Genomic DNA, 57,671 nt, shown 5'->3' on the forward strand with positions numbered 1-57,671 from the left:
GAATTTGTCCACCAGCACCATGCACCAAATACAGTGTAGGCAGTGAAGGACTGTTTACCGTCTCGGACAGTACCGACAGCGCTAACGGGCTATTCTGATGAATGCGTTCGGCAAGAGACGTTAGCTGTTGGTAGCCAAGAATTTCCGCCAGCGTCAGCTCGACGTTTAAGGCTCGCTTAATTTTCCCCAAGAAGGTAATGCCGGACAGCGAACTGCCGCCATTGCCGAAGAAATTAGCGTGGGGATCTATCCGATTGGGCTCGCAACCCAGCGTTTCTGCCAGTAGCATTTGTAGATGTTGCAACTCAGCCGTGATCGTTGGAGAGATGGGGCCAGGTTGTGCCTGTAACAGAGCGTCTTTCGAGGATAATAATGAACGATCCAATTTCCCATTGCGGGAGAGTGGGAAGTGTTCGATCACGTGGTATCGCGTTGGCGCCATATAGGCAGGTAGCGCGGAGGCCACATGTTCTCGCAGTTGCACTTCCGCTTGCGCACTCGATTTTCCCTCTGGCGTCAATACTATATAAGCTTCTAGGTGACGTATGCCACTGTCTTGATCGTTGCAGCATACTACGCATGCTTCCGAAACCAGTGCGTTGTTTTTAATAACGAACTCGATATCGCCTAGTTCGACACGGAATCCTTGTAATTTAACCTGTTGGTCTTCGCGGCCAAGAAATTCGATATAGCCGCAGCGATTCCAACGACCGCGATCGCCTGTGCGGTACAGACGGCCACCGAGCTCTGAGCACGCAATAAAACTGTCGGAGGTGGTTTGCCGATCGCGCCAATATTCGCGTGCTACCCCAGTGCCACCGATATAGATATCACCCGTTGCGCCATACCCGCACGGCTTATGATTTTCATCCAATACCCACATGTTCTGGTTGGGCAGAGCTACACCATAAGGTATTGCTTTTCTGTATTGTGTATCTCGCGTAAGAGGATGATAGATCGACCAGATCGCCCCTTCAGTCGCACCGCCCAAGCTGGTGATGCACGCGTTGGGGCATAGTCTGTGCGCTTGTGCGATCAACCGTGGCGAAATGCGATCTCCGCTCAACCAGATTTGTCGCAATTCAGGCAAGGAAGCGATGTTTTCCTGCTCACAATATTGCAGCAGCATTTGCAATATGGCGGGGACAGAGTTCCAGATGCTAATCTGGTTTTGCCGTATTGCAATCAGCCATGAGGCTGGTTCTTTTGCGTCTTGCGCCGACAAACTGATGACCGTGGCACCCGCTAACCAACTGCCGAATAGGTCGTAAACCGACAGGTCGAAAGCCAAATCCGCGATGGCTAATATGTTGTCCCGAGGAGAAACATGGAACAGCCAGTTCATAGTTAACAGGGTGTTGGTGACGGCACCATGCTCGATTGCCACGCCTTTCGGCGTTCCTGTTGTCCCCGAGGTGTAAATGACATAAGCGAGATCATGCGCTTTCCCTTGAGTGAAATGAAATTCATCATGCAAGCGGAATGTGGAAAATATCGTATCCAGATCCTGATAATGGGTATCCAACGGATAACGAGAGTGCCTATGTGATGCGGTATTGATAACCCAATTGCAGCCCGACAACCGGATAACGTCAGCGACGCGTGCGTCCGGCAGTCCCTCTGCGAGAGGCAAATAAGCGCGGCCTGACAGAAGGATACCGAGCGCCACAATGGCCTGCAGCGCACCGCGAGGGAGATCGATAGCGATCAGTGCTTCCTGAACAGTATGAGTTTCCAGCCAATATGCGACTGTACTAGCATGATGCAGCAGTTCATCGTAGCTCCACACGCGCTCACCTTCGATCAATGCTGGCAGGGCTGCATGTTCGTTACCGGCGCGCCACAGCTGCTGCGAAAGGTTTTGGTGAAGAAACTCCGGCATCTCCGCGCCCATAGAAAGCTTGCGTAATTGCGCGATATCGTCAGTTGGCGTTAGGGAGTAACGGCCGACGGCTTGCATGGGATCGTGTGAAATTTGCTCCAGCAGTAGCGCGTAAGCCTGCGACAATGCTTTGATGCGTTGAGGTGCGAACAGCTTGGCGTTGTATTGCCATTCAAATTGAATGCCGTCCATGGTGGAGATGACTTCCAGCACCAGATCAAATTTAGGCGGGGCATAATTTCTTGGTAGCGTATCAACCTGCGCTGAACCAAAAATCAGTTCGTTGCTTTTGCGATGTTGGCAAACGAACATGATCTGGAAAATGGGATGAAATTTGCCGCGTGCAGGTTTCAATTGTTCAACCAAATAGGAGAAAGGCAGTCCCTGATGCTTAAATGCGTGGGCAAATTTATCGGCACATTTTTGCAATAAAGTACTGAAGTTGTCGTCAATAGTGATATGAAATTGATGAGCTACAGTGTTAACGAAACTGCCGACGGCAGAGTTTAATGCCGGTTCGTTTCTGTTGGCGACAGGGCTGCCGATGACCACGCGTTCCGAAACCGACTCCCTAGCGATCAGCAGAGCGAAGGCTGTGTGTAGCAATGTAAACAGTGACGTACCGGCGCATTTAGCCTGTTGCGCCAAAGCTTGCTGCAAATCGCCCGCCAGCGATTCTCTGACGATGTTTTGCGCTTTATCCGCTGCAGCAATGGCGATGTCATAGCCCAATGAGTGTTTTTCCGGAGCATAGCGCAGCTCATCGAGCCAAAACTCAAGGCTCTCATTGACGTTTGCGACGGTTAGAAAAGGATCTTCAAGGAAGCGGAAAAAAGCATGGCTGTCGTCATACTGAGGACGATGTTCTTCATCAGAACAGTAGTCACGGCTGAGTTCGTCAACCAGTAAGTTGGCAGTCCAGCCATCCACTATGCAATGGTGGAAGGTCAAAAACAGATAGTGGTGCTGCGCGTTTTTTCTCAGGATACGGCAACGCAGTGGGAGCTCTGCGCGAAGATTGAACGGAACGCTGCATTGTGCTTCCAGAGCGGACATCACGCTGTTTTGCTGCGCCTCTTCATCAAGCGTGTTGATATCTTCCAGGCAACGTTCAAAAATGGTCGTATCGGGGGAAACGATATCGACGGCGATGTTTTCACCGTCAAGCTGATAGTGACCGCATAGCGCAGCATGACGTTTAAGCATTTTTTTCAACGCGGAAATCAAGCGTGCGGGCTCAAAGGTTCCGATGATCTCCTTGGCTATCGGGATATTATACATGGGGCTATTTTTCGTGAAGTTTTCGTATAGCCAGAGGTATTGTCCCGCATAACGGTTGACGAGATAGTTCGGTTTTTTCCCTTCGTCTTGCGCGGATTTAGCCGGTGTGCATGTAGACAGAAATGCTGCTATGTCTGGTTGCGCGGCATTGATTTCGGCATCGGAGATATTGCCGATTTCCAGATGCTGTGGCGATAGCTTGCCGAAGTTGGCACCTTTTTTTGCCATTTTCATCAGATGTATAAGGCCTGCTACGCTCATAAACTCACTCCTTCCCTAAGGGGGGTTACGTCTAGCTTGTCACTGCGTCCATGACATGGCTGCTGCTTGCTGTTCGCGGCAATTAAATTGAGCCAGTAAGACAAGTCGCAAAGTTGTACCCCAGGGTTCCTGTGTTGTACCGCAGCGAAAGCAGTTTGGTGATCGGTACTCTCTCCATCGTCGATGCCGAGACTCTTAAGTACGCAACCTCGCAGCCTCTCATTGGTGGTATCAAATCGAATATGGGGAAAGTATCCCAACTGTGCTGAAAGGGCGATCAGTTCGACTAAGCCATCATCGATGAACCTAAGACTGTGATCGGCTTTGCGCAGCAACAGCAGCTTTTCGTGCCGGTACCCGTTCAATAGATCTTGCGTGATCTTGGTGCTGCTTGAAGCGTTACACAGAAAGATCATTTTTTGCACTTTCCCCGCCAGTGCGTGCAACAATGGAGGTAGGGTGTTGAGCCAGCTTGCATATTGCAGAGGTGCTTCCGGCACGTTAAATACTGCGGCGGCCAGCAGTTGCCCTGTATAGCAATGAGCATCTTCCTGCGACGTGAGAATGCGCGCGTTATGTTCGGAGGGGAGGGTCTCCAGCAAACGGCGTTCGTCTGGGCCTTCGGGCTGTTGGAAAAACAGCACGGGGCTTGTCGACGAGTTCGCATTGACGGATAGACAGCGGCTGATGGCGCAGCGAATATCCAGATGGTGTTGACTTAGCCCATAACGTGAGAGTGCCAGCTGTGTAATATGTTGGCAAAATTCTGCGAGGCTCGGGTGTTCAAAGATATCCCGCAGGTTCAAATCGAACTGACAGTAAGCGTTAAGTGCATTAATGATTTTTATCGCTTGCAAGGACTCACCGCCGAGAGTGAAAAAATCGCCATCTTCACTGCCCAACGTCCTCAGCCAAATTTCCTGGACTAATGCGTTGAACGTCGTTGAGTGCAACTCATCTTTCAGCGTTGATTCCACGGAGTGCCGTTCAAGCGTGCGATAATCGATCTTGCCGTTAGGCAGTTTTACCAGTGGCGTTTGATGATGTATGAAGCTTTTGGGAATGTGCGAGTTGGGCAGCATCCCGAACAGCGTGCGTCGGCTAAGCTCATCCAGCGGTTGCGGGCTGTGATAATGCGCGTAAAGCACTGCGCCAGTGTCGCCACTTTTTGCCAACACGGCGACTTCGACAACGCCGGGGAGCCTGCCGATGCAAGCTTCTATTTCGCGCATGTTGACTCGCTTGCCTGCGATTTTTGTTTCGTGAACTTTGCGCCCAAGGAATAATAGCTGCCGGTCCTGATCCAAGCAGGCGATATCACCGGTGCGATAGGCGAGTATTTGTCGATCGCCCATCTCAATCGTCACGAATTTTTCCGCGCTCAGTGCTGGCTGATTTAGGTACCCCAAGCAGACAGTAGCCCCGGCGATTAACAGTTCGCCGCTGCACCCCAGTGGAACCGTTGCGAGATTCTCGCCGACGATCGCTACAAATACGCCGCTGAGCGGGGAGCCGATTGTAATGGCGGCATCATCGTTTTTGACCTCTGCGGCTGTAGCCACCACTGTTGCCTCGGTCGGGCCATAGGTATTGATTAATCGCCTACCGCAGGGAGGCTGTAAGAACCAGAGCTCCTTGGCGCGCGCCGAAAGGCTTTCCCCTCCGACGATCACTGTTTTGACCGTTGCCGGCAATTGCAGTTCTCCTCCGAGTGCAAACAGTAACTCGTTAAAATAAGCGGTGGGGAGATCCAACAGGCTAAGGCGATGCGTTGCGCAGAATTCTAACAAGTCAGGAAAACTGTGCGCTGAGGCGTCGGGAGCTATATACAGACTGGCGCCAACTGCTAACGTCATAAAAATTTCTTCTATGCTGGCGTCAAAATGCAGAGGAGCAAATTGCAAGACGCGATCGTGCGCTTCAATGTTGTAGCGTTCGATTGCAGCGGCGGTGAAAACGTTAAGCGCCCATCTGCCGCAGATAACACCTTTGGGTACCCCGGTGGTGCCGGATGTAAACATGATATAGCCGATCCCGGCGGGAAACTCGGTATTGTTGGCAGGCATCCGACGATGGAAAAGGGCGCAATGCGTGTAATCCTTTGGTACAGCCAGCGCCAAACTTTGCCAGTGGAACGAGGCGCGGAGCAGTGAATGGCGATTCAACGTGCGCGCGGTTATCAAAATGGCATCGTCAAATTGCTCTAGCAAACGGCGATATTCTACGTCATCGGCGTTCGAGTTCAGATTAACGAACGGCATATTCAATTGCAGTGAAGCCAGCATAAAGATCACGGCCTCTGGCCCTTTGGGTAGGTCGATCAACAGAGCTGTATTTGTTGCGCGGACAGAGGCCAGCAAATTGGACCAGATGATCACTTGCTGCTGCAAAAGCGCGTAAGACAGTTCCCTAAGAGACTTTGAAGGATGTTCCGGCGTACAAATAGCGAGGCTCTGTGGTGCATGAGTAGCCGTGCGTTCAATGCGTTGCATGACATCAACGACATCGCTATCGTGTTCTTTACCGTACAAAGAAAGTGGGAAATGCTGCCTTAGTTGTCGAACAGAGGCGTTTTCTTGTTCGCTGTGCAGCAATGAGCACAGCTTTTGTATCGCCAGGCTGTGTCGTGCCAGGCTAGCTCGATCATAAAGCCCCGAGTCGGCGTCGATTTCCAAGCGAAGTGTCTGGCTATTGATATCGGGACGTAAATTGAATACCAGATCCTGAGCGCCTCCCGAGCGTATGTTGCGTACTACGCTACGCTGCGTGGGAGAAAACGAAGTCGATGCCTCGAAGGGAATGATATTGACCACTATATTGAACAACGGCGAGTGGCTGGCGTTGCCCCGCATGCTTTTTATCTCTTCATAGCGAAATGCCTGATGTTTTTTGATCTGTTTAAGTTTGCGCTCTACTTCATGCGCCAACTGTAGCCCGGTGGTGGTTTCTTTAATGTCTATGGCCAGCGGGAGTACGTTGGTTTGGCAGGTTAATGCTTGGCGTGCAAGATGCCCCTTGCGCGCCATCATGGGGATGCCGATCACCGGTGCGTTTTCGCCAGTGCAAAAATACAGATGGACCATCACAGCAGCCAGGATCCTCGCCATCCAGGAAGGCTGGTTGGTTTGCAGTGAGAAGAGACTAGCCGAGCACAGAAAAGACTCTGTGTGACGGATAACCCGCCCCGACGGCATGTTGGTACGTGCTAGTGTCGTTGGGACTGGTAGCTGGGAACAGGTCTTATGCCAAAATTGTTTGTCCGCCTGATAGCCCGCTGAAATTTTGTATTCGGACTCTGCTTTGAGCAGTTCATCGAGTGTCGGAGTTTCGGATAACCTCTGTGGCTGCAAGGGCAAATTTCGGTAGGTTTCAGCGACTTGATGAATCAGCAGATAGGCGCTATAGCCATCGAGCAGCAGATGATGACTGCAGAAGTACCATAGAAAATGGTTTTCACCCAGCGACAGGATTTTTTGTCTGAATAGTGGTGGTGTATTCAACAAAAATGGCTGCCCGGCATCTTCCTCCATTAGCGCAAGAGCAACGGCCATGCTATCACCATGATGCGATAGGTCCACTAACTCCATCGCAGCGTTACACACTGTGGTGCATTGATAAGGAACCCCATTATCTTCTGCAAACATTGTATAAAGCGTTGGCGTTTGGCTGAACACCCAATCAATGGCGTCCTTCATTCGCGCGATATCTAGCGGGTGACATATTTCAACATATTCAGCGATGTTATAAATAGACTTGTCGTTGCTGACCTTGTTACCGTAATAAAACCCAACCTGCGGATCCAGTAATTTATTTTTGATCATGGTTCCTCCCTCCGACTTTGTCGTTGTTATTTTTTCACAACCATCAGCTTTCCGGATCTTTTTGCACGCCAAAAAACGGTGTCGTTATCTATTATCGGTGCTATGCCTGCAAGATAGTCCATGCACAGTCGGGCACTACCAGGTTGGCAACAAAAGTCCAAAATGCATAGCGCCCCTCCTTCGTTCCATTCGGAGTTATGGGGGATGAATGATGGTTCGCTGATGAAACGTGCCAATGTATCTTCTCTAAAATAGGCCCAGGTAATATATCCTAAAGGGTTGTCCAGATGATCGAACAGGATCTTGAACTGGTTCTGATTGATGGCTTGTTGAGTCCATAGTTGCAGTGTTTTGACATGATACAAACTGTAATTGCTATTCATTAGCATGCAACTAAGGGCAAAACCTAAGTTTTCATATTGGTTGAATTCACTTCTACCGTGGCAGTTTTCTTTGACAAAGCTCACTAAATCTCTCCTTAGACTTATTATTGCAACACATTTATCGCCCGGCGCTCGAAGCGCATTTGGTATGTCTGCAATTGTTCGGTGATCTTATCTATTTCACCGTGCCAACCTGCTATTTCCTGATAGATGGTTTCACGGTTCATAAAGGCACGAGAACCCAGCCTCCTGCTGACGGTATCTTTCATCTCTTTATGCAGTTCAGTACTGCTTTTGCCCTTTGACCGCGATTCGTGGAGATATTTCTCACATAGCTGATGGAAAGTTTGCGAGAATCGCTCCTCCGCTGTCGCAGAATTTTGTGTAGAAACGCCGTTTGCGGAAGCGTCGACCAACTGGTGTAGCAGGGTGATAGCCGGATGCGTATTTCCCTGGCCCAGACCTTGCCGCTGGGTGAAGATGCCAGCGGACAAGTCAAATATGTTTTGCAGGCGAACGCCGAAGGCTATCAAGTCATCGGTAAGTATCAACGTTTGTAAAAACGTTTTATCAAAACCCGCTATTGCGAGGTTCTCTAGCAAACAAGTCTGCCCATAGGTGAAGTTGAAAGAAGCATTAATACCCTGTTGTGTTGCAGCAAGAAATTCTGGGCCGAATCGGTACTTGGCCAGATAAAAGCCAAGATCCAGTACGCCTTGCAGCAGTAACGGCGCATCCTCGTTCAGCTTTTTGTGCTGAATATAGCTGCGGCCAGCCTCCTGTCGTTCACCGGGAAACACGCTGCGCATGCCGTGAAAATCGAGCAGTCGACCTTGCATATCGCAATTGGATGGCGATGTCATCATCACCAGATGACGACTGCGACAATAGGCGATCTGGGTAGCAAGACGTTTGGCCAGCTCGCAAAGGCCATATAAGGCCCGTTCTTCTTGCGGCAACGTAAGCCATTGTTCTTCATCTAGCGTCAAAGGGCGCGGTAATAGAGAGGGAACGACCGCGATCAATTTCTCCACTCGGATAGCATCCGCTGGCTGCGAGAGCATTGCTGCATGGGGTTGGTAGTACGGAGCGCGGCAAAAATGGGCGGGGCGAATCATGGGTTCACGCACCAATAAAGCCCGACGCTCATGCACCGTTGACGACGCCGATGGCGCATTTTTAACGCTGATATTGTCAGCCAGTAATATCGCTTTATTGGGTACAGCACCATATGGAAGCAACTTGGCCATTAAGTTTCCCCATAGCGCTTCTAGCACTGCCCCCGTCAACGTTAGTTCACCATCGACCTGTTTGGACCCTCTACCGACCAATGCATTGGCACCGATGCCTTTAACCTGCCAGCGGCCATCGAAACCGCAGCGAGCACCGCCGCCATTGCGTGAGATAGCTCCTCCGCCGTAGCGTTCGGCATAAAATAATTTTTCATCTGCTAAAAGCGGGGTGCAGGGATCGAAAAGAGAATGCTGTTTATTATCTTTGATAAGATAACTGGCTGCCGTTTTCAGTTCTGCCAATTCATCGTCGTCTAAAACATTGCTCCAAAGTAGTTGGGTATCTATCTTTTTTGCCGTAAAGGGAACTAGACACTCATTAAGTGCAGAGAGGCTGATCATTTTAATTTCCTTATTATCATTTTTCCAGCATCTGAGAACACACCTATGCAGCCGTTTCTGTCGAAATTCGACAGCTAATGAAATTGCCGTAGGTGATTATCCTATTGTGCTTGTAATATCGAAAATCCAAGGTATCGGATCATATGAGTTATTACCTTCATAATCATGGAGGAATGACAGATCAATATCCGTTAATGCTCTCATGTATACTCCATTCTTGTGAGTGGTGACATACAAAAAAGATGCCATTTTAGAACCACAAATTGCCGATGTTATAAGTCCAATCGCGTATTTAAGGGCTTTCTTTTACTGCAATAGTAAAAGCAAGTAAATTGCTAATGACAATGATAATCATTTAGGTGAAAAGCTACATAGCTTAACCTGAAAAGTCAATAGATGTTTCCATTATTCTTCCTAAGGTCCGCTTGGTAAGCGGTATATCCGACCATAAGGGCTTGCGCAGATAGTTAATGCTGGTTTTTTGTATTGATGAAAGAAGGGATAATCCTTATAAATATAATCTGTATCTATAATTGTTGAAGATTGGGGTTCTGATGAAAGGAGCAATGGTAATAGCATTCCCTCAAGGGTAAATATCACTTCATGAGTGCATGGAATATAGTAAGTATAATAGCTAGGGGAACTCTCTATCACTTGCTAAGGCGCATTCTACCTGAATTTTTCGCATTTTAAAGTCGCTGAAGTTGTCGTCCTAAGGCTCAGACCGAAATCTGGTTTTTTTGCCTGCAAATGCCACAACACTCCATTTCACGGTGGCCATCTTCCCTAACCCTGTATTAGGATGACTTTCGGTTAGATTGGCTGCCCGCTTGCCAATTACCGTCTTTTTCTTCTTTATAATTAATAATAACAACAGGTTAAAATGAAACGTAAAGATGCAGTTCGCCAGGAGCTGGAACGTCTTACCCTTACGCTTAGCCGGGAAACGCTGGAACAAAGTGCTGGCGGTTTCGCCGCGGAAACCATCGCTTTCAACCTGGGATTGGCGCGTAACTCTGTCAGTAAAGATCTCAACGAGCTGCACGGTGATCGGTTGGTCATCAAGATTAAATCTCGTCCCGTGCTGTTTTTGCACCGGGCAGTCTGCGAGCAGTTGATTGAGCAGTCGCTGCCAGATGACAGGCTGGAAGCCAAAGACTTGCTGGATCTATTACCCGCCAAGTCCTTGCCGCAGCCAGCCAGTGATGACCCTTTTCATACGGTAATTGGTTATGACCGCAGTCTGCGGCTGTCAGTAGAGAAGGGCAAGGCGGCGGTGCTTTATCCCGGTGGATTGCATGTGTTGCTTACCGGGCCTTCCGGGGTGGGGAAAACCTTCTTTGCCGAGGTGATGCACCAATTCGCCACGGTGCAACAGCCACAGCGCCAAATCCCGTTGGTGTATTTCAACTGTGCCGAGTATGCCCATAACCCGGAGCTGCTTTCGTCCCATCTGTTTGGCCATAAACAGGGCGCGTTTACCGGCGCGATCGAAAGCAAACGTGGCCTGATCGAACAGGCGAACGGTGGCTTTCTGTTGCTTGATGAAGTCCATCGCTTGCCCTACGAAGGGCAAGAGAAACTGTTTTCGATCCTCGATAAAGGTGAATATCGTCCACTGGGTTCAAGCGATAAAGCCCGCCCCATCAGCGTACGGCTGATTTGTGCTACCACCGAAAGCCCAGACTCAACGCTGCTACGCACTTTCCTGCGGCGTATTCAGGTGTCGATTGCCATACCGGCGCTGCGGGAACGCTCGCTGGAGGAACAGGTAGAAATCATTACCGGTTTCTTACAGCTTGAGAGCCGCAAGATTGGTCGCATTATCCGCCTGGATAAGGGGTTGCTGCTCTATCTGCTGGAAAAACCGCTGAGCGGCAACATTGGCCAACTCAAAAGCGATATCCAGTTTCTCTGTGCCCAGGCCTGGGCCAGCGGGATGGGGCACAGTAGCCCAAGGCTGTTGCTGGATAAGCGGTTGATGGATGTCCCACACTCTGCCAGCGCAAGCAGCCGCCTGCTGGTGGACGCGATATTTGGTCAGCAGGAGTATCTGGATATCAGCTCACAGCCTCTGGAGCAGCTCAAGCAGCATCTGAGCGCCTTGAGCAGCGAGCAGGACAGCGATCTGTTTTACACCTATCTGACGCGCGAATATGTCAACCTGCGCAACAGCAACGTGCCGCCGCAGGAAACCCTGTCGATCCTGAAGAACAAGCTACGCACCATTTTTGAATATGGGCTGTACAGCCGCAACGGTGGGGAAAGTGAGGAACGCTATTATGGCGGCCAGGTCGAGCAACGCATTACGTTGTTGATTGGCTGCATTGAACAGGTGTTGGGTTTCCCGCTGCCACAGAATATGGCCGGCCATCTGCGTAAACACCTGCTGGCGCTGCTTTCCTATGTGCAGAAAGGGCTGATCCCTAACCTGTACTCCTCCAGCCTGATCCTGGATTACTGCAAGGATGAGTACGACAACGCCAACCAGCTATGCCGTAAAATTAATGAAATCTTCCATATCCAGTGCCCGTCGACGGAAATCGTCTACCTGTGCCTGTTTTTGAAGGAATGCCGCAGTTTCCGCCAGCGCAAGGAGGTTAGCCCTGACTGCGGTGCCATGTTGATCGGCCACGGCACCACCACGGCCAGCAGCATGGCGCACTATGTCAATCGGGTGTTGGAATGTGAGCTGTTTACCGCCATTGATATGCCGTTCGAGCAGTCGGTGCATGACACATTGGAATTACTGATCGCGACACTGCGGGAAAATCGCTATCAGCGCTTGATCCTGATTGTGGATATCGGCTCGTTGGTGCACTTTGCCAGCACCGTCAGCAAACTGTTCCATATCGATGTGCTGCTGATCCAGAATATCACCATGGGGGCTTTGCTGGAGATTGGGTTGGATCTGACCTATGAAACCAGTGATTTCCCCCCCTTGATGGAGCTGATGGCCAGCAAAGGGATTGCCCACCAGCTTTACGACCAGCGTGAAGATGAGACCGGCAAGGTGTTGGCAATCTCCTGTATCACCGGGATGGGCACGGCGGTGAAGATCAAGAAAGTGCTGGAGGAAAGCTTCGGTGAGCTGATGGCGGAAGATACCCGCATGGTCTTGGTGGATTACAACGAAGTGCGCAGCCTGGAGCGGTTGCGTCAGGCGATTGGCGGTAACGAGCGGCTGGTGGGGATCGTGGGCACCTTCCAGCCCGGCTTGCCGGATATCCCGTTTATCGCGTTGGAAGAACTGTTCTCCGAACAGGGGCCGGAACTGGTGCTCAGCCTGTTAAACCCGGACCTTGGCAGCGCCGAACGCCAGCTGCAAGTGGAGCGTTGTTCAATGCGCTTCATCAGCGCGCTGACGCTGGAGAGCATCATCAACCATATTTCCGTGCTCAATCCCCAACGTATTCTGCAAGAGATCGAAGCGGTGTTGCATCAGATTTGCCGCACGCTGGATCTCCAGCCCTCAAGGCAAGTGACACTTCGCTTCCTGATCCACTGCTGTTGCATGGTGGAGCGTATCGTTTTAAGCCACAAACCGTTACAGATTGCCCTGGATGCCCAGCAGGATATCGACCAGCAGGCGTTTTCTGTCATCAAAGACGCGTTTTCGCCGATTGAACGTGCCTATTCTATCCGCCTGTCCGATGCGGAATATTTTTATATCTACGAACTACTCTACCGCTAAACCCCACCCTAGCGGGCCTTGATGCCCGCTCAACACTGAACTCCTCCCGGTGTGCCACAAAGTTGGCATAGGCATTGCTATATCCCTAGGGAACGGAAATTTTCAATGACTTTCAATAGATTGCCAGGAGGCCATTTTGGCTGCATTACCACAAATTTTACTTCTGACCCATGGTGGCTGGGGCCAACAACTGCGTGAAAGCGTCCGCATGGTGATTGGCGAAACCAGCGGGGTATTCGATATCGCGCTGATGCCGGTCGACACGCTGGCGGAGTTCCATGAGCGCGTTGAACAACAGGTGAAAACCATGCCGGAGGGGTCATTGATCCTCACCGACTTTATCGGCGGCACAACCTCCAACGTGGCGGCACGCTTGAGCCGTGACTACGCCATCGGTGTGATTTCCGGCCTGAACGCCACCTTGCTGCTGGCCGCCATCGATTTACGCGAACAGGGCAATCTTCTCAACCATCTCGATGAGTTGGTTGAACTGGGGCGCAACAGCTGCCTCGATGTAGTTAAACAAATTAAATCAATAACATCAGGGGAAAAATAATCATGGCCAACATCGTTTTATGCCGCATTGACAGCCGTTTGATCCACGGCCAGGTCGTCACCAAGTGGGTTGGGCAGTCACAAGCCAACCGTATCGCGGTAGTGAGTGATGAGCTGGAAGCCGATCCGTTTATGAAAAGCATCTATCTGATGGCCGCTCCGCCGAATGTCAAAGTGGATTGCTATGGCAACCAGAGCTTTGCGGCTGCTTGGCGGGAGAATCAACTGGGGGAGGGCAACGTATTGGTGCTGTTCCCTAACCTGGCTTCGGTGCAACAGGCGGTGGTCGACGGGTTTGACGTCAAAAATATCCAGGTGGGTGGCCTGGGCGGCGGGCCGAACCGTAAAGCTGTATTCCAGAACATTACGCTGGATGAGGCTGATGTGGCGATCCTGCGTGACCTACAGCAACGCGGTGTGACGGTGTTCTTCCAGACCATCCCGGAAGACAAGCCGCAGGCACTGGCAGATATTTTGAAGAAGTTCTGATATTCGGCATCTGATCGATTAGGAGCAATAACATGGATAACTTGACCGTTGCCATCTGTATGGGGCTGTATTACTGGTTTGCCCGCCTGCGCTTGGGCTACACCCTCTCGGGGATGTTGGTTCAACCCATCGCCATCGCGGTATTCGTCGGCTTCCTGCTTGGAGATATGAAAACGGCGATGATTATCGGTGCCGGGATGCAGTTGGTGTATCTGGGTGTCACCTCTACGCCGGGCGGGAACGTCCCTTCAGATCCGGCGCTGGCGGCTTGCATCGCGCTGCCCATTGCCGTGAAAGCGGGGATGGATCCCAATCTGGCGATCGCGTTGGCAATCCCGTTTGGGGTGATCGGCGTGTTTGTTGACCAGTTACGCCGTACCGTGAACGCCGTCTGGGTGCATATGGCCGATAAGCACGCGGAAGAGGCCAATATCAGCGGGATCATGCGCTGTGCCTTCCTGTATCCGGCACTGCTTGGCCTGGTGATCCGCTTCCCGGTGGTGTTTGCCGCCAACTATTTCGGCCAGGGCGTGGTCGAGAAATTCCTGGCGCTGATGCCACATTGGCTGACCCACTCGTTCGAAATCATGGGCGGCATCCTGCCAGCGCTGGGCTTTGCGATCACCATCATGGTGATCGGCAAGAAAAGCCTGCTGCCTTACTTCATTGCCGGGTTCTTCGCGGTGTTGTATCTAAAGGTCGACATCATGGCGATGGCCATCTTCGGTACCTGCGCGGCATTCCTGGTTAAAAACATGGCCAAAGGTGAGGGAGCCTGATTATGAGCAGCGATATCATGCAACACGAACTGGTGGAAAGAGCACGGCAAACCAACGTGCTGACCAAGCGAGACATCACCAAGGCCTGGTTTATTTACTGGCTGGGAGCCGAAGTCTCCAACTCTTACGAGCGTTTACAGAGCCTGATTTTCTGCGCCTCAATGACGCCGATTATCAAAAAGCTCTATCCGCAGAAAGAAGAGCAGGTTGAGGCGCTGAAACGCCACCTGAACTTCTTCAACAGCGAACAGACTTTCGGGGCGGTGATCCAGGGCGTAGCCATTGCCATGGAGGAGCAGAAGACTCGTGGCGAGCCGATTTCCGATTCGTCCATCACCGGGATTAAAACCGGCCTGATGGGGCCGCTGGCCGGGATCGGTGACTCGGTGGTTTGGGCGGCGATCATGCCGCTGTTGATCGCCATCTTCATACCCTTCGCGGCTAACGGTAGCGCCATGGGCGGCATCATGCCGGTGGTATTGTATACCGTGATCACCATGGCGATCAGCTACGGTTTGGCCCACAAAGGTTACACGCTGGGAAGGGAGTCAATCATCGGTCTGCTGCAAGGGGGCAAGATAAAAGAGCTGATCTACGGGGCCAACGTGCTCGGGTTGATCATGATGGGGGCGCTGTCTGCCAGCTACGTCAAGATCACCTCGCCGCTGAAAATCAGCGCGTTGGAAGGCTCCGAAGTGGTGGTGCAACAGATCCTGGATTCCATCGCCCCCGGCCTGTTGCCGCTGGCTGCGGTGTTCTCAATCTACTTCTATCTGGTCAAAAAAGGGCCGCGCTATACCACCATTCTGCTTTCGGTGGTGGTACTGAGCGTGGTGTGTTCCCTGCTAGGCATTTTGTAATGGAGCAACGATGAATATTTATCAACGGCTCGGGCTGAAGCGGGTGATCAATGCCAGCGGCAAGATGACCCTCCTTGGTGTTTCTTCGGTGCCGAAAGACGTGATGGCGGCCACGGCCGAGGCGGCGTCAGCCTTTGTGGAAATTGATGCGCTGGTGGATCGCGTTGGCGAACTCATCTCTCAGCATACCGGTGCGCAAGACAGCTATGTGACCTCCTGCGCTTCCGCCGGGGTGGCTATTGCGGTTGCGGCAGCTATTACCCGAGGGGAGCCGGAGCGGGTGGCAATGATGCCATGCAGTGACGGTTTGGCGAATGAAATCGTCATGCTGCGTGGCCACAATATTGACTACGGTGCGCCGATCACCACCGCTATCCGACTGGGCGGCGGTAAGGTGGTTGAGGTGGGGCAAAGCAATCTGGCGGCCCGCTGGCAACTGGCAAAAGCCGTCACAGCGCAGACGGCGGCACTGTTTTACGTCAAGTCGCATCACTGTGTGCAAAAGGGCATGGTTGCGCTGAGCGATTTTGTCGCCGTGGCCCGCGATGCCGGGTTGCCGCTGATTGTTGATGCGGCCGCAGAAGAAGATTTGCGGGCTTATGTGGCAGCCGGGGCCAACATGGTGGTTTACAGCGGAGCTAAAGCGTTGGATGCACCGACCTCCGGTTTTGTTACCGGCGATCGGCAATGGATCGCCTGCTGCAAAGCCCAGCATAACGGCATTGCGCGAGCGATGAAAATCGGTAAAGAGAACATGGTGGGGCTGGTGATGGCGTTGGATCATTATCAGCAGCATCAGCCGGACTGGAGCCGCCAACTACCGGCGCTGCGCGATCTGGCACAGCAAATATCCGCGTTGCCTGGCCTACAGGCTGAAATTGAACAGGATGAAGCCGGGCGAGCGATTTATCGGGTGCGGGTAAACGTGGACGCTTCCAGGCTAGGATTAACCGCCTATCAGGTGGAAGAGCAACTGCGCACTGGCGAGGTGGCGATTTACACCCGCCATTACTGGCTGAATCAGGGCGTCTTCAGCTTCGATCCACGGGCGCTGCGCGACGACGATTTTGCGTTGATTGTGGCGCGGCTGACGGAAATTGTGCAACAGGCCAGGGGGCAACATGCAACAGCTTGATTTTTACCAGGGGCGAGTGGCCATCAACGTGCTGGCCAAAGATATCCCTAACGCATTGCAGGTACACCATGCCGCCGAAGGACATGCCGCTATCGGTGTGATCTCGGCGCAGTTTACCAACGTGGAACAGGGTGTGGCCGAGGTGAAGCGCTGGATGGAGCACATCCCGGCGATTTCCGTTGGTTTGGGGGCGGGGTCAGCGGCACAGTTTTATAAGGCGGCAATGATTGCGGCGGCCACCGCGCCCGCACACGTCAACCAAACCTTCACCGGCTGTGGTTTTGCAGCAGGTGCATTGGCAGCCCGAGGCATCAGCAATACCTGCATTAATGCCTTGATCTCGCCTACCGGCACGCCAGGGAAGGTGATCATTTCCACCGGGGTTCACAGCAGCCAAGGCGAGCCTGCCGTGGTGAGTTGTGACAGCGCGGTGCGTATGATCCTCGATCTGGGGGGGCACGCGGCCAAATTTTTCCCGATGGGCGGCTTATCGTCGTTGGCAGAACTGCGCGCATTGGCGGAAAGTTGCGTACGCAATGGCATGACCATGATCGAACCCACCGGCGGGATCGATACGCGAAACTTCCTGCCAATACTGGAAACCTGCCTTGACGCCGGAGTCGCAAAGGTGATGCCACACGTTTACAGTTCCATCATCGATCCGCACAGCGGAGAGACCCGTGCCGAAGAGGTCGCATCGCTGCTGGAAGGCATCAAACAGATCCTGCGCTAAGGTGCGTGGCGCCTGAATCTGCCGCACTTACAGGCTGCCGAAAATCTTGTAAGGCTCAGGTGAAAACCCGAGCCTTTTTTAATTTTTAAAAACATTAAGGTTCTTATTTATAAACCATTTTTTTTCGCTAAATGTGAAAACGGCGGTTTGCTTTCTGATTTTCGCTATGGTAAAACTAATGCAGTTGAAAATTTTACATTCATGAGGATATTGGGCAAATCGCACGGTGTGCGGCTGAAGATAGAGAATAATTATGATGAAACTTAATAGAACGCCTCTCAGAACATCTTGTTGCCAACTTTTCCTTTCTGCCATTCTTGCCAGTGAGCATCACTGGTGTAGCGAGCTATAGCGTCTTTCTCCCTTAACCGGTGCTGATGACTGGGTTCGCACCCCGTCGTTTGGCGTTGCCGGGCAAACTTCTTTAATACGTTTGGGTAGGTTTATCCCCAGAGATTTCTATATCTCAAGCGCCGCCGTGCGCCTGTTTGATGAGATAGATTGGGATAAATACGCCTTTGCGTGCGTGATTCGCCGTTTGGGAGAAAAATTATGATTTATTGGATCTTTTTAGGCTTTGCCATTACCGCCGAAATTATCGGCACCCTGTCCATGAAATACGCTAGCGTCAGCGGCGGTATGACCGGACACATCGTCATGTACGTGATGATCACCTTGTCTTACATCATGCTGTCATTAGCGGTAAAACGTGTGGCCCTGGGCGTTGCTTACGCCTTATGGGAAGGGATCGGTATCCTGTTTATTACCCTGTTTAGCGTGATGCTGTTTGATGAGCCAATCTCTGCGCTGAAAGTGCTGGGTCTGGTGGCGTTGATTGCCGGGATCCTGCTGGTGAAATCTGGCACCCGCAAGCCACGAAAACAGGTCAGCCCACGAGGTGACAACCATGCAACAGCTTGAGTTGTACCACATTGGGTTTCTGGCTTTGGCCATCGTACTGGAGATTGTGGCCAACATCTTTCTGAAGATGTCTAACGGTTTTAGCCGAGTTTGGCTGGGGCTGTTGTCTCTGGTGTCGGTATTAGGGGCGTTCAGTGCGCTGGCGCAGGCGGTGAAGGGCATCGATCTTTCGGTGGCTTATGCGCTGTGGGGCGGTTTCGGTATTGCTGCCACCATCGCTGCCGGTTGGATCCTGTTCGGTCAACGGCTCAATGCCAAAGGCTGGATGGGGCTGGCCCTGTTATTGACGGGGATGGTCATCATCAAACTGGCTTAACAGCCAAACAAAAACCGCAGGTATCTACTCTTGGATTAAGGGTATGACCTGCGGTTTTTTATTTTACAGCGCTGCGATGATCTTGATTTCAACTTTGTATTTAGGATTCATCAGACGCGCTTCTACGGTACAACGTACCGGCGCGCTGCCTGCAACAACCCAGGCATCCCAGGCGGCATTCATGGCGGCAAAATCATCGCCGTTGGCCAGGAAAATGGTGGCGTCTAAAATCCGGCTCTTGTCCGAACCCACTCGCTCCAACAGCACATCGATAGCGGCCAAGGTGTTGGCGGTTTGCGCCGTAGCGTCATCGTCCAGATTTTCCGGGACGCTGGTGTAATAAACGGTGTCATTGTGGATCACCGCTTCTGACCAGCGCTGTGCCGGATCAATTCGTTCGATATTCATGCAATTATCTCCTTATCATCAACGTCATAAGCGTATCACAGCCGGGAACGGATGTGTGTGTGGATAAAGTCGGTGGTAGCGGCGTGGCAGGCTTGGCATAATCACCGCTGAATGATACCGGCAGAGAGATAGCGTGGCAGACGATTTCGCACCAGAAGGCGCACTAGCGCAGGCAATTAAAGGGTTCAAACCCCGTGAACCGCAAAGATTGATGGCAGAGGCGGTAACGGAAGCCATCAATTTCAAACAGGAACTGGTCGTCGAGGCAGGAACCGGCACCGGTAAAACCTACGCCTATCTGGCACCGGCGCTGCGTTCAAAGCGCAAGGTGATTATTTCCACCGGCTCCAAGGCCTTGCAGGATCAGCTTTACGCTCGCGATCTGCCCACCGTGGCCAAGGCATTAAAATATAAAGGCAAGCTGGCGCTGCTGAAGGGGCGTTCCAACTATCTGTGCCTGGAACGTCTGGAGCAGCAATCCATGGCCGGTGGCGAACTGGCTGGCCAGACTCTGATCGATCTGGTGCGGCTGCGCAGTTGGTCAACCCTGACGGAAGAAGGGGATATCAGCTCGTGCAGCGATGTGGCGGAAGACAGCTTTGTCTGGCCATTGGTGACCAGCACCAACGATAACTGTCTGGGAAGCGATTGCCCACTATATAAAGAGTGCTTCGTGGTCAAGGCCCGACGCCGGGCAATGGATGCCGATGTGGTGGTGGTTAACCATCACCTGTTTCTGGCGGATATGGTGGTCAAGGAGGGCGGTTTTGCCGAACTGATCCCGGAAGCGGACGTGATGATCTTCGACGAAGCGCATCAGATCCCGGATATCGCCAGCCAATACTTCGGCAAGCAGCTGACCAGCCGCCAACTGATGGATCTGGCCAAAGACATTACCATTGCCTACCGCACCGAGGTACGCGATAGCGCACAGTTGCAAAAGAGCGCCGATCGCCTTAGCCAGAGTACGCAGGATTTCCGTTTAGCGCTGGGGGAACCGGGTTTTCGCGGCAACCTTCGTGAGGTGCTTTCTCAACCTAACGTCCAGCGCGCCTTGCTGCTGCTCGATGATGCGTTGGAACTGTGTTACGACGTGGTCAAGCTTTCCCTTGGCCGTTCGGCGTTGCTGGATGCCGCCTTCGAGCGTGCTACGCAGTTCCGCACCCGTCTTAAGCGGCTCAAAGAGGTTAACGAACCCGGCTTCAGCTATTGGTATGAATGTAACTCACGCAGTTTTGTGTTGGCGCTGACGCCATTGACAGTATCAGACCGCTTCCGCGAGATGCTGGATGAAAAGCCGGGCAGCTGGATTTTCACCTCGGCAACGCTGTCGGTGAATGAGCAAATGGGCCACTTTACCGATCGCTTGGGGCTGAATAAGGCCAAAACACTATTGTTACCCAGCCCGTTTGACTATGCCAATCAGGCGCTGCTATGCGTGCCACGTTTCCTGCCTTCGCCGAATCAACCTGGTGGCGCACGTCAGCTGGCCCGAATGCTGCGGCCAATGATTGAGGCCAACCGGGGCCGCTGTTTCTTCCTCTGCACTTCGCATCAGATGATGCGTGAGCTGGCCGAAGAGTTCCGCGCCACCTTGACGCTGCCGGTGCTGTTGCAAGGGGAAACCAGCAAGGGTCAACTATTGGCGCAGTTTGTCGAAGCGGGCAACGCGTTACTGGTGGCAACCAGCAGCTTCTGGGAAGGGGTGGACGTGCGCGGTGATGCGCTCTCCTGCGTGATTATCGATAAGCTGCCGTTTACCTCGCCGGACGATCCTTTGCTGAAGGCGCGCATTGAAGATTGCCGTTTACGCGGTGGTGACCCGTTCAACGACGTGCAACTGCCGGATGCTGTGATTACGCTCAAGCAGGGGGTTGGCCGTCTGATCCGCGATACTGACGATCGGGGCGTGCTGGTGATTTGTGATAACCGCCTGGTGATGCGTCCTTATGGTGAGGTGTTCCTCAACAGCCTGCCGCCAACGCCGCGTACCCGCGATCTGGCGCAGGCTATTGCCTTCCTCAAGGGTGAATAGGCGCGACTTCCGGGGTGTGCTACAATGCGCGCCCTGTATGAAACCACTGATATTTCCCGCCTGAGGTTTGGCATGTCCACGCGAATTTTAGCGATCGATACGGCGACGGAAGCATGTTCTGTCGCTATCTGGAATCAAGGCGAAGTTCACGCCCTGTTTGAACTGTGCCCACGCGAGCACACCCAGCGCATTTTGCCGCTGGTGCAGCAGGTGCTGGCCGAATCCGGATTATCCCTTTCACAACTCGATGCCTTGGCCTTTGGCCGTGGCCCTGGGAGCTTTACCGGCGTGCGTATCGGTATTGGTATTGCCCAGGGGCTGGCGCTCGGCGCCGAACTGCCGATGCTCGGGATTTCCACGTTGCAAACCATGGCGCAAGGCGCTTGGCGCATAACGGGTGCACAACGAGTGTTGGCAGCGATCGATGCCCGCATGGGCGAGGTCTACTGGGGCCAGTTTGAACGCCAGCTTGACGGCCAGTGGCTCGAAAGCGCAGGGGAAGCGGTGCTGTCTCCACAGCAGGCTCTGGAGCGTGCGCAGCACTTGCAAGGCGATTGGGCCCATGTGGGGACCGGGTGGCAAACCTATCCAGATTTGGTTGCTGGTTCCTCACTGAACGTTACCGACGGGAAAATGCTGTTGCCGCAGGCCGAAGATATGCTGCCTCTGGCGCTACAAGCCTGGCAACAAGGCCTGGCGGTCAACGTGGAAAATGCTGAGCCGACCTATTTGCGTAACGAAGTCACCTGGAAGAAGCTACCGGGACGCGAATAGTTTCCTATAGTTAATCTAAAGTTGCCGCCGATAGAAAACAGCTCCGCCTGCAACTTGCACTGATGAACGTTGTCGAAGTTACAGCTAATTCAGGAGATTGCGATGATCTTAACCCGTACTGTGAGTAAAAAGCTGTTAACGCTGGCAATCGCAAGCAGCGTGTTGGCGCTCTCTGGTTGTGTGACCATTCCGGATGCTATCCAAGGCACCAGCCCAACGCCGGTCGATCGACTGTCAATGGTGCAAAACGCGCCGAAACAGTTTACCGGTGCGGAGGCACGCTTCGGCGGTACCGTGGTTGCGGTGGCTAATGAGCGTGGGCGTACCATACTGGAGATTGCGGCGGTGCCGCTGGATTCTGGCGCTCGCCCGATATTGGGAGAACCTTCGCAAGGCCGTTTGCTGGCCTCGGTTAACGGCTTCCTCGATCCGGTCGACTTCAGAGGGCAACTGGTCACCGTGGTTGGGCCGATCACCGGCCTACGGGACGGTAAGATTGGTATGACGCCTTACCGCTTTGTCACCATGGATGCGACCGGTTTCAAGCGTTGGCGCATCGCTCAGCAGATTGTGATGCCACCACAGCCTATGGGGCCGTGGGGCTGGCATAATGGCCCATGGGGCCCAGGTTGGGGCGGGGGTTATGGCTGGTATAATCCAGGTCCGGCACAGGTGCAGACTTTCGTTACGGAGTAAGGACGCAGATCTGAGGCTTCGGCAAGTAGGATGGTTTTTATACTTTAGGGCGGCTTAATGGCCGCCTTAACTTTTTTTGTTGTGCGGTTGCGTCGGCAATTAGTGACGTACATCGCAACCTGAATATTGTTTAAAACCCAAACTGGTACGCTGAGTTAAAATATTGTTAAAGTTTGGCTGCAATTTTGGGGGCTACGATGATAATTAGTAATGATTTCAGGAGTAATAGCTTGGAAAAGGTCTGGTTAAAACGTTACCCGGCGGATGTTCCGGCGGAAATCGATGCCGATCAATACTCATCCCTGATCGAAATGTTTGAGAATGCGGTTGCCCGTTACGCGGATCAACCCGCCTTTATCAACATGGGTGAGGTGATGACCTTCCGCAAGCTGGAAGAGCGCAGCCGAGCGTTTGCCGCCTACCTGCAAAACGAGTTGGGGCTGAAGAAGGGCGACCGCGTGGCGTTGATGATGCCCAACCTGTTGCAATACCCGATCGCTCTGTTCGGTATTTTGCGGGCGGGGATGGTGGTGGTTAACGTCAACCCGCTGTATACCCCCCGTGAGTTGGAACATCAACTGAACGACAGCGGTGCCAGCGCGATTGTCATCGTTTCCAATTTTGCCCATACCTTGGAAAAGGTGGTGTTCAAAACCCAGGTTAAACACGTCATTCTGACCCGTATGGGCGATCAGCTTTCCGCAGCCAAAGGCACGTTGGTCAACTTTGTGGTGAAGTACATCAAGCGGCTGGTGCCCAAGTACGACCTGCCGGATGCCATCTCGTTTCGCAGTGCGTTGCAGCGTGGCCGCCGCCTGCAATACGTGAAGCCAGATATTATCAATACCGATCTGGCATTCCTGCAGTATACCGGCGGCACTACCGGCGTGGCGAAAGGGGCGATGCTGACCCACCGCAACATGCAGGCCAACCTGGTACAGGCCAAGGCGGCTTATGTGCCGTTACTGCGTGAAGGGCAGGAGTTGGTGGTTACCGCTTTGCCGCTGTATCACATCTTTGCGTTGACGGTGAACTGCCTACTGTTTATCGAGTTAGGCGGCCGTAGCCTGCTGATCACCAATCCACGTGATATTCCGGGCTTGGTGAAGGAGCTGGCAAAATATCCGTTCAGCGCCATGACCGGGGTAAATACCCTGTTTAATGCGCTCTTGAACAATGAAGATTTCCAGAAGCTCGACTTCTCCACGCTGCGGCTTTCCGTTGGCGGAGGGATGTCGGTGCAGAGGTCGGTGGCGGAAAAGTGGGAAAAGTTGACCGGCCATCATTTGCTGGAAGGCTATGGGCTGACGGAGTGCTCTCCACTGGTCTCTGGCAACCCGCATGATTTGAAACACTACAGCGGCAGCATCGGCCTGCCGGTGCCATCTACCGATATCCGGTTGGTGGATGATGACGGTAAAGATGTGCCGGTCGGTCAACCCGGTGAACTTTGGGTCAAAGGGCCGCAAGTTATGTTAGGCTATTGGCAACGCCCTGAGGCGACGGACGAAGTGTTGCGCGATGGCTGGCTGGCGACCGGGGATGTCGTTACCGTGGATGATGAGGGCTTTATCCGCATCGTTGACCGTAAGAAAGATATGATCCTGGTTTCTGGTTTTAACGTCTATCCGAACGAGATCGAAGAGGTCGTTAGTCAGCATCCGAAAGTGCTGGAATGTGCGGCCATCGGGGTACCCAGCGATGCTTCGGGTGAAGCGGTGAAGATTTGTGTGGTGAAGAAAGATCAGACACTCACCAAAGAAGAGCTGCTAACCCATTGCCGTCGGCACCTGACAGGGTATAAAGTGCCAAAAATTGTTGAGTTCCGTGACGAGTTGCCGAAGTCGAACGTCGGCAAGATCTTACGACGGGAACTGCGTGACGAACAGAAAAAGCCCAAGGCTGCGGATGCCGCCTAGGCTAATCGTTACTGCTCCTTTTCAACAGCGCCGGTGAATAGCCGGCGTTGTTGTGTTTGAATCATGAAAACGACCAAGAGAATGATGTTTTGAATTATCAGTTGATCACTACCGACGCCGGATTGCAGCAGGTCTGCGAGCAGGCAAGAAACTACGCCCAGGTGGCGCTGGATACCGAGTTCGTCCGCACGCGTACCTATTATCCGCAGTTAGGCCTGATCCAGTTATATGATGGTGAACAACTTTCCCTGATCGATCCGCTCCCCATCAAGCAGTGGCAACCCTTTATCGACCTGCTGGCCGATACTGCCGTCGTGAAATTCCTGCACGCTGGTAGCGAGGATCTGGAGGTGTTTCTAAACGCTTTCAAGACGCTGCCGACGCCGATGGTCGACACCCAAATCCTGGCGGCCTTCAGCGGCCATACGCTGTCCTGTGGCTTTGCCAAGCTGGTGACGGAGTATATGCAGGTCGATCTCGATAAGAGTGAATCGCGTACCGACTGGCTGGCTCGGCCATTGACCGAGCGCCAATGTGTTTATGCCGCGGCTGATGTGTTCTACCTGTTGCCAATGGCCAAGCAGCTGGTGCAGGAGACCGAAGAGGCGGGTTGGACCGCGGCAGCCGATAACGAATGCTGTTTGCTCTGCCAACGGCGCAGTGAGGCGCTGGCGCCGGAATTGGCCTATCGCGAAATTACCAATGCCTGGCAGTTACGTCCGCGCCAGTTGGCTTGCCTGCAAAAATTGGCTGAATGGCGCCTGCGTCAGGCGCGCGAACGCGATCTGGCGGTGAACTTTGTGGTGCGTGAAGAGAACCTGTGGGCCGTGGCGCGCTATATGCCGGGTTCACTGGGTGAACTGGAGGCGCTGGGGCTGAGTGGCCCGGAGATCCGCTATCATGGCAAAACCCTGGTGGCGCTGGTGGCGCAAGCGAATGCTCTGGAAGAATCAGCCTTGCCGGCACCGTTGAGTAACCTGGTCGATCATCCTGGCTATAAGAAAGTGTTCAAGGAGATTAAGGCTGCCATTACGTTGGTGAGTGAGCAGAGTGGCCTTAGCGTCGAACTGCTGGCTTCGCGGCGGCAGATTAACCAGTTGCTGAATTGGCACTGGAAATTGAAAGAGAGCGAGTCGCTGCCTGAGTTAATCAGTGGTTGGCGTGGTGAGCTATTAGCCGCGCCGTTGCAGGCGATCCTACAGGATTATTAATCGTTAAAGATCAGGCGGGGCAGTTTAAATCAAACTGTTCCGTTTCATCTCGCTAAAAATAAAGCGAAGAAAATCTTAATCGCCAGCATTCACCATAAAGAAAGTGGTGTCAAAAAGAACTGAGAGTTGTCTCAATAGCGCGGAGTTTTTATTTTTGCGGGCGCGTTTATAACTGGACGAATATACAGTGACCCCCTGTATAAAAATATACAGGAGGCACTCATTGCATCGCAATCATTTAGGTGTTTCTTCCGATTCCGGTAGCGTCACGTTAAGTTCAAGTACCGAAATATCGTCCCCTTTCTGCTCGAATTGCACGTGCAGCATTTCGGGGTCGATCTGAATGTATTTACAAATTACCGCTAGAATATCGCGCTTTAAATCAGGCAGATAGTGGGGTTCGCTGTCCCCACGACGACGTTCTGCGACGATAATCTGTAGCCGTTCCTTGGCTACACTGGCTGTTGATTTTTTGCGGGACAGAAAGAAGTCTAACAGAGCCATGGTTTATCCCCCAAAAAGGCGTTTCAGGAAGCCCTTTTTCTCTTCTTCGATGAAGCGGAACGGGCGTTCTTCCCCTAACAGGCGGTGAACGGTATCGTCATAGGCCTTACCGGCATCGGACTCACTATCAAGAATAACAGGTTCACCCTGGTTAGAGGCACGTAATACCGACTGATCTTCCGGGATCACGCCAAGCAGCGGGATACGCAGGATTTCCAGCACGTCTTCCATGCTCAACATGTCACCACGGCTGACGCGGCCCGGGTTGTAACGGGTTAGCAGCAGATGTTCCTTGATCGGGGATTCCCCTCTCTCGGCACGGCGCGATTTGGAAGCCAGAATGCCCAGGATACGGTCGGAGTCACGTACTGAAGACACTTCCGGGTTGGTGGTGATGATGGCTTCATCGGCAAAATACAGCGCCATCAAGGCACCGGATTCGATCCCCGCAGGTGAGTCGCAAACCACAAATTCGAAGGCCATCTCGTCAAGATCGCTGAGGATTTTTTCCACGCCTTCACGGGTCAGTGCGTCTTTGTCACGGGTTTGCGAAGCGGGCAGAATGTAGAGGTTGTCGGTGCGCTTGTCTTTGATTAACGCCTGGTTCAGCGTGGCGTCACCTTGGATAACGTTCACGAAATCGTAAACTACCCGGCGCTCACATCCCATGATGAGGTCAAGATTACGCAGACCGATATCAAAGTCGATCACCACGGTTTTCTTGCCATTCTGGGCCAAGCCGGTCGCAATGGCCGCACTTGATGTGGTCTTGCCAACGCCCCCTTTACCCGATGTAACAACAATAATGCGTGCCATGAAATGGATTCCTTGTCAAAAGGGCTTAATTTAAAGGTTGTATGGTTAAAGCATTATCCAACAGGCTGAGCCTTGCTGCCTGCCCGAGGTACTCGGACGGGATTTGATCGCTCAACCAGTACTGCCCTGCGATAGAGACTAGCTCAGCACCCAGGTGCGTGCAAAAAATCTGACACTGGGTATCGCCAGAGGCGCCAGCCAGTGCACGGCCACGCATGCTACCGTAAATATGAATATTGCCGTCGGCAATCAGTTCGGCACCGGCGCTGACGCTATTGGTGACGATCAAATCGCTGTTACGGGCGTAAATCTGTTGACCTGAACGGACAGGAGTACTGATGATGCGCGTTTTGGCTGGAGCATTATCAGGCACTGGCGCTTGCGGGGCCGCCTTCTGGCCTTTGCCTTCATTGAGCAGTGGCAAACCGGCGCGGGCGATGGACCGTTTCTGCCGCTCATCTTTGCAACCGCTGATGCCGACCACGCGCAGCCCAGCCGCAGTGACAGCCCGTTGAATTTCTTTCCAGTCTGCGTCGCCGTTCAGCGTTGCAACATTAATAACAACAGGGGCATTTTTGAGAAAAGCTGGCGCTTGTTCCACCTTTTCTTGCAGTGCCTGGCGTATTACCTCGGGTTCGCAATTATGTAAATGAACCACCGATAGGGTAAAACTGCTGCCTTTTAGCTCAATTGGCGATTGTGACATCTATCCTGACTCAGTCTCAGCAACTTAAATCCCCGGAATACCACTCGGGGTGCGATATTCCGAAGTACTATAAGCATGTTATAGTCAGAGTTATATCCAGGCAAGACGCTGCCTCAATTAAATAGAGTTTTAAAAATGTTTTGTGTCATCTATAGAAGTGCCAAGCGCGATCAGACTTATCTTTATGTCGAAAAAAAAGACGATTTCTCTCGGGTGCCGGAAGATCTGATGAAAAGTTTTGGCACTCCGCAGTATGCCATGATGCTGTCGCTCGATGGGCGTAAGAAATTGGCCTCAGCGGATATCGAGAAGGTGAAAGAAGCCCTAAAACAGGAAGGGTTTTATCTGCAGTTCCCACCGCCAGTGGAAAACCTATTAAACCTTCATTTGTCTGACGCCAAAAAATAACCGGGCGTCGATTTTCAACCCTGTGTTAACGCCAGCTTTTAAGCATCATCTGCATCTGGCGGCAGGTTGTCACAGGTAGGGAAAATCATGAAGAAGATGTCGATGATGCTAACGCTGCTCCTTTTGGCTGGCTGCGTTAAACAGGTGGCGGCGGCTCCCGCGCCAGCTACGCAGCCAACCGGGAGCACGCTGGCAGAAACCGGGCGTGATCCGGCGGAGTTCCCGGCCTATGTGGAACAACTGAAGCGGCGTGCCATCAAGCAGGGTATACCTGCGGCTACCGTTGAGAAAGCCTTTGCCAACGCGCATTTTGTCGATCGGGTGATTAATGCCGATCGCAATCAGTTAGAGAAGAAAATCACACTGGATGATTACCTTAGCCGTGTGCTGCCCGCGTGGAAGCTCCAGCGGGGCCGCGAGATGCGTCAGCAATATCAGCCACGGCTGGCGCGAGTGACGGCGCGTTATGGCGTCCCAGAACAATACATTGTCGCGCTATGGGGTTTGGAAAGCGCCTTTGGCAAGATACAGGGTAAGGAAGACGTCGTTTCTGCGTTGGCGACGCTGGCGTTTGAAGGCCGGCGCGAAGCGTTCTTTACCAAACAGCTGATGGCGGCCTTAAAGATTATTGAGCAGGGCCACGTTGATGCGGGCAACCTGAAAGGATCCTGGGCGGGGGCGATGGGGCAGAGCCAGTTTATGCCAACCTCGTTTTTGACCTATGCCGCTGACGGGGACGATGACGGTAAAATAGATATCTGGAATAATCTTGACGATGTGTTTGCCTCCACCGCCAACTACCTGGCTACCGAAGGCTGGCAGCCTGGGGTTGGTTGGGGCCGTGAAGTCAAACTGCCCGCGCAATTCAATGCTGAACAGTTGGGGTTGAAAGACGCCCAGGGGCATCGCGAGGAACAGTGGGCGGCTAAAGGGGTGGTGTTAGCGGATGGTTCACCTTTACCAGCCTCTGGCTTGCGTAGTTGGGTGATTGCTCCAGATGATATGCAAGGACGCGCATTCCTGGTTTATGATAACTTCCGTACTCTCATGCACTGGAATCGTTCGTATTATTTCGCGATCAGCGTGGGAATGATGGCCGACGGTATCGGTCAATAGGTCGGTAACTACCAGGTGCCTGTCATGGCACCCCGTACGTATCATGGGCTGAGGTTATCTGGCCCCTACACTGTGGTTGGGAGAGGCGGTATGTATCAACATAGAGACTGGCAAGGAGCGTTGCTTGATTTCCCGGTAAGCAAAGTGGTTTGCGTAGGCAGCAACTACAGCGATCACATCAAGGAGATGGGGAGTGTCACCCCGCCTGAGCCGGTGTTGTTTATCAAACCTGAAACGGCATTGTGTGATATTCGTCAACCGGTAGCGATCCCCAAGGGGCTGGGGTCGATTCATCATGAAGTCGAGTTGGCGGTGCTGATTGGCACCCCGTTAAAGCAGGCCAATGAAGATCGCGTGGCCCGTGCCATTGCAGGTTATGGAGTGGCGCTGGATTTGACCTTGCGTGATCTGCAGGCAGGGTTCAAGAAGGCGGGTCAACCTTGGGAAAAAGCCAAGGCATTTGATGGCTCTTGCCCGATTTCCGGCTTTATTCCCGTGGCTGAATTTGGCGATCCGCAAAATGCCGAGCTGTCTTTGTCGATCAATGACGAACTGCGCCAGCAGGGCAATACTCGCGATATGATCAACCCCATTTTGCCGCTGATTGCCTATATGAGCCGTTTCTTTACGCTGCGTGCGGGCGACATCATTCTGACCGGTACTCCTCAAGGGGTTGGGCCAATGGTTTCCGGCGATATGCTGAAAATCTCGCTTAACGGTAAGACCCTGAGCACCCGAGTGATTTAATCCCGCTTTATTTTTCTGCCTGTCGGGCCTTCTGGGTGTTGCAGGCAGAAACCTCTTTGGTACCTTACACTGTAACTATCCACGTTGGATGTCGTTGCGGCAGGCAGGGGCAGCCGGGGAAACGTTTCCTTTTGCGCTGAGTGTCTATATAGTGTGCCCCCTTGAACCTGCTTGCAGGTGGTTTGTTCATTTACCTATTTTCGGAAGTCGATATGTCACAACTCCCTTTTTGGCAACAGAAGACGCTGGACGAAATGTCTGAGGCAGAGTGGGAATCGCTGTGCGACGGATGTGGGCAATGCTGTCTGAACAAGCTGATCGATGAAGATACCGATGAGATTTACTTCACCAACGTGGCCTGCGATCAGCTCAATATCAAATCCTGCCAGTGCCGCAACTACGAGCGCCGCTTTGAGTTGGAAGAAGACTGCATCAAGCTGACGCGCGAAAATCTCACCACGTTCGACTGGCTGCCGCCAACCTGCGCCTATCGCCTTATTGGCGAGGGTAAACCCTTGTTCGACTGGCACCCGTTGGTCAGCGGATCAAAAGCGGCAATGCACGGTGAGCGCATTACCGTACGCCATATCGCGGTGCGTGAAAGCGAAGTCGTGGATTGGCAGGACCACATTCTCAACAAACCTAGCTGGGCCAGGTAAGTGATGGTATGTGTAAATAAGCTAATTAGCTGTATTGAATAGTGTTACAGGTGGGAGTCATGCAGAACGCCGACACGCCGTGAACCCGTCCATGGGGGCTCGTAAACGGCCGGTTAACCTGCAATGACTCCCACCTGTCTTAAGCTTAAGGTGTCGCGGTATTAAAGGCTGTCTGGGCAGTAGGCTTATCGCACCACCAAGACCGAGGTTTTGGCATACCTGACGACCGATGATGCCGTTGTGCCAAGCAAGAAGGTAGTGATACTTGGTCTGCGTGAACCGACAACGATCAAATCGGCGTTGATCTCATCTGCAAAATTCAAAATCCGATCCCGTGGCGCGCCAATCTCTACCGAACAGTGCACTCGGCCTTCCGGAATATCAAACGCCGTCACGGCTTTCTTTAACTCCGCCAGCGCAATCTGTATCCGCTCATCATCGCTGGGCAGCAAGCGCTCTGGGTGAGACAGCCCATATTCATAATAAGAGAGCATAGGGGAGAGTACGGCGAAGAAATGGATATGCGGGTAATCGATTTTTGCCAGTGAATTAATCGTGGGAATGACTTTCTGTGTTAACTCGATTTCAGCCAAATCAATGGGCGCTAATATAGTCTTGTACATACAACCTCCATAATGAGTAGGTGATGTGCATACTACTGCGTGATTAATATACCAAATTTGCTGCCCAAATGGGGTGACACAGATCGAAGTTATGGCCGATCCAGCGAATAACCTGCGGATCGGCTGAAAAGCCAGGCTTTCTATATCAATGGCTTGTGTAACAACTCTTGCAAGACGTTCAGCGGCGCATGCTGCGGGGTTTTCATGGCACTCACCGGTAAAATAAAGGTCTGTTCCAGCATATACTGCCCGGCCATGGCGGCATGGGGGGTTTGATCGGAAAAACAGATCCAGCTGCTTCCTGGGGGGAATTCAACCGCCTGCTGGGGGCCGCTTTCCTGGTAGTCTTTATCTGCCTTCATCGCATCGTGCATTTGCAGCATCAGGTGATCGTAGTGACTACGGCGCGTTTTGGTAATGCCAACTTTATCCTGCAACCAACTGGCAAAGGGCGAGTAACGCTTCAGGCGTGGCAGAAAACGTTGCGCCAATTCCGGGAACGGCTCCCCGACGCGCCACTGGCGGCTTTCACCATGAGGGTTGATGTTGGTGAATATGCGTAAAATACGGTTGCCATAATTGGGGCGCGAAGGGAACGCATCCACATGCAGGCGGCGGTCGTCCTTGCGCCATGAGGTCGTTGCTGTCCAGGCGGATATCGGATGCAGGCGCAGGCTATTGGTGGGCATTTGCACTGCGTGCCGATATTCGGGCAGGACGGAATTGATTAAATGCTGGCAGGCTTGATAGTGCCGAGCCAGTAATTTATGTACCGCTTCGCGTTTGGCCTCAACCGCAACTCCCGTCAGCTTTTGCTGTTCTGGCTGGTAGCTAATATTTTTGCGTTTTGGATCGACCAACTCTGGGGTGAGTAAGGTTTTTTCCGCGTCGGTCAGATTAAAGGCCAGATGAGGGAAATAGAGCACCTTGCCGCTTTCCAGCTCGGCTACGGCATCCAGAGTAGCAGAGGAGGTAGCATTCCAGTCTAAATAGGGCAGCGTCGTGATGGTTGATTGCAGATTGATTTTATTTTCTGACATAGTGATCCCTTGCTCAAAATACCCTGTCTATCTTATTGGCTGCGACTGTTCAGTGGTTGAGCGCCTGCAACCTTGGTAGACGTAGGCGTTTTATCATGCAGAGCATAGCCGAAATAGCGTGCTAACCGGGTGGTCAGGTTAAACAGAAGTTAAACGAGAGGGTAAATAAATCAGGGCGGATGAGGGGCGTGGCTTATATATGTCATCATTTTATTAGTATCCGCCCTAAAGTATTAATGCGGTGAATGAAAAACGGCCAATCAGTGATTAAGTGTAGCCAATATATCTGTGCTTGAAAGGGATGAATTGCCAAAGATTGGGCGATATATCGGCGGGGAAACGCAACAAAACTTAATGTTATGTAAATTACGTCGTAATCGCCTGGTGGACGCTTCTTTTTAAACAAAATCTTAGGTAGCTTGTCGGCACCTCCGCCTGTGATGAGAATGTGATGATGAAGATGGTACGCCTGTTTGCCGTGGCCGGAGTACTGATCGTGCTCGTGTATTACTTTACCCATACCTGATGTTGCTTGCCTACCACACACGATGCCATTGATTATCCAAACGGGCGCAGCATGCAGCGGCCCTACTCGGTAAACCTGGTGACAGGGTGTCAGTAGCAATAAAAAACGGCGCCCTAAGGCGCCGTTTTTGCGATGTTTTAGCGTTAGCGGCCAAACAGATCGCGTTTACGCTGGCGGACAAATTGGCTGAGCAGAACCACAATCCCAATAAGCAAATAGGCAGCAAAAATCCCCACCAGCCACTGTGGCATTTCCAACGACAGGAACTGCCACTGACGCACCGAGCAGTCACCCGAAGCGTGGAACACCGCAGGCGCCCATTTGTCTAGCGGCAGCCAGGATGGGAAGCTGACAAAGAAATCACAGGTATTAAACGGCGATGGATGCAGCTGGATCATCGTGTGTTTCCAGGCTAACTGCAGGCCTTCCCAGGCGCTGTATATCCACAGTAGGATCGCCACATAGCGTAGCGGCGACTTTGGTGCCAATGCACCAAGCAGCGACGCTCCCAAAATCCCGAACAGCGCGACACGTTCGTAAATACACATTACGCAAGGCTGTAACAGCATCACGTGCTGAAAATAGAGGGCGGCCAACTCCAGTACCAATGCAGTCAGAGCCAACAACAGCCAAGCACCGCGCCCCTGCGAGCAGCGGTTAAAGAATTGCAACATATCTATATTCTTCCATGCAGTAAGCAATTGAACCGGCAGTGTAAACCAATTCATCCCCGCTGCCAGCTATCTAACGACGATTCAGTGAAAAATATCGTCGTTTGTAGGGACGGTTATGGCGGCTAATGTGCAGCGATAGGAGCCACCGCGTCAAGCGGTAGCGGCATTAACCACTGCCATTGGGTAAACAGGTCCGTTACCGGTGCCAGGGTATGTTGCACACACAGCAGGCCGACCAGGGTCAGCACCACCGTGTAAGGCAATGCCATCCAGACCATACGGCCATAAGACAGACGTACCAACGGTGCCAGGGCTGAGGTTAGCAGGAACAGGAAAGCAGCCTGCCCGTTGGGTGTAGCCACCGAAGGCAGATTGGTGCCGGTGTTAATCGCTACCGCCAACAGTTCGAACTGTTGCAGTGAGATTGCTCCGTTCGCCAGTGCCGCCCGAGCCTCGTTAATGTAAACCGTACCGACAAAAACGTTATCAGAAACGGAAGAGAGCAGGCCGTTGAACAGATAAAACAGGGAAAGCTGTGAGCTCGGCGGTGCCTGTAGCACATAGTGGATCACCGGAGTAAACAGTTGCTGTTCAATGATCACTGCCACAACGGTGAAGAACACCGTCAGCAGCGCGGTAAAGGGCAGGGCTTCCTGGAAAGCCTTGCCGATCGCATGCTCATCGGTTACGCCGCACAGTGAGGTTGCCAAAATGATCACCGAGAGGCCAATCAGGCCCACCTCCGCCAGATGGAAGGCCAAGGCAATGACCAACCAGAGGCCGATTAACGCCTGTACCACCAACTTCATCTTTTCCTGGCGGCTACGCTTGGCCGTTGCCTGGCGATCGAACTCTTTTAGTACGCTACGCACCTGTTCCGGCAGTTTGGTGCCATAGCCGAATACCGCAAAACGTTCCACCAGCAGGCAAACCAACAGACCACAAACGAACACCGGCAGCGTGACGGGGGTCATGCGCAGGAAAAATTCGCCAAAGCCCCATCCGGCGCTTTTGGCGATGATCAGGTTCTGCGGCTCGCCCACCATGGTCATCACGCCCCCGAGAGCGGTGCCTACGCCCGCATGCATCAGCAGGCTGCGCAGAAAGCCGCGGAACTGTTCCAGCGTCTGTTTATGGTCGGCATCTTCCAGGCGACTATCGTCACTAATATCGATTTTCTGATTTGAGGCGACGTTATGGTAGATCGAATAAAAACCCGTGCCGACGCTGATCACTACCGCCACCACGGTCAGGGCATCCAGGAAGGCAGAGAGCAGTGCAGCGGCAACGCAGAAGGACAGCGATAACAGCATCTTTGAGCGGATGTTCAGCAGCAGTTTGGTAAACACAAACAGCAGCAACTGCTTCATAAAGTAGATGCCTGCCACCATAAACACCAGCAGCAATAACACCTCAAGATTACTGGCAATTTCCGCGCTGACGTGTGCGGGGCTGGTCATGCCGATCAAAACAGCCTCAATGGCCAGTAGTCCGCCGGGCTGTAGCGGGTAGCATTTCAGCGCCATCGCCAGCGTAAAGATAAACTCGATAACCAGTAGCCAGCCTGCCACGAAAGGGCTGACCAGGAAAAACACCAAGGGATTGATCACCAGAAAACTGATGATGGCCAGTTTGTACCAATCGGGGGACGCCCCGAGAAAGTTCTTTACCAATGCCGAGCGTATTGTCATATCCATGCTTGTTTTTGCGAAACCTTAAAGTGAGTTGGCTCGTCATACCCTAACAACGGCAGTGGGGCTGATGCAAACAAGGAAGCCCTAATAGCCTGAAATTTCGGCGAAGTGGTTTTTTTCATCTTTTTGCCAGCTTATGCACACTTTCGTTTATTGTTTTTGGCTCGCGCTATGTGATGCCCCGGCGATCTGGTATGATCTGCCGATTACAATTACTGATTATCGTCGTTACGGAACATCAAACACATGGTTATAAAGGCGCAGAGTCCTGCCGGTTTCGCGGAAGAGTATATTATTGAAAGTATTTGGAATAACCGCTTCCCTCCCGGCTCTATTTTGCCCGCGGAACGTGAGCTTTCAGAACTGATTGGCGTCACGCGCACCACATTACGTGAGGTTCTGCAGCGACTGGCCCGTGATGGCTGGCTGACTATTCAGCACGGCAAACCGACCAAGGTGAACAATTTTTGGGAAACCTCCGGCCTTAATATTCTGGAAACCCTGGCACGGCTCGATCACAACAGCGTACCGCAGCTGATCGATAATCTGCTGTCAGTGCGGACCAATATTGCCTCGATCTTTATCCGTGCGGCGGTGCGTAACCACCCGGAGCAGGCGCAGGAAGTGTTGGCGAAAGCGGCGCTGGTTGACGATCAGGCGGATGCCTTCAACCAGCTCGACTATGAAATTTTCCGTGGCTTGGCCTTTGCTTCGGGCAACCCTATTTATGGCCTGATCCTCAATGGCTTGAAAGGGCTGTATACCCGCGTTGGCCGTTATTATTTCTCCAACCCGGAAGCGCGCAAACTCGCACTGACCTTCTACAACAAGCTGTCTAGCCTGTGCCATGAGAAGATGTACGATCAGGTGATGGATTGCGTGCGTAACTACGGTAAAGAGAGTGGGGCCATTTGGCAGAGCATGCAGGGCACTATGCCAAGCGATCTGACCGAAGCGCGTCGTTAATTCGCGTTATTCACGTAATCAGAGAGTTGAAGGGGCGCTGCATGCGCCCCTTTGTCATATTGCTGCTTTATAACGCGTTGGGTCTTGGTGGGCAGCGATCCAGCAACTCAACGCTGCCATCTTCGTTTTGCTGCTCCAGAATAATGTCGAACCCCCACAGACGATGCAGATGCTTCATCACCTCTCGGCGGCTTTTATCCAATGGTGCCCGGTCCTGTGGAATATAGCGCAGCGTTAATGAACGGTCGCCACGCAGATCCACATTCCAGACCTGAATATTGGGCTCGTGGTTACTCAGGTTGTACTGAGCCGACAGCTCCTGACGTATCGCCCGGTAGCCCGCTTCGTTATGGATCGCTGAAATCTCCAGGTAATTGTTGCGATCGTCATCCAGCACGGTAAACAAGCGGAAATCACGCATCACCTTTGGTGACAGGAACTGGCTGATAAAGCTCTCATCCTTGAAGTCACGCATGGCGAAGTGCAGGGTATCCAACCAGTCCTTGCCGGCGAAATCCGGGAACCAGTAGCGATCTTCTTCGGTCGGCGACTGACAGATCCGTTTGATATCCTGGAACATGGCAAAGCCAAGCGCGTACGGGTTGATACCGTTGTAGTATTGGCTGTTGTACGGTGGTTGGTAGACCACATTGGTATGGCTATGCAAGAACTCGAGCATAAAGCGATCCGTCACGCGCCCTTCGTCATACAGGTGGTTAAGGATGCTGTAATGCCAGAAGGTGGCCCAGCCCTCGTTCATCACCTGCGTCTGTTTTTGCGGGTAGAAATACTGGCTTACCTTACGCACGATGCGCAGCACTTCACGCTGCCAGGATTCCAGCAACGGGGCGTTTTTCTCCATAAAGTAGAGAATGTTTTCCTGCGGCTCCCGTGGGAAACGCACGGCCTGTTCCGGCAGGGCTTCGCGATCGACTCGCGGCAAGGTTTTCCACAGCGAGTTGACCTGACTTTGCAGATACTCCTCACGGCTCTTTTGGCGGGCTTTTTCTTCCACCAGCGAGATTTTTTGTGGCCGTTTGTAGCGATCGACCCCGTAATTCATCAGCGCATGGCAAGAGTCCAGCAGCTTTTCTACTTCTTCCACGCCATAGCGTTCCTCACACTCGCTGATGTAATGGCGGGCGAACAGCAGATAATCGACGATCGAACTGGCGTCCGTCCAACTGCGGAATAGATAGTTATTTTTGAAAAACGAGTTGTGCCCATAGCAGGCATGAGCCATAACCAGTGCTTGCATGGTGATGGTGTTTTCTTCCATCAGATAGGCAATACACGGGTTGGAGTTGATCACGATCTCATAGGCCAACCCCTGCTGGCCATGCTTATAGCGCTGCTCGGTTTCGATGAACTTTTTACCGAATGACCAGTGGGTATAGTTGATCGGCATCCCGACGCTGGAATAGGCATCCATCATCTGCTCGGAGGTGATGACCTCGATCTGATGCGGATAGGTGTCGAGCCGGTAATGTTTGGCAACCCGGTCAATCTGTTCCAGATATACCTGCAACAGGTCGAATGTCCAGTCCGGTCCATCGCTCAGACGTTTATCTTCCTTAACCTTTTTCTGTGTCGAAGTAGTCATCAGCGCACCCTCGTTATGAACGGCGTCGGCTCTTTTGGCAGACCCTTTAACAATGATAGTCCAAGTCGTAATAAATCGTTTGAAATCATCCGTGCTGAGCACTGATAACCACTTGGGGTAGCTACGCGTAAGCCAGCTTTGCGGCCTGTGGCGGCACTCAACCAGGCATTCGAACCGTGAGGCAGAGGAAACTGATGTGTAATGGTCATGGTTGGAATTATTCGCCTGAAGTATTTAATTTAAAAGATTTATATTCTGCAATGCGTAGGTTGTCATTGCCTGTACAACTGGAGATTTTCGCTGATGTGTTCGGGGGATGAATAGCCTGTTTTATCGGCAAAATGCGCTTTAACAGTATCTTATCGTTATTTTTTATCCGCTATTGCCAAAGCCGGGCGCATCAACGATAAAATAATTGTGAATATTGTCACGATTAATAAACGATTTGTTGAGTAGTTTTTTCCACTGAGTTAATTTCCTGTTATTGGTAGATTGTGCTTTATCGATCCTTGAGCTGGAGTCAGCGATGAGAGTGGTTATTTTAGGTAGCGGAGTGGTAGGGGTTGCCAGTGCCTGGTATTTGGCAAAAGCGGGCCATGAGGTGACGGTGATCGATCGTCAACCCGGGCCAGCCTTGGAAACCAGTGCGGCCAATGCCGGGCAAATATCTCCAGGTTACGCCGCACCTTGGGCAGCACCTGGGGTACCGTTGAAGGCGATCAAATGGATGTTCCAACGTCACGCGCCGTTGGCAGTCCGCCTCGATGGCAGCAGTTTCCAACTGCGTTGGATGTGGCAGATGCTGAAAAACTGCGATACCGCCCACTATATGACCAACAAAGGCCGTATGGTGCGTCTGGCGGAATACAGCCGCGACTGCATTAAAGCTCTGCGGCAGGAAACCGGGATTCAGTATGAAGGCCGTCAAGGCGGTACGCTGCAGCTGTTCCGCACCCAGCAGCAGTTTGACAGCGCTGCCAAGGACATTGCCGTGCTGGAGGACGCCGGAGTGCCTTACAAACTGCTGGAGGCCAGCCAGTTGGCGACGGTTGAACCGGCGTTGTCGCAGGTTGCTCACAAGCTTACTGGCGGCTTACAACTCCCGAATGATGAAACCGGGGACTGCCAACTGTTCACCCAGCAGTTGGCCAAGCTGGCTCAGCAGGCCGGAGTCAACTTCCTGTTTAACCGCAACGTTGAACGCTTGCTGGTGGAAGGAGATAAGATTACCGGCGTGCAGTGTGATGGTGAAATCATGACTGCCGATAGCTATGTTGTGGCGTTCGGCGCCTATTCTACCGCGCTACTGCGCGATCTGGTGTCCATTCCGGTTTATCCGTTGAAAGGTTACTCATTAACCATCCCGATCGCCAATGAAGCGGCCGCGCCATTCTCTACCGTGCTGGACGAAACCTATAAAATTGCCATTACTCGCTTCGATAAGCGCATCCGTGTGGGCGGTATGGCGGAAATTGTTGGCTTCAATACCCAGTTGGAGCAGAAGCGGCGTGAAACGCTGGAAATGGTAGTACGCGATCTGTATCCGAACGGTGGGCGGGTTGAGGAGGCCACATTCTGGACGGGGCTGCGCCCGATGACGCCAGATGGCACGCCGATCGTGGGGCGCACCCCACTGAAAAATCTCTATTTAAATACCGGTCATGGCACCTTGGGTTGGACGATGGCCTGCGGCTCCGGGCAGTTGCTTGCCGACTTGATCTCTGGGATCACCCCGGCCATTGCTTCAGACGATCTGGCGGTGGCGCGTTACCGCGCAGACTTTCGGCAGGGACCTGTTGTTCCCTTGAATGACGTGCACCCGGCACGCTGAACCCCAATCTGATAGGAGAGCCCATGCCTCGCCCGATTACCGCTACGCTGCATTTGGCCGCGTTGACCAATAACCTGCAGGTAGTTCGTCGTTTTGCTCCTTCGGCTAAAATCTGGGCCGTTGTTAAGGCCAATGCTTATGGCCACGGTTTGCAGCATGTCTGGCGCAGCCTGGGCGAGAATAGCGATGGTTTTGCCTTGCTCGATCTGGCCGAGGCAGTGTTACTACGCGAATCTGGCTGGCAGGGGCCGATTCTGCTGCTGGAGGGTTTTTTTCAGCCCGCAGACCTGATGCTGATCGATCGTTACCGGTTAACCACGGCGGTGAACAGCGACTGGCAACTACAGGCGATTGCCGAAGCGCGTTTACAGGCCCCTTTGGATGTTTATCTCAAGTTGAACAGTGGTATGAACCGCCTAGGGTTTGCCCCGGAGCAGCTGCACAGCGCTTGGTTAACCGCAAAGGAGTTGCGTAATATTGGTTCGATAACGCTAATGAGCCACTTCGCCACCGCCGACGGTGCTGAAGGCGTAACGGAGCAGATGGCGGTGATTGAACGCGCTACTGCTGCGATTGATCTGCCTCGTTGTCTGGCCAACTCGGCGGCCACCTTGTGGCACCCACAGACGCGGGGGGAATGGGTGAGGCCGGGGGTTATACTTTATGGCGCATCACCCAGCGGCAACTGGCAGGACATCGCTGCTACCGGTTTGCAACCGGCGATGACGCTGAACAGCAAGATCATTGGTATCCAACAGCTGCAAGCAGGAGACCGGGTAGGGTATGGCTGGCGTTATGCCGCTGGTGGGGCGCAGCGTATCGGCGTCGTGGCCTGTGGTTATGCGGACGGCTATCCTCGCCATGCGCCCACCGGCACTCCGGTCTGGGTGGACGGTGTTCTGACACATACAGTAGGTTCGGTTTCCATGGATATGATGACGGTGGATCTGACACCGTGCCCGCAGGCAACCATTGGTACTGACGTCGAACTGTGGGGGAGGCATCTTCACGTTGATGATGTGGCTGCCGCAGCCGGAACCTTGGGTTACGAGCTGCTGACAGCCTTGGCGGCACGAGTGCCTATTGTTGTTGAAGAATAGACTCAGCCGATTTTTTTCAACTGCCCTTTGATTTGCTTGCTGCGCTGCCGTGCGTGTAGCGCCAGCAGGCAACCTACCAACATCACTAACGCCAGCGACAGTTTGGGCTGCAGTGGTAACGCCATGGCGATCAGGCCCAATGCGGCACCTCCGGCCATCTGAATAAAGCCTACCAGTGCTGAAGCCACACCTGCTTCGTTAGAGTAAGGCTCTAACGCATAGCTGGTTGACGGCCCCATGACAAAAGCCAATCCGGCGCAGGCGCAGGCCACGGGCAGGATATAAGCCAACCAATGGCTTTGTGCAGCTTCACCCAGCAGTGCCACGCCCAACACTAAAGCAAGACAGCCTAACCCCATCAGTATGCCGCCGGTCGCCAGGCAGAAAGGGCGGCCAATCTTGTGAATGATGCGGTTGGCGACAAAGCTGACCAGCATGATCCAGAAACCGTTGGCCCCAAATACCAAAGAGAACTGCAGCGGTGATAGCCCGGCGGTGCCCATCAGCACGTTAGGTGCCAATGAGACATAGGTCAGCGCCATCCCCATTGCCCCTGCATTGACCACCGCAAAGGAAATAAACCGGCGATCGCCAAGAATGCGCAGATACTGTCGTACCGGGAGCCCTTTGACAGCTACGGTAGTCGCGGGGCGGGTTTCCGGCAGGAAGAAGATGACCAGCAATAACACCACTGCGGCATAACCCACCAGGAACCAGAATGGTGCGCGCCAGCCGAAGGCTTCTGCCAGCAAGCCACCGAGCAGCGGGGCCAGTGCAGGAATGATATTCAGCGTGCCGTTGAGGAAACCGAAAGCGCGTGCGGCGTCATCGCCATTCATCCGATCGCGCACGCCACTGAATGCGACAACGGCGGTACAGCAAACGGCCACGCCTTGCATCAGGCGCGAAGCGACAAAAATTTCTGCCGTTGTCGCCAGCGCAGCCATTACTGCGCCCGCCATATAAATCAGGATCCCGGCGATGGCCACCGGTTTACGACCGTAATTATCCACCAGCGGACCGGCGATCACCTGGCCAAGACCCAACACCAGAATAAACAGCGAAATGGTGGATTGGATCAAGGCTTCGCTGCTGTTAAGGCCCAGGGCAATGGCAGGAATGGTGGGCAGATAGAGATCGATTCCCAGAGGGCCGAGCAACACCAAGCTTAGCAGGAGAAAGAGAAATTTTTGCATAACAAAAATGGCACATCCGAATGACAAAGAGGACTAGAGTAGAGATCCCAACCGCAAATGGGAAGCGATAACGTATTGATGACAGACAGGAAACCGTTTGCGCTTGATTTTCCCTGGCGCGATCATTTTGCCGCGGGCTGGCGGTAATAAAGTGCTGAAATGGTATCCGCAACGTAGCGTGCCTGGTGTTTGGCATCATCCAGCGCCCGGTGTGGTGTGCCTTCAAACGGACGCTGTTTCTTGGGATTGAAACCATGCAACTCTGCCAGCGTAATGATAGTACGGGCATCTTGGGTATCCCAGAACTTCCAGGGGCAAGGCATTGCCAACTGGTGGTAGGCATGTTCCAGGATCGAACAGTCAAACTCTTTGCCATTACCCCAGACTTTCACCGTGTCGGTGCTGTGCATATGAATAAAACGGCTCAGGTTGGTCAAGACCCGCTTGAGACTTTCGCTGCCTCCGAAAGCCTGTTTACGAGCTTCGTCTGACTGTTTTGCCCACCAGGCTACGGTATCCAGACTGATTGTCCGGCCCGGTTGTTCCTGCTGGCTGTTCACTGCCGCTTCAAATTCTGCCCCTAATTCACCGGTCTTGGGGTTAAAAAACACGCCGGCAACCACCAGGATCACCGCGCTCGGGGTAATATCCAGCGTTTCAATATCTAGCATCAAATGGTTCATGGGGTCTCCAGGCTGAACAAGCTCGTGATGGTACTGCATACAGTCTGGCAGAATATCCAGTTACTTTGAAATAGGCGAAAACGGTCTGTTCACGGTATGATGACTTTAGTCATGTTGCAGAGTTGGTAGCTAGCGTTGAGAACACTTATTTTTATTCTATGTATGATCGGCTATCTGCTGGTATTAGGCTATTTTGGCGTTTACGTTACCGATAAAATCTGCGAAAACGCGCAAAACTTAAGTAAAATCTGCCGCATGGTAGATATCTCTGAACCTCACATCCCGGAGTCACCTGTCACCCCAGATAGTCGCGGGTGAGTAATAGCGTCAATATCGCCGCTAGCCCGACTAACACTGCCCATTGGCGCCAACCAAAGCGAGCCAACCATTCCTGTTGTACTTTGTTAGCGTTGAATTGCCTGACAGACAGAGTACCAGCCAGCAGCAGTGTCATGACGACCCAAACCAGGCTCAGGCTGGTGGCAGAAAAGTCAGTGTGCAAAATATTGGCGTAATACAGGCGCATGGTCATAAAGTAGATCAGCAATACCCAACTGAAGCCTCTTCGTTTCTTCAGGATCTGGCTGAGCAGAAAAGCGATAAACAGGCTATGAGCCATGGAGATTAACGGTGATTCAAAGGGGTGGCGAACGCAAGTGTTGTATACCGCCAGATAGAGATTAAAGACCAGTAACGCATACACCGTATAAACATACCAGCCATAGACCACTTTCAATCTTCTGGAGGGGGCTGAGATGGGATTTGCTGTTTGAGTCATGCACTCTCCTTGAGTTATCCAGATTTATAGCATTTAACAGCTAAATGAAAACTAAACGCCTCAGCAGCATAACCTGCTAAGAAAAATGTTTTATCCATGATGACGTACCGTTCATAAGCCAATGAACCCGCCTGAAACCCCCTTCACCAGAGTGCATTTTGCTACTTGTATTCATTAATAGTAAAGATAATAATTATCATTGTTATTAGTATTTCATGTCTAACAACATCAGAGCACCGTGACCTCTGTACGCCAAACTGGCCAGCGTTGCCAGCACGGTACGTTTTCGGTGCAATTTCAATAGATCCCATGGGGAATACAGGTATGCCTGCGTTTTTTCCTGCCAGTCGTTCTTATCTTTACTGCTCGTTAGCGATTTTCCTGCCATTGACCTCTTTAGCTGAAGATACCCTCGTGGTAACGGCCAAACCCGCCGATACGGCGGAAACGGCGACGCATGGCTATGAGGCCAGCACCAGCCAGGGGGCCACTAAAACAGATCGGCCTCTGGTACTCACTGCACAATCTGTCTCCGTAGTAACACGCCAACAGATGAGCGACCAAGGGGCTTTGACGGTTAACGATGCGCTGAAATATACCCCAGGCGTTTTTACTAACTTTTCTGGTGGCGCGACGCGTTACGATACTATCGCTCTGCGCGGTTTTCACGGTGGCGACGTCAATAACACCTTCCTGAACGGCCTACGCCTGCTTAGCGACGGCGGCAGTTATAACGCTTTGCAGATCGACCCTTGGTTCCTGGAACGCATCGACGTGATTAAGGGCCCATCGTCCGTGATGTATGGGCAAAGTATCCCTGGCGGATTGGTGGCGATGACCAGCAAACGGCCGCAGTTTGCCAGTGAAAATCACGTCAATGTGATGGCCGGAAACAACAATACCAAAGGCGGTGCGTTTGATTCGACTGGGGCATTGAACGATCAGTGGGCATACCGTTTGACCGGCATTACCCGCACCAGCGACACCATGTATGACCATCAGCGTGAAGAGCGCTATGCGATTTCGCCTTCGTTGCTGTGGCAACCGGATGAAAATACCTCTTTGCTGCTGCAGGCCAATCTGCAAAAAGACCCTTCCGGTGGCTACCACAGCGCGGTGCCGTCAGACGGCAGTATTTATACCACCAGTGGGGACAAGCTTGGCCGGGGATTTTTTGACGGCGAAAGCAGCCGCAATGTGTTCAAACGTTGGCAGCAAATCTACAGTTATGACTTCTCACATAGTTTTAATGACGTCTGGTCATTCCGTCAAAATGCCAGCTATACCCACTCCAACGTGGAGCTGGAGCAGGTTTACCAGATTGGCTGGAACGCCGACCGCAGCGAATTAAACCGCTGGTACAGCGGCTCCAATACGTCATTGGATGCTTATGCCGTGGATAACCAACTGGCGGCGGAGTTCGCAACTGGCGCGTTGGAACATAAGGTGATGCTGGGGCTGGATTATCAGCGTTTTACCAATAACTTGTGGGAAGAGTCTGGTTCGGCCACGTCGTTGAACCCATTCACCGGCGTTTCCGGCGGGCCAGATATTACTATTCTCAGTCATACCGATTCCAAACGGCGTTATGAGCAGACTGGAGTCTATCTGCAGGATGAAGTCAGCCTCGACAACTGGTATCTCAATCTTTCCGGGCGCGTTGACCGTTTGGAAACCAAGAATACCGTGCTGAATACCGATTCTACCGATGCCCGTACTGACGACCACTTTACGGGGCGAGCCTCTTTGCTGTACCACTTTGACAGCGGTTTCTCGCCGTATATGAGTTACAGCTCCGCGGTGACGCCAGCGGTCCTTGCCGATAAAGAGGGGCATCTGCTCAAACCGACCACCAGCGAGCAATATGAGGCTGGGCTGAAGTATCAGCCTCCTGGCAGCAGCTCGATCTATAGCATTGCCCTCTATGACCTGACGCAGAATGACGTAGCTAACCGCGTGGTGAAGGACAGCTACTATGTGCCTGCCGGTAAGGTACATTCACAAGGGATTGAACTGGAGGCCCGTAGCCAGGTGAGCGAGCGCCTGAACGTCATTGCGGGTTACAGCTATAACCAAGTGAAATTCAAAGACGCCGTTGACGGTAACGATGGCAATACGCCATACCTGGCGCCTAATCAGATGGCCTCTTTATGGGGGCAGTACAAGGCGGGGCTAGGTATCAATCTGGGGGCTGGCGTACGTTATATTGGCAAACAGTGGGCGGATAATGAGAATACCTTGCGTATTCCTTCGGTCACGCTGCTGGATGCTTCCGTGCGCATGGATCTGGACAGCGTAAAACCGTCATTGAAAGGGGCTTATGTGCAGTTGAACGCCAATAACCTGACGGACCGGGAATATGTTGCTGGCTGCTATGGCACTGGCTACTGCTATTGGGGAGCGGGGCGTTCGGTAATCGCTACCGTGGGCTATGACTTTTAACGGCTAAACCATACTCATCCCGCTGAATGTTAGCGGGATGAGGCGCTAAAACAGCGAAAACAGCAGCACCACGGGCAGGCTGAGTGGCCAGGTCAGGCCGATGATCAGCGCGCTAAGCATACGGATGGGGAGGGTATCGCGGCTGACCAGAAAAGTGATAATCATCGAAACCAACAGGCCAATAAAATAAACGTATTGCGTGACTTCCCACAGCGATAACATGAAAACCATCCCGGTAATTTTTACCGCCCATTCTAGGCGGCTCCCCACAAGTAATCAATGTGTTAATGCGGTGTAAAAGGGTGGGAAGGGCGGCTTGTCGCACGGGTGAAAGAGCGCCTTATCGAAATTAATTATAAATAGCCCTTGCTAATAACTCTGGGTTATGAGTAAATAGCGTCATCGGTTTGAAGTACAGACCTTATGAAAGCAGTTTTAGTAAAGTAGTTCTCAGTATTAGCGATATCCGACAGATACCTCTTCTTCCGCGAATTTCCTTCTAGTGCCCCCATAAGTTTCCACTGAATTGCAGACCTCATTCGCCATTATGGCGGCCTAAAAAAACAATGAAGGAAGTATCTATGTCTAATAAAATGACTGGTTTAGTAAAATGGTTTGACGCTGGTAAAGGTTTTGGTTTCATTTCTCCTGCTGATGGCAGCAAAGACGTGTTCGTACACTTCTCTGCAATCCAGGGTAATGATTACAAGACGCTTGATGAAGGCCAGCAGGTTGAATTCAGCATCGAAAATGGCGCCAAAGGCCCATCAGCGGTTAACGTTACAGCAATGTAATGTGACTCGGTAGTGTGGTTGAGACTTGCAATAGCGATGATGGTTTAGGCCGGAGCAGACAAGCGATATTAACACTACCACATCAATCCCGGCCTGGTGCCGGGGTTGAATATATCCTCCTTGCCATGAGGGTAGACAGAAAAGCCAATTTCACCAAAGTTTGCTTTCCTGTTGTGAAAAGGCCGTGCTTAGGCCGTGCAATGCTGGAGTGTTCGATGGACGCTTGCGCCGCATCATGACAGCCGGGAAAGCGACCGGCACTACTTTTAACCCTGGCGTTTACGCCGGGGTTTTTTACATCCATTTTCCCCGCACGAAAAATATTTTCAGATTACTGCATCCAATATTCTCGTTCACTACGTATATGGCTATGTGAGGACATCTTCCCACATCACCCTTCGAGGATATGACCATGAAAAAGCTTCTCTGTACTGCCCTGTGCTCATCACTGTTGTTCAGTAGCGTCTCAATGGCTGCCATGATGTCCGATACGGTAATGGTGGGCGGTGCCGCCATGTACCCTAGCAAAAATATTGTCGAGAACGCCCTCAACTCCAAAGATCACACCACGTTGGTCGCTGCGGTGAAGGCTGCTGGTCTGGTTGATACTCTGCAAGGCGCCGGTCCGTTTACGGTGTTTGCTCCGACCAATGAAGCCTTTGCAAAACTGCCAGCCGGAACGGTCGACACCTTGCTCAAACCTGAGAACAAGGCGGCACTGACCGGAGTGCTGACCTACCATGTGGTTGCTGGCCGCTATGATATGAAACAGCTGGAGAAGAAAATCAAGGAAGGGCACGGCACAGCCGAGCTGAAAACGGTGAATGGCCAACCGCTGTGGATTATGAATAACGGCCCACACAATATTCAGCTCAAAGATGGTCAAGGTCATATTGCCAACATCAGCACCTATGATGTTTATCAGAAAAATGGCGTGATCAACGTTATCGATAGCGTTCTGTTGCCAAAATAAATCCCGTCTATACTAGGTGCAGGCTGCCAAAAGGCTGCCCGCACCTTGATAGGACAGGACATGACCAAAGCACTTCCCGAACAGCATGTCGAATTGATGCAGGCCGTTGCGCTTGGCGACCGCAACGCGTTTGAACAACTCTATCGGCAGACCTCGCCCCGATTGTTTGCCGTTGCTCTGCGTTTACTGCGTCGCCAGTCCTGGGCCGAAGAGGTGCTACACGAAAGCTTTATCAGCGTATGGAATCGCGCTGCCAGCTATGACCCCAATCTCAGCTCCCCGTTGACCTGGCTGACGCACATTGTGCGCAACAAGGCTATTGATTGGCTACGCGGTGCCGGTGGTCGGGCGGGGCAAACGGAAGAGGAGTGGCTGGATGACCTGGGGGCGAGCACGGAAGAACCTGTCAGTCAGTTGCTGCTGGGTGAGGAGGCTGGAAAACTGGCCGAGTGCCTGAACCATCTGAACGTTGAACAACGGCAGAGCATTGTGTTGGCTTACTACCAAGGCATGTCTCATGGTGAGGTTTCGGCACATCTGCAACAACCGCTTGGCACGATCAAAAGCTGGATCCGCCGGGCGTTGGATCATTTGAAAAACTGTGTGGGCCTATGAAAAGCAAAGGTGAGTATGACTCGGCTTTAGCAGCGGAATATGCCTTAGGCACGTTGCGCGGGCCCGCGCGGTTGTACTTTGAACGGCGTATCCAGCGGGAACCGACGCTAGCTGCCTTGGTGGCACGTTGGCAAACACTGCTGGCTCCGTTGGATCTGGCGCTGACCCCAGTGTTGCCACCGGAACGCGTGTGGAAAAAGATCCAGCTTGGTTTGCCCATTGGGGCAGTACCGCGACGTAAACGCTGGGACTATCTTGGTTGGGCGCTGGCAGCCGGTTTGGCCGCGTTGTTGCTGGTGCCGCGCTTTATCACACTGCCGCCGGATTTTGCTCCGGCAGTGGTGCTCAATGCAGGTCAGCAGGGCACTGGGCAATGGATTGTCAGCATGGACAGTGGCAAACGCCATCTGAGACTGACCCCGCTTAACCCGCAAACGCTAGCCGTAGCCAATAGCCTGCAACTGTGGGCGATCCTGCCTGGTGAAAAGCCGCGTTCCTTAGGGTTGGTTGCCGCAGAGAAGCCGACCGAGCTGGCAGTGAACTCGATGACGCTGGCGCAGGGCATGACCATTGCCATCAGCCTGGAGCCAGCGGGGGGCTCACCTACAGGGCTTCCTACCGGTCCGGTACTGTACAGCGGCCAGTTAACTTCACTGTGATCTGATTGATATTCTTGCCGATGATTTTTCACTGACGGCGACGATAATCCTATTTACGACCATACTAAAGTTATCAACGTTCGTTACAGGTGACTTTATGATATGGATCGAGCAAGGGTTGTACTTGAGAGTGGTGCAGATGGAAAATGCACCCAAGCCTTATCCGTTGGATAGCGGCTTCACGCCGAATACGGCGTATCGTGCTCTGGGGATGTACAATCCTTCGGAAACCGCCGATGCTTATTTCATCCTCTCGAACGACCGGGATGAGATCTGGTTTATCTGCAACCGCCATCTTAGGACGGTCGGCCTGTTCCCTGATATCCACGATTTTAGATATCTGTTGTGACTTGGCATCATCCTCGCAAACACCTACCCATTGAGTGAAACGCCACATCAACCAGCAATAAGTTGGGTTATCCAATGCAAAAATCTCGCTTCGGTGGGATTTTTTCATTGCTAATGCTCACTATCGGCAGAGAGCGAGTTGTGGCATGGCTGGTACAACCCCTTCGAATATCCCCAATCCTTCTTCGTTGAGATACTGTTCATACAAACAGGTGTTTTGGATCCGTCAGGGGTATCTCAAATGCAGACAAATATACAAAGTGCTGGCAGTCGCTCTCTTTACTGGCAATTTGCCAAGGATCACGAACGGGGGGACTTGGGGAGTCGTCAGCCTGCCGAGTGCGAGGTATTTCTATCATGAGCCTGGCAGGGTTAATCCAGTTTTCCAAAGGCCATTGGCAGCTACTGATGATCTTAGGTTTCGCAGCCCTGTTGTTTGGCATGAGTCAGCGTATTGATGCGTTGAATGCCGACATAGGCCAGTATCAAAAAGATAACAAGGCGTTGGGCTCCGCATTAATCGGCAGGGATGAAACCATCAATGCGCTGAAAGGTGCTGCGGATGCCGATCGTCGTGCGACCGAACAACAGCTCAAGATTGAACAGCAAAAGAGAGTAAAAGCCGATGCTGAAAATAGAACGTTACGTAAAGCGCTGGAGGATAACGACTGCGGTCATCAGCGGTTGCCTGCTGATGCTCTCGATATCCTGCGCGGAACAGCCAAAACCGGTGCCGCCAGCTCCGCAGTTGATCTACGTGTATCCACCAGCGGTATTGCTACAGAAGTGTGAGAAGACACCGTTTACCGGGGAGACTTTCGGGGATGCCGTGATGGCCTTACAGGTGAGCCAGAGTGAGCTTGATATCTGTGCCTCACGTATCGAAGCATTGATCAAATGGCAGTGCTGCTGAATTTATAGCGGTTGAGCATGTTAGAACTTGGCGGAAGGGTGAGGATGCGCGCCCCTGGGAGCTAAAACGGCCAGCTAACTCTCGTTGCTGGCCGTTTTCTATTAGATCACGCGGTCTGCTTGTGGAACAGTTCCCTGAACACTGGATAGATATCATCCGGCTCGCGGATATGCTGCATGGCAAAGTTTTCAAACGTCGCCTGCAGATGCTCATATTCACGCCACAGCGTCTGGTGAGCACGGCGGGTAATTTCGATATAGCTGTAGTAACGCACCATCGGCAGAATGTTTTTTGACAACAGTTCATGGCACAGTGGTGAATCATCAGCCCAGTTATCCCCGTCCGAAGCCTGAGCGGCATAGATATTCCACTGTGCAGGATCGTAACGCTCCTCGACCACTTCGTTCATCAGCTTCAGGGCGCTGGAAACGATGGTGCCGCCGGTTTCCTGTGAGTAGAAGAACTCCTGCTCATCCACTTCTTTCGCCTGGGTATGGTGACGAATATAGACCACCTCAACGTTCTTATAGGTTCGGCTGAGGAACAGATACAGCAGAATATAAAAGCGTTTGGCCATGTCTTTGGTTGCCTGATCCATTGAGCCAGAAACGTCCATCAGGCAGAACATGACCGCCTGGCTTGAGGGTTCAGGCCGACGCTCGTAGTTCTTGTAGCGCAGGTCGAAGGTGTCGATAAACGGCACGCTGTCGATTTTCTTGCGCAACTCGGCAATCTCCTTACGCATGCGCTCTTCTTCCAGCAGTTGCACCGGTTCGGTGTTTTCCAACTGGGCAAGGCTGTCTTCAAGCTCATGCAGAGCACGTCGTTTACCGGCGGTCATGGCGGTTCGTCGCGCCAGCGAGTTTTGCAGCGAACGCACCACGCTGATATTGGCCGGTACGCCGTTGGCGGTGTAGCCAGCACGGTGGGTTTTGTATTCGGTCAGCTGTTTGTACTGATTTTTCTTCAGGTTAGGCAGCGCCAGATCCTCGAACAACAGGTCGAGATACTCATCTTTAGAGATCTGGAAGACAAATTCATCCTGGCCATCCCCATCCTGGCTGGCATTGCCCTGGCCGCCGCCACCTCCACCGCCGCCTTGTGGGCGTTCAACGCGGTCATTTTGTACGAAGTGATCGTTACCTGGATGAACGCGATGGCGTTTACCGCCGCGCCCTTGATGGAACATTGGCTCGTTGATGTCGCCACCGGGGATCGAAACCGATTCCCCGCTGTCCACGTCGGTGACCGAACGCTTGTTGATGGCTTCGGCAATCGACTGTTTGATTTGCGACTTATAGCGACGCAAGAAGCGCTGGCGGTTCACCATGCTCTTGTTTTTGCCATTCAGCCGTCGGTCAATGAAATACGCCATACATCCCCCAAACAACGTTGCCAACTTTCTCTACCTTGGGGATTTCAGGCGACAACCCGAAATCCCCAAGTATAGGCTATCTATGACGTCAGCGGTCGTCGGTTTATGAAGATTTTCTCACCCGCAGATACCATTCGCACAGTAGACGAACCTGCTTGCGGGTGTAACCTTTCTCCATCATCCGGTCAACGAAGTCATCGTGTTTTTTCTGCTCATCCGTTGAGGTTTTAGCATTAAAGGAAATGACTGGCAGCAGCTCTTCGGTGTTCGAGAACATTTTCTTCTCGATGACCGTACGCAGCTTCTCGTAACTGGTCCAGTTCGGGTTCCGGCCGCTGTTATTGGCACGGGCACGCAGGACAAAGTTGACGATTTCGTTGCGGAAATCTTTCGGGTTGCTGATACCCGCTGGCTTCTCGATTTTCTCCAGTTCAGCATTCAATGACTCACGGTCAAACAGCTGGCCGGTATCCGGATCACGGTACTCCTGATCCTGGATCCAGAAGTCTGCATAGGTCACGTAGCGGTCAAAAATATTCTGGCCGTATTCCGAGTAGGATTCCAGATAGGCGGTCTGGATCTCTTTGCCGATAAACTCGGCGTATTTCGGGATCAGGTAGCCTTTCAGGTGCTCCAGGTATTTCTCCGCCAGATCCTGCGGGAACTGCTCACGCTCGATCTGCTGTTCCAGTATATAGAATAGGTGTACCGGGTTAGCCGCGACTTCGGCATGGTCAAAGTTGAACACCCGAGACAGAATTTTGAAGGCGAAACGGGTCGAAAGGCCGTTCATACCTTCATCCACCCCGGCATAGTCACGATATTCCTGATACGACTTGGCCTTCGGATCGGTGTCTTTCAGGCTTTCACCATCGTAGACACGCATCTTCGAATAGATGCTGGAGTTGTCTGGCTCTTTCATACGCGACAGTACGGTAAAGCGAGCCAGCGTCTCCAACGTGCCAGGGGCGCAAGGCGCGTGGGTCAGTTCGCTGTTATCCAGCAGTTTGTCGTAGATTTTAATCTCTTCCGACACCCGCAGGCAGTAAGGCACCTTGACGATGTAAACACGGTCGAGGAAGGCCTCGTTATTTTTGTTGTTGCGGAAGGTCACCCATTCCGATTCGTTAGAGTGCGCCAGGATAATACCGCTGAACGGCAGGGCAGAGATCCCCTCGGTACCGTTGTAGTTACCCTCCTGGGTGGCGGTCAACAGAGGATGTAGCACCTTGATCGGCGCTTTGAACATCTCTACGAACTCCATGATCCCTTGGTTGGCACGGCACAGTGCGCCGGAGTAGCCATAGGCATCCGGATCGTTCTGCGCATGGTTTTCCAACTTACGGATATCCACTTTACCGACCAACGCAGAAATATCCTGGTTGTTCTCGTCGCCTGGTTCGGTTTTGGCGATGGCAATTTGTTCAAGTATTGAAGGACGAACCTTCACCACTTTGAATTTGGTGATGTCACCGCCGAACTCATGCAGGCGTTTCGCGGCCCACGGCGACATAATGGTGCCAAGATAGCGCGTCGGGATGTTGTATTCTTTTTCCAGAATAGTGGCATCTTCCTGCGGGTTGAACAGGCACAGCGGATGGTCATTGACCGGGCTGCGCTCGCCGTTGGCACTCAGGGTGTAGATCGGCACACGCTGCATCAAGGCTTTCAGCCGTTCTGCCAGCGAGGATTTACCGCCACCCACCGGGCCCAACAGATAAAGAATTTGTTTCTTCTCTTCGAGGCCCTGGGCAGCGTGTTTCAGGTAAGAAACTATCTGTTCGATAGCTTCTTCCATGCCGTAGAACTCCTCGAATGCCGGATAGCGTGCGATCACGCGGTTGGAGAACAGGCGAGACATACGCGACTCAAGCGCGGTATCGACCATGACTGGTTCACCGATAGCCATGAGTAGACGTTCTGCCGCATTGGCATAGGCACTGCGATCTTGCCGGCAGATGGAAAGAAATTCCTGCAGTGTGAACTCTTCGTCCTTGGCAGCTTCGTAGCGCTGGCGATAGTGGTCAAATATGTTCATGGCGATGCCCGTCCTTTCGTTATTAGCACAGGTTAAAAAAGGAGCTGGTGTTGGTATTCTGGCTCCCGAAAGCGTGAAGCTATGACTGAGTACAGCAACCCGTATGCCAACTTGGTGCGCTTATTCTCGCGAGTTGCGCTGTATTGCCACTGGGCTCAGCCTAAATTCACCTTCTGATTTTAAGCTTAGTTGCATACTGGAAAATTTCCTGCAAGAGAAAGGGTCTTTTTTAAGTCATTTCAATGACTCAGTTATGGCGAGGGGCGGCAAATGCCTTGTCTGGCGCGGGTTGCGGCAAAAAACGTCATCTTTTTGCCATCAATAATTCATCTTTGGGTTCTAATTTATTCGATCTTGGTTGTTTTCTATTGTAAAGATCCGGCAGGCTCCTCGGTTTTCACATAAACTATAGCGGTTAATTACATCTTGTTATCTATGGAAAAAGCCAGTGAAGATATCTAAACTCAAAACGCTAGCAATTATCGCTTCCGCAATGGTTTGTGCGCACAGTGCTCAGGCAGGAAGCTGGTCACTCGGTGCTTCAGCGCTGGTCAGCCCCGATCCTTATCGTGGTTATCAGGATCGTGTCTATCCCGTTCCTATCATCAATTACGATGGCGATGATTTTTATTTCCATACGCTGTTGGCCGGTTACAACCTGTGGAAAGATCAGCAAAATCAGCTGAGCCTGATCGCCTATTACTCACCGTTGCACTATAAGCCAGGCGACAGTGACGACGACCGCATGAAGCAGTTGGACAAGCGCCGTAGCACCATGATGGCCGGTGTGGCCTTTACACATAGGGCTGAGTGGGGAACGATCCGTACGGCCTTCTCTGGCGATACGCTGAACAACAGTAACGGCCTGGTGGGCGATATTGCCTATCTCTATAAGTTCCAGGTGGACTCCTGGAGCTTTGCTCCTGGCATCGGGGTCAACTGGAACAGCTCAAACCAGAACCAATACTACTATGGCATCAATGGCGATGAGTCCCGCCGTAGTACCTTCGATACTTACAAGCCAAGCGATAGCTGGTCGCCATACCTCGAATTGAGCACCAACTATAATATCAACGCTAACTGGAATGCCTTCTTCACGGGGCGTTATACACGCCTGGACAGCGAAGTTAAAGACAGCCCAATGGTTGATAAATCTTATACCGGCATGCTGTGGACGGGTGTGACTTACACCTTCTAAACGTACGGTGCATTATCTTGGTGCAGTGAGTGCATCGAAAAGGGGCGGAAACGCTCCTTTTGCACATCTGTGGTGCGGTGGATAATGACGAGAAGAGGGGCGAAATGACTCGCCCCAGTTTGATCAGCTATTTTTAATGCTGCGGATTTTCATCGCCAAGCGGGCAGGTTGCTCCCCAGAAGCGATCAGCGGCTTGCTCACGCGCCCGGTTTCCACACAAACCATGGTTTTGTAACCGTCGTTTGGCATGTCGCCCATGCTGCAGGAAAGCTCGACGCCTGGGTTCCAGGCGATCACATCACTCATATAGTGATGATTGACCTCGATGGTCCGTTGCAATACCGGGTCCTTGATCAGGCTGCAAGGCGTGGCCTGGGTGTAGACGCGATCGGTTTGCCCGGTAAACTCCAGTTCGCCAACCTGACGTGCCTCGATCCCCTTCGCCACCTTATCGATATAATGCTCGCCCAAACCGGTAACTTTCACCTTGTCGATGTCGCCGATCTGGAAATAGCTGTGCAGAGCGGCGGTAGCCTGGTAGTCACCGTGTGATTCCAGCTCCATTTCGCACTCTTCACCCAGCTTGAAACGGGCGATCAGGGTGAAAGCATGTGGCCACAATTTGCGGGTTTGTTCGTTGTCTTGCAGCGTGAAGGTCAGGATCACGCCGTTTTCATCTTCATCGTGCGCGGTAAGCTGCCACGGCTGATTACGGGCAAAGCCGTGGGATGGGCTACCTGCCGGGCCAAACCATGGCCAGCAGATCGGTACGCCGCCGCGGATCGCCACGCCGTTTTTGAATGGCGTATTGCTGCTCAGCCAAAATACCGGTTTATCACCGCTTGGTTGCCAGGCCAGCAGATGGGCCCCTTGCAGAGTAATGGCCGCACGGACTTTCGGGTGAGAAACCACCACCACAGGCAGTTCGTCCAGTTGGCGTTGGCTGATAAAAGGGGTGATTTGTTCGCTAACGGGTAGGGTGAAGATTTTTTCGTTCATGTTGTTGCCTTCTTTTCGCCGCAAAAACAAATAAAAAGGGCGACACTAGTGTCGCCCTTGATAATCAACTGCGCATCAAGCCATTACTTGGAGATGTGAGCGATCAGGTCCAGTACTTTGTTTGAGTAGCCAGTTTCGTTATCGTACCAAGAAACCAGTTTCACAAAGGTGTCGCTCAGCGCGATACCGGCTTTAGCATCGAACACAGAAGTCAGTTTCTCGCCGTTGAAATCGGTAGAAACCACTTCGTCTTCGGTGTAGCCCAGCACGCCTTTCAGCTCGCCTTCTGAAGCGGCTTTGATAGCAGCACAGATTTCTTTGTAAGAAGCTGGTTTTGCCAGACGGGCAGTCAGGTCAACCACAGACACGTTCGGAGTAGGAACGCGGAACGCCATACCGGTCAGTTTGCCGTTCAGTTCTGGGATAACTTTACCTACTGCTTTAGCAGCACCGGTAGAAGAAGGGATGATGTTCTGGGATGCGCCGCGGCCGCCGCGCCAGTCTTTGTGAGACGGGCCATCAACGGTTTTCTGAGTTGCGGTGGTGGCATGCACAGTGGTCATCAGAGCTTCAACGATGCCGAACTTGTCGTTGATTACTTTAGCCAGTGGTGCCAGGCAGTTGGTGGTACAAGAAGCGTTGGAAACGATTTCTTGGCCAGCGTAAGACTTGTGGTTCACGCCCATAACGAACATTGGGGTGTCATCTTTAGATGGGCCAGTCAGAACAACTTTCTTAGCACCTGCAGCGATGTGTTTACGTGCAGTTTCGTCAGTCAGGAACAGGCCAGTTGCTTCAGCAACGACGTCAACGTTGACTTCGTTCCACTTCAGGTTAGCCGGATCTCTTTCTGAGGTACAACGGATGGTTTTGCCGTTAACAACCAGGTGGCCGTCTTTAACTTCTACAGTACCGTCGAAACGGCCATGAGTAGAGTCATACTTCAGCATGTAAGCCATGTACTCTGCGTCTAACAGGTCGTTGATTGCAACGATTTCGATGTCAGAACGTTCCTGAGCAGCACGGAAAACAATGCGACCGATACGGCCAAAACCGTTGATACCTACTTTGATAGTCATATATTCCACCAGCTATTTGTTAGTGAATAAAAGGTTGGTTGTAAAATTACAAAAACCTTACCGAGCGTCAAGCGGAATCGTGTCAATTCTTGCTGCAAGTCAAACCAGAAGGCCGGTTTTGCACACAAATCGCACATTCCATTCACGTTTGTCCTCCCATCGATATGGGGGCAAACCGCCAAGTATAAAGTCAGCACGTGCAAGATATGTGATCGAAGTCACATATGGCGGCAGCGTAACCTTTATGCCGTACAGTTTAGGCTAAAAAGGCCTGCAGCGTTGTTAATTTTTTGTTATTATTACTCATTGTTTTCGTTGACATTATCCACATTGCGGGAATAGCACAAATGGCTAAAGAGACAACCCCTAAGACACCGCTCACGGAACTGAATGAAATCCAACGTTATGTGACGCAAGAGCGTGGCACCGAAGCCCCCTATAGCGGTAAATTACTGCATAACCAGCGTGAGGGCGTTTACCATTGCCTGTGCTGTAACGCGCCACTGTTCTTCTCCGCTAGCAAGTTTGATTCTGGCTGCGGCTGGCCCAGCTTCTATCAGCCGGTCTCGGACGATGCGATTCGTTATCTTGATGATAATTCACATAATATGCATCGAGTTGAGATCCGCTGTGGTAACTGCGACGCGCATTTGGGACACGTGTTTCCCGATGGTCCGCAGCCGACTGGCGAACGTTACTGTGTCAACTCCGCGTCACTGAATTTCACCGACGACGAGAATGGCGAGCAAACGGCAGGTTAAGCTGTAACTAAACCAACAAA

51 protein-coding genes (1 of these 51 only partly in view) are annotated in these 57,671 nt (G+C 52.4%); 30 read left to right on the top strand and 21 right to left on the bottom strand.

What is annotated here, in order from left to right; genetic code table 11:
- The 4 genes in view from IMQ33_RS10805 to IMQ33_RS10820 are tightly spaced (at most 26 nt apart) and all read right to left on the bottom strand, a layout consistent with a single transcriptional unit that may run on beyond the window.
- Positions 1-3,424: the 5' portion of a non-ribosomal peptide synthetase gene (locus IMQ33_RS10805; RefSeq protein ID WP_196062457.1), read on the bottom strand. The gene continues 743 nt to the left of window position 1, outside the view; the window shows 3,424 of its 4,167 coding nt (coding positions 1-3,424); its start codon is at positions 3,422-3,424; its stop codon lies beyond the left edge, outside the window.
- The gene (locus IMQ33_RS10810) at positions 3,421-7,245 is read right to left on the bottom strand and encodes an AMP-binding protein (RefSeq protein WP_196062456.1); all 3,825 of its coding nucleotides are present in this window, start codon (positions 7,243-7,245) and stop codon (positions 3,421-3,423) included. The genes IMQ33_RS10805 and IMQ33_RS10810 overlap by 4 nt, the downstream gene beginning before the upstream one ends.
- A gap of 26 nt (positions 7,246-7,271) precedes the next feature.
- The gene (locus IMQ33_RS10815; protein ID WP_196062455.1) at positions 7,272-7,712 is read right to left on the bottom strand and encodes a toxin-activating lysine-acyltransferase; all 441 of its coding nucleotides are present in this window, start codon (positions 7,710-7,712) and stop codon (positions 7,272-7,274) included.
- Between the two features lie 20 nt (positions 7,713-7,732).
- Positions 7,733-9,262: a hypothetical protein gene (locus tag IMQ33_RS10820; protein ID WP_196062454.1), complete on the bottom strand. Its 1,530-nt coding sequence runs from the start codon at positions 9,260-9,262 to the stop codon at positions 7,733-7,735.
- 883 nt (positions 9,263-10,145) lie between these two features.
- On the opposite strand from IMQ33_RS10820, the gene IMQ33_RS10825 reads away from it, so the two are divergent.
- From IMQ33_RS10825 to mdtI, 9 genes are all read left to right on the top strand, one after another.
- The gene (locus IMQ33_RS10825) at positions 10,146-12,956 is read left to right on the top strand and encodes a sigma 54-interacting transcriptional regulator (protein WP_196062453.1); all 2,811 of its coding nucleotides are present in this window, start codon (positions 10,146-10,148) and stop codon (positions 12,954-12,956) included.
- A gap of 133 nt (positions 12,957-13,089) precedes the next feature.
- Positions 13,090-13,512 carry a PTS sugar transporter subunit IIA gene (locus IMQ33_RS10830; RefSeq protein ID WP_029711110.1) on the top strand — a complete coding sequence of 141 codons (423 nt, stop codon included), beginning with the start codon at positions 13,090-13,092 and terminating at the stop codon, positions 13,510-13,512.
- A gap of 2 nt (positions 13,513-13,514) precedes the next feature.
- Positions 13,515-14,000, top strand: a complete 486-nt coding sequence (locus IMQ33_RS10835; RefSeq protein ID WP_065685649.1) for a PTS system mannose/fructose/N-acetylgalactosamine-transporter subunit IIB — start codon at positions 13,515-13,517, stop codon at positions 13,998-14,000.
- 32 nt (positions 14,001-14,032) lie between these two features.
- A complete protein-coding gene (locus tag IMQ33_RS10840) occupies positions 14,033-14,779 on the top strand; it encodes a PTS sugar transporter subunit IIC (protein ID WP_021806649.1) in 747 nt (248 codons plus the stop codon).
- Complete coding sequence (locus tag IMQ33_RS10845; protein ID WP_161629439.1) at positions 14,779-15,639, top strand: PTS system mannose/fructose/sorbose family transporter subunit IID; 861 nt, start codon at positions 14,779-14,781, stop codon at positions 15,637-15,639. The genes IMQ33_RS10840 and IMQ33_RS10845 overlap by 1 nt, the downstream gene beginning before the upstream one ends.
- A 10-nt stretch (positions 15,640-15,649) precedes the next feature.
- Positions 15,650-16,774 carry a DgaE family pyridoxal phosphate-dependent ammonia lyase gene (locus tag IMQ33_RS10850; protein WP_196062452.1) on the top strand — a complete coding sequence of 375 codons (1,125 nt, stop codon included), beginning with the start codon at positions 15,650-15,652 and terminating at the stop codon, positions 16,772-16,774.
- Positions 16,761-17,507: a KDGP aldolase gene (locus tag IMQ33_RS10855; protein WP_161711657.1), complete on the top strand. Its 747-nt coding sequence runs from the start codon at positions 16,761-16,763 to the stop codon at positions 17,505-17,507. Before IMQ33_RS10850 ends, IMQ33_RS10855 begins: the two co-directional genes overlap by 14 nt.
- Before the next feature lie 552 nt (positions 17,508-18,059).
- Positions 18,060-18,428: a multidrug/spermidine efflux SMR transporter subunit MdtJ gene (mdtJ, locus tag IMQ33_RS10860; RefSeq protein WP_024528744.1), complete on the top strand. Its 369-nt coding sequence runs from the start codon at positions 18,060-18,062 to the stop codon at positions 18,426-18,428.
- Positions 18,415-18,744: a multidrug/spermidine efflux SMR transporter subunit MdtI gene (gene mdtI / locus IMQ33_RS10865; RefSeq protein ID WP_021181166.1), complete on the top strand. Its 330-nt coding sequence runs from the start codon at positions 18,415-18,417 to the stop codon at positions 18,742-18,744. The genes mdtJ and mdtI overlap by 14 nt, the downstream gene beginning before the upstream one ends.
- Before the next feature lie 63 nt (positions 18,745-18,807).
- Here the strand turns inward: mdtI and IMQ33_RS10870 are convergent, their stop codons facing one another.
- The gene (locus IMQ33_RS10870; RefSeq protein ID WP_021181167.1) at positions 18,808-19,152 is read right to left on the bottom strand and encodes a RidA family protein; all 345 of its coding nucleotides are present in this window, start codon (positions 19,150-19,152) and stop codon (positions 18,808-18,810) included.
- A gap of 133 nt (positions 19,153-19,285) precedes the next feature.
- On the opposite strand from IMQ33_RS10870, the gene IMQ33_RS10875 reads away from it, so the two are divergent.
- From IMQ33_RS10875 to rnd, 5 genes are all read left to right on the top strand, one after another.
- A complete protein-coding gene (locus tag IMQ33_RS10875; protein ID WP_024528746.1) occupies positions 19,286-21,187 on the top strand; it encodes an ATP-dependent DNA helicase in 1,902 nt (633 codons plus the stop codon).
- A gap of 72 nt (positions 21,188-21,259) precedes the next feature.
- A complete protein-coding gene (gene tsaB / locus IMQ33_RS10880) occupies positions 21,260-21,961 on the top strand; it encodes a tRNA (adenosine(37)-N6)-threonylcarbamoyltransferase complex dimerization subunit type 1 TsaB (protein WP_065685844.1) in 702 nt (233 codons plus the stop codon).
- Between the two features lie 105 nt (positions 21,962-22,066).
- On the top strand, positions 22,067-22,657 hold the full coding sequence (locus IMQ33_RS10885) for a Slp family lipoprotein (protein WP_065685845.1): 591 nt from the start codon (positions 22,067-22,069) through the stop codon (positions 22,655-22,657).
- 230 nt (positions 22,658-22,887) lie between these two features.
- Positions 22,888-24,576: a long-chain-fatty-acid--CoA ligase FadD gene (gene fadD, locus IMQ33_RS10890; RefSeq protein ID WP_065685654.1), complete on the top strand. Its 1,689-nt coding sequence runs from the start codon at positions 22,888-22,890 to the stop codon at positions 24,574-24,576.
- 89 nt (positions 24,577-24,665) lie between these two features.
- A complete protein-coding gene (rnd, locus tag IMQ33_RS10895; protein WP_065685846.1) occupies positions 24,666-25,787 on the top strand; it encodes a ribonuclease D in 1,122 nt (373 codons plus the stop codon).
- A 234-nt stretch (positions 25,788-26,021) separates the two neighbouring features.
- Here the strand turns inward: rnd and minE are convergent, their stop codons facing one another.
- From minE to minC, 3 genes are read right to left on the bottom strand one after another with little or no spacing between them, the layout of a single operon-like run.
- Complete coding sequence (minE, locus tag IMQ33_RS10900; RefSeq protein WP_021181173.1) at positions 26,022-26,291, bottom strand: cell division topological specificity factor MinE; 270 nt, start codon at positions 26,289-26,291, stop codon at positions 26,022-26,024.
- A 3-nt stretch (positions 26,292-26,294) separates the two neighbouring features.
- Positions 26,295-27,107 (bottom strand): septum site-determining protein MinD, encoded by an 813-nt coding sequence (gene minD, locus IMQ33_RS10905; protein WP_065685655.1) that lies wholly within the window; start codon positions 27,105-27,107, stop codon positions 26,295-26,297.
- A gap of 25 nt (positions 27,108-27,132) precedes the next feature.
- Positions 27,133-27,813 carry a septum site-determining protein MinC gene (minC, locus tag IMQ33_RS10910; protein WP_098930891.1) on the bottom strand — a complete coding sequence of 227 codons (681 nt, stop codon included), beginning with the start codon at positions 27,811-27,813 and terminating at the stop codon, positions 27,133-27,135.
- Positions 27,814-27,948: 135 nt separating this feature from the next.
- On the opposite strand from minC, the gene IMQ33_RS10915 reads away from it, so the two are divergent.
- The 4 genes from IMQ33_RS10915 to IMQ33_RS10930 all read left to right on the top strand — a co-directional run bounded on the left by IMQ33_RS10915 (position 27,949) and on the right by IMQ33_RS10930 (position 30,743).
- Positions 27,949-28,221: a YcgL domain-containing protein gene (locus IMQ33_RS10915; RefSeq protein WP_021181176.1), complete on the top strand. Its 273-nt coding sequence runs from the start codon at positions 27,949-27,951 to the stop codon at positions 28,219-28,221.
- A gap of 96 nt (positions 28,222-28,317) precedes the next feature.
- Complete coding sequence (locus tag IMQ33_RS10920; protein WP_370572644.1) at positions 28,318-29,337, top strand: lytic transglycosylase domain-containing protein; 1,020 nt, start codon at positions 28,318-28,320, stop codon at positions 29,335-29,337.
- 90 nt (positions 29,338-29,427) lie between these two features.
- Entirely contained in the window at positions 29,428-30,084 is a 657-nt protein-coding gene (locus IMQ33_RS10925; RefSeq protein ID WP_024486626.1) for a fumarylacetoacetate hydrolase family protein, read from the top strand.
- 212 nt (positions 30,085-30,296) lie between these two features.
- Positions 30,297-30,743, top strand: coding sequence for a YcgN family cysteine cluster protein (locus IMQ33_RS10930; protein ID WP_021181179.1), 447 nt, complete (start codon positions 30,297-30,299; stop codon positions 30,741-30,743).
- A gap of 185 nt (positions 30,744-30,928) precedes the next feature.
- Here IMQ33_RS10930 and IMQ33_RS10935 read toward each other — a convergent pair whose 3' ends face one another.
- The 4 genes from IMQ33_RS10935 to nhaB form a co-directional block, all read right to left on the bottom strand.
- Positions 30,929-31,366, bottom strand: coding sequence for a universal stress protein (locus IMQ33_RS10935; protein ID WP_065685658.1), 438 nt, complete (start codon positions 31,364-31,366; stop codon positions 30,929-30,931).
- A 140-nt stretch (positions 31,367-31,506) separates the two neighbouring features.
- The gene (locus tag IMQ33_RS10940; protein ID WP_161711653.1) at positions 31,507-32,406 is read right to left on the bottom strand and encodes a Kdo hydroxylase family protein; all 900 of its coding nucleotides are present in this window, start codon (positions 32,404-32,406) and stop codon (positions 31,507-31,509) included.
- A 669-nt stretch (positions 32,407-33,075) separates the two neighbouring features.
- Entirely contained in the window at positions 33,076-33,606 is a 531-nt protein-coding gene (gene dsbB, locus IMQ33_RS10945) for a disulfide bond formation protein DsbB (protein ID WP_021181182.1), read from the bottom strand.
- Positions 33,607-33,728: 122 nt separating this feature from the next.
- Positions 33,729-35,303 carry a sodium/proton antiporter NhaB gene (nhaB, locus tag IMQ33_RS10950; protein WP_196062450.1) on the bottom strand — a complete coding sequence of 525 codons (1,575 nt, stop codon included), beginning with the start codon at positions 35,301-35,303 and terminating at the stop codon, positions 33,729-33,731.
- 243 nt (positions 35,304-35,546) lie between these two features.
- On the opposite strand from nhaB, the gene fadR reads away from it, so the two are divergent.
- Positions 35,547-36,266 (top strand): fatty acid metabolism transcriptional regulator FadR, encoded by a 720-nt coding sequence (gene fadR, locus IMQ33_RS10955; protein ID WP_021181184.1) that lies wholly within the window; start codon positions 35,547-35,549, stop codon positions 36,264-36,266.
- Between the two features lie 67 nt (positions 36,267-36,333).
- On the opposite strand, the gene IMQ33_RS10960 is transcribed toward fadR, so the two are convergent.
- On the bottom strand, positions 36,334-37,869 hold the full coding sequence (locus tag IMQ33_RS10960) for a SpoVR family protein (protein ID WP_065685847.1): 1,536 nt from the start codon (positions 37,867-37,869) through the stop codon (positions 36,334-36,336).
- A 526-nt stretch (positions 37,870-38,395) separates the two neighbouring features.
- Here IMQ33_RS10960 and IMQ33_RS10965 point away from each other — a divergent pair.
- Both IMQ33_RS10965 and dadX read left to right on the top strand, forming a co-directional pair.
- The gene (locus tag IMQ33_RS10965; RefSeq protein ID WP_196062449.1) at positions 38,396-39,700 is read left to right on the top strand and encodes a D-amino acid dehydrogenase; all 1,305 of its coding nucleotides are present in this window, start codon (positions 38,396-38,398) and stop codon (positions 39,698-39,700) included.
- Positions 39,701-39,723: 23 nt separating this feature from the next.
- Positions 39,724-40,800, top strand: a complete 1,077-nt coding sequence (gene dadX / locus IMQ33_RS10970) for a catabolic alanine racemase DadX (RefSeq protein ID WP_196062448.1) — start codon at positions 39,724-39,726, stop codon at positions 40,798-40,800.
- Positions 40,801-40,802: 2 nt separating this feature from the next.
- Here dadX and IMQ33_RS10975 read toward each other — a convergent pair whose 3' ends face one another.
- The 3 genes from IMQ33_RS10975 to IMQ33_RS10985 all read right to left on the bottom strand — a co-directional run bounded on the left by IMQ33_RS10975 (position 40,803) and on the right by IMQ33_RS10985 (position 43,457).
- Complete coding sequence (locus IMQ33_RS10975) at positions 40,803-41,996, bottom strand: multidrug effflux MFS transporter (protein WP_065685664.1); 1,194 nt, start codon at positions 41,994-41,996, stop codon at positions 40,803-40,805.
- A gap of 122 nt (positions 41,997-42,118) precedes the next feature.
- On the bottom strand, positions 42,119-42,679 hold the full coding sequence (locus IMQ33_RS10980) for a 3'-5' exonuclease (RefSeq protein WP_065685665.1): 561 nt from the start codon (positions 42,677-42,679) through the stop codon (positions 42,119-42,121).
- 295 nt (positions 42,680-42,974) lie between these two features.
- Positions 42,975-43,457, bottom strand: a complete 483-nt coding sequence (locus tag IMQ33_RS10985; RefSeq protein WP_065685666.1) for a hypothetical protein — start codon at positions 43,455-43,457, stop codon at positions 42,975-42,977.
- Between the two features lie 324 nt (positions 43,458-43,781).
- On the opposite strand from IMQ33_RS10985, the gene IMQ33_RS10990 reads away from it, so the two are divergent.
- The gene (locus IMQ33_RS10990; RefSeq protein ID WP_161711650.1) at positions 43,782-45,899 is read left to right on the top strand and encodes a TonB-dependent siderophore receptor; all 2,118 of its coding nucleotides are present in this window, start codon (positions 43,782-43,784) and stop codon (positions 45,897-45,899) included.
- A gap of 45 nt (positions 45,900-45,944) precedes the next feature.
- On the opposite strand, the gene IMQ33_RS10995 is transcribed toward IMQ33_RS10990, so the two are convergent.
- Positions 45,945-46,121 carry a GhoT/OrtT family toxin gene (locus IMQ33_RS10995; RefSeq protein WP_074423378.1) on the bottom strand — a complete coding sequence of 59 codons (177 nt, stop codon included), beginning with the start codon at positions 46,119-46,121 and terminating at the stop codon, positions 45,945-45,947.
- A gap of 359 nt (positions 46,122-46,480) precedes the next feature.
- Between IMQ33_RS10995 and cspA the strand changes: the two genes are divergently transcribed.
- The 6 genes from cspA (at position 46,481) to IMQ33_RS11025 (ending at position 50,080) form a co-directional block, all read left to right on the top strand.
- Positions 46,481-46,693 (top strand): RNA chaperone/antiterminator CspA, encoded by a 213-nt coding sequence (cspA, locus tag IMQ33_RS11000; RefSeq protein WP_024485401.1) that lies wholly within the window; start codon positions 46,481-46,483, stop codon positions 46,691-46,693.
- A gap of 412 nt (positions 46,694-47,105) precedes the next feature.
- A complete protein-coding gene (locus IMQ33_RS11005) occupies positions 47,106-47,666 on the top strand; it encodes a fasciclin domain-containing protein (protein ID WP_021181194.1) in 561 nt (186 codons plus the stop codon).
- Between the two features lie 60 nt (positions 47,667-47,726).
- Positions 47,727-48,281 carry a sigma-70 family RNA polymerase sigma factor gene (locus tag IMQ33_RS11010; RefSeq protein WP_024528767.1) on the top strand — a complete coding sequence of 185 codons (555 nt, stop codon included), beginning with the start codon at positions 47,727-47,729 and terminating at the stop codon, positions 48,279-48,281.
- Positions 48,278-48,940 carry an anti-sigma factor domain-containing protein gene (locus tag IMQ33_RS11015; protein WP_196062447.1) on the top strand — a complete coding sequence of 221 codons (663 nt, stop codon included), beginning with the start codon at positions 48,278-48,280 and terminating at the stop codon, positions 48,938-48,940. Before IMQ33_RS11010 ends, IMQ33_RS11015 begins: the two co-directional genes overlap by 4 nt.
- A gap of 97 nt (positions 48,941-49,037) precedes the next feature.
- On the top strand, positions 49,038-49,289 hold the full coding sequence (locus tag IMQ33_RS11020; protein WP_065685670.1) for a hypothetical protein: 252 nt from the start codon (positions 49,038-49,040) through the stop codon (positions 49,287-49,289).
- A gap of 356 nt (positions 49,290-49,645) precedes the next feature.
- The gene (locus tag IMQ33_RS11025; protein ID WP_196062446.1) at positions 49,646-50,080 is read left to right on the top strand and encodes a DUF2570 family protein; all 435 of its coding nucleotides are present in this window, start codon (positions 49,646-49,648) and stop codon (positions 50,078-50,080) included.
- A gap of 227 nt (positions 50,081-50,307) precedes the next feature.
- Here IMQ33_RS11025 and IMQ33_RS11030 read toward each other — a convergent pair whose 3' ends face one another.
- Both IMQ33_RS11030 and yeaG read right to left on the bottom strand, forming a co-directional pair.
- Entirely contained in the window at positions 50,308-51,576 is a 1,269-nt protein-coding gene (locus IMQ33_RS11030) for a YeaH/YhbH family protein (protein ID WP_024485395.1), read from the bottom strand.
- A gap of 103 nt (positions 51,577-51,679) precedes the next feature.
- A complete protein-coding gene (gene yeaG, locus IMQ33_RS11035; RefSeq protein WP_021806619.1) occupies positions 51,680-53,614 on the bottom strand; it encodes a protein kinase YeaG in 1,935 nt (644 codons plus the stop codon).
- 493 nt (positions 53,615-54,107) lie between these two features.
- Between yeaG and IMQ33_RS11040 the strand changes: the two genes are divergently transcribed.
- The gene (locus tag IMQ33_RS11040; RefSeq protein WP_065685848.1) at positions 54,108-54,812 is read left to right on the top strand and encodes a MipA/OmpV family protein; all 705 of its coding nucleotides are present in this window, start codon (positions 54,108-54,110) and stop codon (positions 54,810-54,812) included.
- A gap of 123 nt (positions 54,813-54,935) precedes the next feature.
- On the opposite strand, the gene IMQ33_RS11045 is transcribed toward IMQ33_RS11040, so the two are convergent.
- The gene (locus IMQ33_RS11045; RefSeq protein WP_196062445.1) at positions 54,936-55,811 is read right to left on the bottom strand and encodes a D-hexose-6-phosphate mutarotase; all 876 of its coding nucleotides are present in this window, start codon (positions 55,809-55,811) and stop codon (positions 54,936-54,938) included.
- Positions 55,812-55,894: 83 nt separating this feature from the next.
- Entirely contained in the window at positions 55,895-56,890 is a 996-nt protein-coding gene (gapA, locus tag IMQ33_RS11050) for a glyceraldehyde-3-phosphate dehydrogenase (RefSeq protein ID WP_021181204.1), read from the bottom strand.
- 347 nt (positions 56,891-57,237) lie between these two features.
- Between gapA and msrB the strand changes: the two genes are divergently transcribed.
- Entirely contained in the window at positions 57,238-57,651 is a 414-nt protein-coding gene (gene msrB, locus IMQ33_RS11055; RefSeq protein WP_021181205.1) for a peptide-methionine (R)-S-oxide reductase MsrB, read from the top strand.
- The last annotated feature ends 20 nt before the right edge of the window (positions 57,652-57,671 follow it).

This window comes from Serratia sp. Res13-Sevr-LER1-36-b, assembly GCF_015673035.1.
Taxonomy (GTDB): domain Bacteria; phylum Pseudomonadota; class Gammaproteobacteria; order Enterobacterales; family Enterobacteriaceae; genus Chania; species Chania fonticola_C.

Excerpts from the sequence above, each read along its gene's own strand:
- IMQ33_RS10810 (WP_196062456.1), bottom strand. The coding sequence starts at position 7,245 with ATGATCAAAAATAAATTACTGGATCCGCAGGTTGGGTTTTATTACGGT.
- IMQ33_RS10820 (WP_196062454.1), bottom strand. The coding sequence starts at position 9,262 with ATGATCAGCCTCTCTGCACTTAATGAGTGTCTAGTTCCCTTTACGGCA.
- IMQ33_RS10825 (WP_196062453.1), top strand. The coding sequence starts at position 10,146 with ATGAAACGTAAAGATGCAGTTCGCCAGGAGCTGGAACGTCTTACCCTT.
- IMQ33_RS10835 (WP_065685649.1), top strand. The coding sequence starts at position 13,515 with ATGGCCAACATCGTTTTATGCCGCATTGACAGCCGTTTGATCCACGGC.
- IMQ33_RS10840 (WP_021806649.1), top strand. The coding sequence starts at position 14,033 with ATGGATAACTTGACCGTTGCCATCTGTATGGGGCTGTATTACTGGTTT.
- IMQ33_RS10850 (WP_196062452.1), top strand. The coding sequence starts at position 15,650 with ATGAATATTTATCAACGGCTCGGGCTGAAGCGGGTGATCAATGCCAGC.
- IMQ33_RS10855 (WP_161711657.1), top strand. The coding sequence starts at position 16,761 with ATGCAACAGCTTGATTTTTACCAGGGGCGAGTGGCCATCAACGTGCTG.
- mdtJ (WP_024528744.1), top strand. The coding sequence starts at position 18,060 with ATGATTTATTGGATCTTTTTAGGCTTTGCCATTACCGCCGAAATTATC.
- mdtI (WP_021181166.1), top strand. The coding sequence starts at position 18,415 with ATGCAACAGCTTGAGTTGTACCACATTGGGTTTCTGGCTTTGGCCATC.
- IMQ33_RS10870 (WP_021181167.1), bottom strand. The coding sequence starts at position 19,152 with ATGAATATCGAACGAATTGATCCGGCACAGCGCTGGTCAGAAGCGGTG.
- tsaB (WP_065685844.1), top strand. The coding sequence starts at position 21,260 with ATGTCCACGCGAATTTTAGCGATCGATACGGCGACGGAAGCATGTTCT.
- minE (WP_021181173.1), bottom strand. The coding sequence starts at position 26,291 with ATGGCTCTGTTAGACTTCTTTCTGTCCCGCAAAAAATCAACAGCCAGT.
- minD (WP_065685655.1), bottom strand. The coding sequence starts at position 27,107 with ATGGCACGCATTATTGTTGTTACATCGGGTAAAGGGGGCGTTGGCAAG.
- minC (WP_098930891.1), bottom strand. The coding sequence starts at position 27,813 with ATGTCACAATCGCCAATTGAGCTAAAAGGCAGCAGTTTTACCCTATCG.
- IMQ33_RS10915 (WP_021181176.1), top strand. The coding sequence starts at position 27,949 with ATGTTTTGTGTCATCTATAGAAGTGCCAAGCGCGATCAGACTTATCTT.
- IMQ33_RS10920 (WP_370572644.1), top strand. The coding sequence starts at position 28,318 with ATGTCGATGATGCTAACGCTGCTCCTTTTGGCTGGCTGCGTTAAACAG.
- IMQ33_RS10925 (WP_024486626.1), top strand. The coding sequence starts at position 29,428 with ATGTATCAACATAGAGACTGGCAAGGAGCGTTGCTTGATTTCCCGGTA.
- IMQ33_RS10930 (WP_021181179.1), top strand. The coding sequence starts at position 30,297 with ATGTCACAACTCCCTTTTTGGCAACAGAAGACGCTGGACGAAATGTCT.
- IMQ33_RS10935 (WP_065685658.1), bottom strand. The coding sequence starts at position 31,366 with ATGTACAAGACTATATTAGCGCCCATTGATTTGGCTGAAATCGAGTTA.
- IMQ33_RS10940 (WP_161711653.1), bottom strand. The coding sequence starts at position 32,406 with ATGTCAGAAAATAAAATCAATCTGCAATCAACCATCACGACGCTGCCC.
- dsbB (WP_021181182.1), bottom strand. The coding sequence starts at position 33,606 with ATGTTGCAATTCTTTAACCGCTGCTCGCAGGGGCGCGGTGCTTGGCTG.
- nhaB (WP_196062450.1), bottom strand. The coding sequence starts at position 35,303 with ATGGATATGACAATACGCTCGGCATTGGTAAAGAACTTTCTCGGGGCG.
- fadR (WP_021181184.1), top strand. The coding sequence starts at position 35,547 with ATGGTTATAAAGGCGCAGAGTCCTGCCGGTTTCGCGGAAGAGTATATT.
- IMQ33_RS10960 (WP_065685847.1), bottom strand. The coding sequence starts at position 37,869 with ATGACTACTTCGACACAGAAAAAGGTTAAGGAAGATAAACGTCTGAGC.
- IMQ33_RS10965 (WP_196062449.1), top strand. The coding sequence starts at position 38,396 with ATGAGAGTGGTTATTTTAGGTAGCGGAGTGGTAGGGGTTGCCAGTGCC.
- dadX (WP_196062448.1), top strand. The coding sequence starts at position 39,724 with ATGCCTCGCCCGATTACCGCTACGCTGCATTTGGCCGCGTTGACCAAT.
- IMQ33_RS10975 (WP_065685664.1), bottom strand. The coding sequence starts at position 41,996 with ATGCAAAAATTTCTCTTTCTCCTGCTAAGCTTGGTGTTGCTCGGCCCT.
- IMQ33_RS10980 (WP_065685665.1), bottom strand. The coding sequence starts at position 42,679 with ATGAACCATTTGATGCTAGATATTGAAACGCTGGATATTACCCCGAGC.
- IMQ33_RS10985 (WP_065685666.1), bottom strand. The coding sequence starts at position 43,457 with ATGACTCAAACAGCAAATCCCATCTCAGCCCCCTCCAGAAGATTGAAA.
- IMQ33_RS10990 (WP_161711650.1), top strand. The coding sequence starts at position 43,782 with ATGCCTGCGTTTTTTCCTGCCAGTCGTTCTTATCTTTACTGCTCGTTA.
- IMQ33_RS10995 (WP_074423378.1), bottom strand. The coding sequence starts at position 46,121 with ATGTTATCGCTGTGGGAAGTCACGCAATACGTTTATTTTATTGGCCTG.
- cspA (WP_024485401.1), top strand. The coding sequence starts at position 46,481 with ATGTCTAATAAAATGACTGGTTTAGTAAAATGGTTTGACGCTGGTAAA.
- IMQ33_RS11005 (WP_021181194.1), top strand. The coding sequence starts at position 47,106 with ATGAAAAAGCTTCTCTGTACTGCCCTGTGCTCATCACTGTTGTTCAGT.
- IMQ33_RS11010 (WP_024528767.1), top strand. The coding sequence starts at position 47,727 with ATGACCAAAGCACTTCCCGAACAGCATGTCGAATTGATGCAGGCCGTT.
- IMQ33_RS11015 (WP_196062447.1), top strand. The coding sequence starts at position 48,278 with ATGAAAAGCAAAGGTGAGTATGACTCGGCTTTAGCAGCGGAATATGCC.
- IMQ33_RS11020 (WP_065685670.1), top strand. The coding sequence starts at position 49,038 with ATGATATGGATCGAGCAAGGGTTGTACTTGAGAGTGGTGCAGATGGAA.
- IMQ33_RS11025 (WP_196062446.1), top strand. The coding sequence starts at position 49,646 with ATGAGCCTGGCAGGGTTAATCCAGTTTTCCAAAGGCCATTGGCAGCTA.
- IMQ33_RS11030 (WP_024485395.1), bottom strand. The coding sequence starts at position 51,576 with ATGGCGTATTTCATTGACCGACGGCTGAATGGCAAAAACAAGAGCATG.
- yeaG (WP_021806619.1), bottom strand. The coding sequence starts at position 53,614 with ATGAACATATTTGACCACTATCGCCAGCGCTACGAAGCTGCCAAGGAC.
- IMQ33_RS11040 (WP_065685848.1), top strand. The coding sequence starts at position 54,108 with ATGGTTTGTGCGCACAGTGCTCAGGCAGGAAGCTGGTCACTCGGTGCT.
- IMQ33_RS11045 (WP_196062445.1), bottom strand. The coding sequence starts at position 55,811 with ATGAACGAAAAAATCTTCACCCTACCCGTTAGCGAACAAATCACCCCT.
- gapA (WP_021181204.1), bottom strand. The coding sequence starts at position 56,890 with ATGACTATCAAAGTAGGTATCAACGGTTTTGGCCGTATCGGTCGCATT.
- msrB (WP_021181205.1), top strand. The coding sequence starts at position 57,238 with ATGGCTAAAGAGACAACCCCTAAGACACCGCTCACGGAACTGAATGAA.